General features: G+C 72.8%; 55 protein-coding genes and 1 pseudogene (1 of these 56 only partly in view). 26 read left to right on the forward strand and 30 right to left on the reverse strand.

The features are described 5' to 3' along the window. Both AB0B40_RS11150 and AB0B40_RS11155 read right to left on the reverse strand, forming a co-directional pair. Positions 1–543, reverse strand: a 543-nt coding sequence (locus tag AB0B40_RS11150; RefSeq protein ID WP_362263751.1) for a maltotransferase domain-containing protein, incomplete at its 3' end; no start/stop codon positions are given. Between the two features lie 108 nt (positions 544–651). After that, entirely contained in the window at positions 652–951 is a 300-nt protein-coding gene (locus AB0B40_RS11155; protein ID WP_362263752.1) for a DUF5133 domain-containing protein, read from the reverse strand. A gap of 303 nt (positions 952–1,254) precedes the next feature. Here AB0B40_RS11155 and AB0B40_RS11160 point away from each other — a divergent pair, with 303 nt between their 5' ends. After that, complete coding sequence (locus AB0B40_RS11160; protein ID WP_362263753.1) at positions 1,255–1,767, forward strand: pep a2; 513 nt, start codon at positions 1,255–1,257, stop codon at positions 1,765–1,767. Next, on the forward strand, positions 1,764–3,908 hold the full coding sequence (glgX, locus tag AB0B40_RS11165; RefSeq protein ID WP_362263754.1) for a glycogen debranching protein GlgX: 2,145 nt from the start codon (positions 1,764–1,766) through the stop codon (positions 3,906–3,908). Before AB0B40_RS11160 ends, glgX begins: the two co-directional genes overlap by 4 nt. A 24-nt stretch (positions 3,909–3,932) precedes the next feature. On the opposite strand, the gene AB0B40_RS11170 is transcribed toward glgX, so the two are convergent. Continuing rightward, complete coding sequence (locus AB0B40_RS11170) at positions 3,933–4,739, reverse strand: VOC family protein (RefSeq protein ID WP_345060080.1); 807 nt, start codon at positions 4,737–4,739, stop codon at positions 3,933–3,935. A 126-nt stretch (positions 4,740–4,865) separates the two neighbouring features. Between AB0B40_RS11170 and AB0B40_RS11175 the strand changes: the two genes are divergently transcribed. After that, a complete protein-coding gene (locus AB0B40_RS11175) occupies positions 4,866–5,180 on the forward strand; it encodes an ANTAR domain-containing protein (protein ID WP_345060077.1) in 315 nt (104 codons plus the stop codon). Positions 5,181–5,215: 35 nt separating this feature from the next. Here the strand turns inward: AB0B40_RS11175 and AB0B40_RS11180 are convergent, their stop codons facing one another. Continuing rightward, on the reverse strand, positions 5,216–6,013 hold the full coding sequence (locus AB0B40_RS11180) for an RNA polymerase sigma factor SigF (protein ID WP_345060075.1): 798 nt from the start codon (positions 6,011–6,013) through the stop codon (positions 5,216–5,218). A 278-nt stretch (positions 6,014–6,291) separates the two neighbouring features. On the opposite strand from AB0B40_RS11180, the gene AB0B40_RS11185 reads away from it, so the two are divergent. The 4 genes from AB0B40_RS11185 to AB0B40_RS11200 all read left to right on the forward strand — a co-directional run bounded on the left by AB0B40_RS11185 (position 6,292) and on the right by AB0B40_RS11200 (position 9,281). Further along, a complete protein-coding gene (locus AB0B40_RS11185; protein WP_345060072.1) occupies positions 6,292–6,747 on the forward strand; it encodes a MarR family transcriptional regulator in 456 nt (151 codons plus the stop codon). After that, positions 6,744–7,751: an ATP-binding cassette domain-containing protein gene (locus AB0B40_RS11190; protein WP_345060069.1), complete on the forward strand. Its 1,008-nt coding sequence runs from the start codon at positions 6,744–6,746 to the stop codon at positions 7,749–7,751. The genes AB0B40_RS11185 and AB0B40_RS11190 overlap by 4 nt, the downstream gene beginning before the upstream one ends. Continuing rightward, complete coding sequence (locus AB0B40_RS11195; RefSeq protein ID WP_345060066.1) at positions 7,711–8,556, forward strand: ABC transporter permease; 846 nt, start codon at positions 7,711–7,713, stop codon at positions 8,554–8,556. The genes AB0B40_RS11190 and AB0B40_RS11195 overlap by 41 nt, the downstream gene beginning before the upstream one ends. Before the next feature lie 200 nt (positions 8,557–8,756). Then, a complete protein-coding gene (locus AB0B40_RS11200) occupies positions 8,757–9,281 on the forward strand; it encodes a hypothetical protein (RefSeq protein WP_362263755.1) in 525 nt (174 codons plus the stop codon). A 61-nt stretch (positions 9,282–9,342) separates the two neighbouring features. Here AB0B40_RS11200 and hemC read toward each other — a convergent pair whose 3' ends face one another. Then, positions 9,343–10,278 carry a hydroxymethylbilane synthase gene (hemC, locus tag AB0B40_RS11205; protein ID WP_362263756.1) on the reverse strand — a complete coding sequence of 312 codons (936 nt, stop codon included), beginning with the start codon at positions 10,276–10,278 and terminating at the stop codon, positions 9,343–9,345. A gap of 296 nt (positions 10,279–10,574) precedes the next feature. Between hemC and AB0B40_RS11210 the strand changes: the two genes are divergently transcribed. Beyond that, positions 10,575–11,111: an isochorismatase family cysteine hydrolase gene (locus AB0B40_RS11210; protein ID WP_345060058.1), complete on the forward strand. Its 537-nt coding sequence runs from the start codon at positions 10,575–10,577 to the stop codon at positions 11,109–11,111. A gap of 28 nt (positions 11,112–11,139) precedes the next feature. Here the strand turns inward: AB0B40_RS11210 and AB0B40_RS11215 are convergent, their stop codons facing one another. From AB0B40_RS11215 to AB0B40_RS11225, 3 genes are all read right to left on the reverse strand, one after another. Then, positions 11,140–12,120 (reverse strand): ATP-dependent DNA ligase, encoded by a 981-nt coding sequence (locus AB0B40_RS11215; RefSeq protein ID WP_362263813.1) that lies wholly within the window; start codon positions 12,118–12,120, stop codon positions 11,140–11,142. Positions 12,121–12,298: 178 nt separating this feature from the next. Further along, on the reverse strand, positions 12,299–13,816 hold the full coding sequence (gene glpK / locus AB0B40_RS11220; RefSeq protein ID WP_345060052.1) for a glycerol kinase GlpK: 1,518 nt from the start codon (positions 13,814–13,816) through the stop codon (positions 12,299–12,301). A gap of 45 nt (positions 13,817–13,861) precedes the next feature. Then, complete coding sequence (locus AB0B40_RS11225) at positions 13,862–14,617, reverse strand: IclR family transcriptional regulator (RefSeq protein ID WP_362263757.1); 756 nt, start codon at positions 14,615–14,617, stop codon at positions 13,862–13,864. A gap of 188 nt (positions 14,618–14,805) precedes the next feature. Between AB0B40_RS11225 and AB0B40_RS11230 the strand changes: the two genes are divergently transcribed. The 4 genes from AB0B40_RS11230 (at position 14,806) to AB0B40_RS11245 (ending at position 18,728) form a co-directional block, all read left to right on the forward strand. Then, the gene (locus tag AB0B40_RS11230) at positions 14,806–15,231 is read left to right on the forward strand and encodes an ATP-binding protein (protein WP_345060046.1); all 426 of its coding nucleotides are present in this window, start codon (positions 14,806–14,808) and stop codon (positions 15,229–15,231) included. A 267-nt stretch (positions 15,232–15,498) separates the two neighbouring features. Continuing rightward, on the forward strand, positions 15,499–15,879 hold the full coding sequence (locus AB0B40_RS11235; protein WP_362263758.1) for a hypothetical protein: 381 nt from the start codon (positions 15,499–15,501) through the stop codon (positions 15,877–15,879). Next, positions 15,876–16,343 (forward strand): peroxiredoxin, encoded by a 468-nt coding sequence (locus AB0B40_RS11240; RefSeq protein WP_345060040.1) that lies wholly within the window; start codon positions 15,876–15,878, stop codon positions 16,341–16,343. Before AB0B40_RS11235 ends, AB0B40_RS11240 begins: the two co-directional genes overlap by 4 nt. 54 nt (positions 16,344–16,397) lie before the next feature. Then, positions 16,398–18,728, forward strand: a complete 2,331-nt coding sequence (locus tag AB0B40_RS11245; protein ID WP_362263759.1) for a SpoIIE family protein phosphatase — start codon at positions 16,398–16,400, stop codon at positions 18,726–18,728. A 47-nt stretch (positions 18,729–18,775) separates the two neighbouring features. Here AB0B40_RS11245 and AB0B40_RS11250 read toward each other — a convergent pair. The 3 genes and pseudogenes from AB0B40_RS11250 to AB0B40_RS11260 all read right to left on the reverse strand — a co-directional run bounded on the left by AB0B40_RS11250 (position 18,776) and on the right by AB0B40_RS11260 (position 21,357). Beyond that, positions 18,776–19,387, reverse strand: a pseudogene (locus AB0B40_RS11250) (DNA polymerase ligase N-terminal domain-containing protein). A gap of 59 nt (positions 19,388–19,446) precedes the next feature. Further along, positions 19,447–20,310, reverse strand: a complete 864-nt coding sequence (locus AB0B40_RS11255; RefSeq protein WP_345060031.1) for an oxidoreductase — start codon at positions 20,308–20,310, stop codon at positions 19,447–19,449. Positions 20,311–20,526: 216 nt separating this feature from the next. After that, a complete protein-coding gene (locus tag AB0B40_RS11260; protein WP_345060028.1) occupies positions 20,527–21,357 on the reverse strand; it encodes an aldo/keto reductase in 831 nt (276 codons plus the stop codon). A 94-nt stretch (positions 21,358–21,451) separates the two neighbouring features. Between AB0B40_RS11260 and AB0B40_RS11265 the strand changes: the two genes are divergently transcribed. Then, positions 21,452–22,426, forward strand: a complete 975-nt coding sequence (locus AB0B40_RS11265; protein WP_345060026.1) for a TauD/TfdA family dioxygenase — start codon at positions 21,452–21,454, stop codon at positions 22,424–22,426. Here AB0B40_RS11265 and AB0B40_RS11270 read toward each other — a convergent pair. The 7 genes from AB0B40_RS11270 to AB0B40_RS11300 form a co-directional block, all read right to left on the reverse strand. Further along, positions 22,398–23,468 (reverse strand): LLM class flavin-dependent oxidoreductase, encoded by a 1,071-nt coding sequence (locus tag AB0B40_RS11270; protein ID WP_362263760.1) that lies wholly within the window; start codon positions 23,466–23,468, stop codon positions 22,398–22,400. The two genes, AB0B40_RS11265 and AB0B40_RS11270, sit on opposite strands and share 29 nt — an antisense overlap. 67 nt (positions 23,469–23,535) lie before the next feature. Beyond that, positions 23,536–25,053 carry a metallophosphoesterase gene (locus AB0B40_RS11275; RefSeq protein ID WP_362263761.1) on the reverse strand — a complete coding sequence of 506 codons (1,518 nt, stop codon included), beginning with the start codon at positions 25,051–25,053 and terminating at the stop codon, positions 23,536–23,538. A 215-nt stretch (positions 25,054–25,268) separates the two neighbouring features. Beyond that, positions 25,269–26,084, reverse strand: a complete 816-nt coding sequence (locus AB0B40_RS11280; RefSeq protein WP_345060020.1) for an SAM-dependent methyltransferase — start codon at positions 26,082–26,084, stop codon at positions 25,269–25,271. A 170-nt stretch (positions 26,085–26,254) separates the two neighbouring features. Further along, positions 26,255–27,454, reverse strand: a complete 1,200-nt coding sequence (locus AB0B40_RS11285; protein WP_362263762.1) for a glycoside hydrolase family 64 protein — start codon at positions 27,452–27,454, stop codon at positions 26,255–26,257. A gap of 150 nt (positions 27,455–27,604) precedes the next feature. After that, positions 27,605–28,360, reverse strand: coding sequence for a dienelactone hydrolase family protein (locus AB0B40_RS11290; protein WP_362263763.1), 756 nt, complete (start codon positions 28,358–28,360; stop codon positions 27,605–27,607). 117 nt (positions 28,361–28,477) lie between these two features. Then, on the reverse strand, positions 28,478–29,098 hold the full coding sequence (locus AB0B40_RS11295; RefSeq protein WP_345060012.1) for an L-threonylcarbamoyladenylate synthase: 621 nt from the start codon (positions 29,096–29,098) through the stop codon (positions 28,478–28,480). A 507-nt stretch (positions 29,099–29,605) separates the two neighbouring features. Then, positions 29,606–30,844, reverse strand: a complete 1,239-nt coding sequence (locus AB0B40_RS11300) for a serine hydrolase domain-containing protein (RefSeq protein WP_345060009.1) — start codon at positions 30,842–30,844, stop codon at positions 29,606–29,608. 246 nt (positions 30,845–31,090) lie between these two features. Here AB0B40_RS11300 and AB0B40_RS11305 point away from each other — a divergent pair, with 246 nt between their 5' ends. Next, positions 31,091–31,303, forward strand: coding sequence for a hypothetical protein (locus tag AB0B40_RS11305; RefSeq protein WP_362263764.1), 213 nt, complete (start codon positions 31,091–31,093; stop codon positions 31,301–31,303). Positions 31,304–31,341: 38 nt separating this feature from the next. On the opposite strand, the gene AB0B40_RS11310 is transcribed toward AB0B40_RS11305, so the two are convergent. From AB0B40_RS11310 to AB0B40_RS11335, 6 genes are all read right to left on the reverse strand, one after another. After that, complete coding sequence (locus tag AB0B40_RS11310; RefSeq protein WP_345060003.1) at positions 31,342–31,809, reverse strand: hypothetical protein; 468 nt, start codon at positions 31,807–31,809, stop codon at positions 31,342–31,344. Between the two features lie 245 nt (positions 31,810–32,054). Beyond that, complete coding sequence (locus AB0B40_RS11315) at positions 32,055–33,074, reverse strand: PP2C family protein-serine/threonine phosphatase (protein ID WP_362263765.1); 1,020 nt, start codon at positions 33,072–33,074, stop codon at positions 32,055–32,057. Positions 33,075–33,513: 439 nt separating this feature from the next. After that, entirely contained in the window at positions 33,514–34,401 is an 888-nt protein-coding gene (locus AB0B40_RS11320; RefSeq protein WP_362263766.1) for a Gfo/Idh/MocA family oxidoreductase, read from the reverse strand. A gap of 35 nt (positions 34,402–34,436) precedes the next feature. Further along, positions 34,437–35,420 carry an ATP-grasp ribosomal peptide maturase gene (tgmB, locus tag AB0B40_RS11325; RefSeq protein ID WP_345059994.1) on the reverse strand — a complete coding sequence of 328 codons (984 nt, stop codon included), beginning with the start codon at positions 35,418–35,420 and terminating at the stop codon, positions 34,437–34,439. A gap of 17 nt (positions 35,421–35,437) precedes the next feature. Beyond that, positions 35,438–35,629, reverse strand: coding sequence for a putative ATP-grasp-modified RiPP (tgmA, locus tag AB0B40_RS11330; protein WP_014670659.1), 192 nt, complete (start codon positions 35,627–35,629; stop codon positions 35,438–35,440). A 102-nt stretch (positions 35,630–35,731) separates the two neighbouring features. Continuing rightward, positions 35,732–36,568 (reverse strand): fructosamine kinase family protein, encoded by an 837-nt coding sequence (locus tag AB0B40_RS11335; protein WP_345060096.1) that lies wholly within the window; start codon positions 36,566–36,568, stop codon positions 35,732–35,734. 218 nt (positions 36,569–36,786) lie between these two features. Here AB0B40_RS11335 and AB0B40_RS11340 point away from each other — a divergent pair, with 218 nt between their 5' ends. After that, complete coding sequence (locus AB0B40_RS11340; protein WP_345059958.1) at positions 36,787–37,497, forward strand: tRNA-dependent cyclodipeptide synthase; 711 nt, start codon at positions 36,787–36,789, stop codon at positions 37,495–37,497. Further along, positions 37,494–38,705 carry a cytochrome P450 gene (locus AB0B40_RS11345; protein ID WP_345059955.1) on the forward strand — a complete coding sequence of 404 codons (1,212 nt, stop codon included), beginning with the start codon at positions 37,494–37,496 and terminating at the stop codon, positions 38,703–38,705. The genes AB0B40_RS11340 and AB0B40_RS11345 overlap by 4 nt, the downstream gene beginning before the upstream one ends. 226 nt (positions 38,706–38,931) lie before the next feature. Here AB0B40_RS11345 and AB0B40_RS11350 read toward each other — a convergent pair whose 3' ends face one another. After that, positions 38,932–39,930: a hypothetical protein gene (locus AB0B40_RS11350; protein WP_345059952.1), complete on the reverse strand. Its 999-nt coding sequence runs from the start codon at positions 39,928–39,930 to the stop codon at positions 38,932–38,934. Positions 39,931–40,165: 235 nt separating this feature from the next. Between AB0B40_RS11350 and AB0B40_RS11355 the strand changes: the two genes are divergently transcribed. Beyond that, on the forward strand, positions 40,166–40,786 hold the full coding sequence (locus tag AB0B40_RS11355) for a hypothetical protein (RefSeq protein ID WP_345059949.1): 621 nt from the start codon (positions 40,166–40,168) through the stop codon (positions 40,784–40,786). A gap of 178 nt (positions 40,787–40,964) precedes the next feature. Continuing rightward, positions 40,965–41,612, forward strand: a complete 648-nt coding sequence (locus tag AB0B40_RS11360; RefSeq protein WP_345059946.1) for a class F sortase — start codon at positions 40,965–40,967, stop codon at positions 41,610–41,612. 40 nt (positions 41,613–41,652) lie between these two features. On the opposite strand, the gene AB0B40_RS11365 is transcribed toward AB0B40_RS11360, so the two are convergent. Together AB0B40_RS11365 and AB0B40_RS11370 are read right to left on the reverse strand one after the other, a co-directional pair. Next, positions 41,653–42,828: a GDSL-type esterase/lipase family protein gene (locus tag AB0B40_RS11365; protein WP_345059943.1), complete on the reverse strand. Its 1,176-nt coding sequence runs from the start codon at positions 42,826–42,828 to the stop codon at positions 41,653–41,655. A 24-nt stretch (positions 42,829–42,852) separates the two neighbouring features. Next, positions 42,853–43,425 (reverse strand): WHG domain-containing protein, encoded by a 573-nt coding sequence (locus tag AB0B40_RS11370; RefSeq protein ID WP_345059940.1) that lies wholly within the window; start codon positions 43,423–43,425, stop codon positions 42,853–42,855. Positions 43,426–43,713: 288 nt separating this feature from the next. On the opposite strand from AB0B40_RS11370, the gene AB0B40_RS11375 reads away from it, so the two are divergent. Together AB0B40_RS11375 and AB0B40_RS11380 are read left to right on the forward strand one after the other, a co-directional pair. Next, complete coding sequence (locus tag AB0B40_RS11375; protein ID WP_345059937.1) at positions 43,714–44,667, forward strand: LysR family transcriptional regulator; 954 nt, start codon at positions 43,714–43,716, stop codon at positions 44,665–44,667. 247 nt (positions 44,668–44,914) lie between these two features. Then, positions 44,915–46,861: a collagenase gene (locus tag AB0B40_RS11380; RefSeq protein WP_362263767.1), complete on the forward strand. Its 1,947-nt coding sequence runs from the start codon at positions 44,915–44,917 to the stop codon at positions 46,859–46,861. A gap of 79 nt (positions 46,862–46,940) precedes the next feature. Here the strand turns inward: AB0B40_RS11380 and AB0B40_RS11385 are convergent, their stop codons facing one another. Next, positions 46,941–48,386, reverse strand: a complete 1,446-nt coding sequence (locus AB0B40_RS11385; protein WP_345059932.1) for a glyceraldehyde-3-phosphate dehydrogenase — start codon at positions 48,384–48,386, stop codon at positions 46,941–46,943. Positions 48,387–48,558: 172 nt separating this feature from the next. Between AB0B40_RS11385 and AB0B40_RS11390 the strand changes: the two genes are divergently transcribed. After that, positions 48,559–49,767, forward strand: a complete 1,209-nt coding sequence (locus AB0B40_RS11390) for a hypothetical protein (protein WP_362263768.1) — start codon at positions 48,559–48,561, stop codon at positions 49,765–49,767. Positions 49,768–49,872: 105 nt separating this feature from the next. Continuing rightward, positions 49,873–50,565, forward strand: a complete 693-nt coding sequence (locus AB0B40_RS11395; protein ID WP_345059928.1) for an alpha/beta hydrolase — start codon at positions 49,873–49,875, stop codon at positions 50,563–50,565. A gap of 35 nt (positions 50,566–50,600) precedes the next feature. Here AB0B40_RS11395 and AB0B40_RS11400 read toward each other — a convergent pair whose 3' ends face one another. After that, on the reverse strand, positions 50,601–50,918 hold the full coding sequence (locus tag AB0B40_RS11400) for a hypothetical protein (protein ID WP_345059926.1): 318 nt from the start codon (positions 50,916–50,918) through the stop codon (positions 50,601–50,603). Between the two features lie 219 nt (positions 50,919–51,137). On the opposite strand from AB0B40_RS11400, the gene AB0B40_RS11405 reads away from it, so the two are divergent. The 3 genes from AB0B40_RS11405 to AB0B40_RS11415 all read left to right on the forward strand — a co-directional run bounded on the left by AB0B40_RS11405 (position 51,138) and on the right by AB0B40_RS11415 (position 53,493). Further along, a complete protein-coding gene (locus tag AB0B40_RS11405) occupies positions 51,138–51,458 on the forward strand; it encodes a hypothetical protein (RefSeq protein WP_345059923.1) in 321 nt (106 codons plus the stop codon). A gap of 107 nt (positions 51,459–51,565) precedes the next feature. Next, a complete protein-coding gene (locus AB0B40_RS11410) occupies positions 51,566–52,396 on the forward strand; it encodes a PP2C family protein-serine/threonine phosphatase (protein WP_345059920.1) in 831 nt (276 codons plus the stop codon). Between the two features lie 65 nt (positions 52,397–52,461). Then, a complete protein-coding gene (locus AB0B40_RS11415; protein WP_362263769.1) occupies positions 52,462–53,493 on the forward strand; it encodes an MASE1 domain-containing protein in 1,032 nt (343 codons plus the stop codon). Between the two features lie 24 nt (positions 53,494–53,517). Here the strand turns inward: AB0B40_RS11415 and AB0B40_RS11420 are convergent, their stop codons facing one another. Then, a complete protein-coding gene (locus AB0B40_RS11420) occupies positions 53,518–53,841 on the reverse strand; it encodes a hypothetical protein (RefSeq protein ID WP_362263770.1) in 324 nt (107 codons plus the stop codon). A gap of 131 nt (positions 53,842–53,972) precedes the next feature. Between AB0B40_RS11420 and selA the strand changes: the two genes are divergently transcribed. Continuing rightward, a protein-coding gene (gene selA, locus AB0B40_RS11425) for an L-seryl-tRNA(Sec) selenium transferase (RefSeq protein ID WP_362263771.1) crosses the window boundary here: on the forward strand, positions 53,973–55,350 show its 5' portion. The gene runs 107 nt beyond the window's last position; 1,378 of the gene's 1,485 nt are visible here — the first part of the coding sequence; it begins with the start codon at positions 53,973–53,975; its stop codon lies off the right edge, out of view.

The following is a 55,350-nucleotide window of genomic DNA, read 5'->3' on the forward strand; positions in this document are numbered from 1 at the left end:
CTCCCGCAGCGGATGACGGGCCAGCACCGCCCCCACCTCCGGCGACAGCGCCGCCTTCAGGCGGTGGTGCACCGACAGGGAGTCGTCGCCGAGGGCCTGCGCGGCGGCCGACACGAGGTCGCGCTCCGGGCCCTTGGGCACCCCGGCGGCGGCACGCTCGTACAACTCGGCGCCCTCCTCCAGGACCAGGCCGGTGTCGATCCCGGCCGGGACCTTCACGGACGCGATGTGCCGCCAGGTCGCCAGCGGATCGCTCCACGCCTCCACCCTGAAGGTCCAGGGGCCGGTCACGTCCGGGGTGATCTCCGCCCCCCAGCGGTCGCTTCCCGGGGACAGCTCCCGCATCGGTGTCCACGGGCCGCGGCGGCCCTTCGGATCGCGCAGGACCACGTTCGCGCCCACGGCGTCGTGCCCTTCGCGGAACACGGTGGCCGTGACCTCGAAGGTCTCCCCGGCCACCGCTTTGGCCGGGCGCCTGCCGCACTCCACGGCCGGCCGGACGTCGCGTACCGGTACACGGCCGATGGCCGGGGTCCTGCGCATGTATCTCACCTCCGCCGTGCGCGAAGCCGGGCACCCGGCCCGGCTTCGCGATCCGATGGTCGGACCGGCGTGCGCCGGTCCGAGGGGAACGCCTTGTACGGTGCCAGGTCAGGGGCTTGGCGCCGTGGAACGCCGCTCCGACGGCGGCGCTCTTCTGGCCGCCCGACGAGGCTGCGGCCGTCCGTCCTGATCACGCAGATAGGTGACCAGATTCGTGCGGAGATAGCGCTCGGCGGCGTCCGCGGCCTCGCGGGCGCAGCGTTTGCCCATCAGCACGCACAGCGTGTACCCCGAGTCTTCGAAGGTGGCCCGGACCGTGCGGTCGTGAGGCGAGGCGAGCATCACGCGCTCCCACGCCCGGTAACGCCGCAACTGCCGGGCCACTTCGGCCTTGGCGGGTAGCAGCATCGCCCTGTTCACCTTCCACGCTCTCGACTGGGCGCGTTCCCGACGGTCGGGTGGCGTCCGCGCACGGAGAGGCACGGCACCGTTACGGCGATCGAGGCTTTCACTTATGGTGCACGCGCGACGACGCAGCGTCTTGTTGGATCTTCAACCATTACGTGTGTCGGGTGCTCGTGTTGCACGAATGGCGTAGTGCCCTCACCGTGGAGATGACTCAGAAGCGATCAACGCTCACGCTGTGTGTCCGGGATCCCTCCCGGACGGGGCAGGGGGAGCGAGAGCTTCGCCGGTGAGGAGCAAGCGACGATGAAGACCGCAGTGCCCTGCTACTACCACCTCGACGTGGAAGTCAGCCCGGAACGGGTGGTACAGGTCAGCCGCATCCTGGCCGCCCATCTCCGCTACTGGGATCTGGACAACCTCGTGGATCCCGTCTGCCGCGGCGCCGAACTGCTGCTGCGGGCGATCGACGCGCACGCGACGGACAAGCACACCTCCATCGAGATGTGGTGGAACGGCCAGCACCTCATCACCGCCTTCGGTGACGACGACCCGGATCTGCGCCCGGACCAGGACCTGCGCTCCTGTCTGGCGGACATCGCCGCCATGAGCGACGGCTGGGGCTGCTGCGCCTCGGACACCGGCAGCAAGATCATCTGGTTCTCCCAGCGCGCCCGCGCCGGCGAGCGCGTGCCGCTGGTGCCCGTGGCGCCGGCGCCCGTGCTGAGCACGGGGCTCACGGTGCCCCGCGTCGAGCGGATCGCCGCGCTGGCCGCGCAGGCGCCCGCCGGTGACGACGCCCTGGAGGGCAGCCGGTGACCGCCCGCAAGAAGCGCGCAGGGGTGCCCGTCTGGAGCGGGCACCCCTACCCGTTGGGCGCCTCGTTCGACGGCCAGGGCACCAACTTCGCCCTCTTCAGCGAGGTCGCCGAGCGTGTCGAGCTGATCCTGCTCGACGACGCCGGCACCGGGACCCCCGTCCGGCTGCACGAGGTCGACGGCTTCGTGTGGCACGCCTACCTGCCCGGCGTCGGCCCCGGCCAGCGCTACGGCTACCGGGTGCACGGTCCCTGGCAGCCCTCGCTCGGCAACCGCTGCAACCCGGCGAAGCTGCTGCTCGACCCGTACGCCCGTGCCGTGGACGGCCAGATCGACAACCACGCCTCCCTGTACGAGCGGGCCCCGGACGGACCCGCCCCGGCCGACAGCGCCGGCCACACCATGCTCGGCGTGGTCACCGACCCGTACTTCGACTGGGGCGACGACCGCCCGCCCAGGACGCCGTACGCGGAGTCGGTGATCTACGAGGCCCACGTCCGCGGTCTCACCCGCACCCACCCCGACGTCCCCGAGGGGTTGCGCGGCACCTACGCCGGTCTCGCGCACCCCGCCGTGACCGGACACCTCACCTCGCTGGGCGTGACCGCGGTCGAGCTGATGCCGGTGCACCAGTTCGTGCAGGACGGCGTGCTCCAGGACCGCGGCCTGTCCAACTACTGGGGCTACAACACCATCGGCTTCTTCGCCCCGCACAACGCCTACGCCGCCTTCGGCACCCGGGGCCAGCAGGTCAACGAGTTCAAGGCCATGGTGAAGGCGCTACACGAGGCCGGCCTCGAGGTCATCCTCGACGTGGTCTACAACCACACCGCCGAGGGCAACGAGATGGGCCCGACCCTGTCATTCCGCGGTATCGACAACGCCTCCTACTACCGTCTGGTCGACGGCGACTGGGCGCACTACTACGACACCACCGGCACCGGCAACAGCCTGCTGATGCGGCACCCCTTCGTGCTCCAGCTGATCATGGACTCGCTGCGGTACTGGGTCACCGAGATGCACGTCGACGGCTTCCGTTTCGACCTCGCGGCCACCCTCGCCCGGCAGTTCCACGAGGTGGACCGGCTCTCGGCGTTCTTCGACCTGATCCAGCAGGACCCGGTGATCAGCCGCGTCAAGCTCATCGCCGAGCCGTGGGACGTCGGCGAGGGCGGCTACCAGGTGGGCAACTTCCCGCCGCTGTGGTCGGAGTGGAACGGCAAGTACCGTGACGCCGTACGGGACTTCTGGCGGGCCGAGCCCGGTTCGCTCGGCGAGTTCGCCTCCCGGCTGACCGGCTCCTCCGACATCTACCAGCACAGCAGGCGCCGGCCACGCGCGAGCGTCAACTTCGTCACCGCGCACGACGGTTTCACGCTGCGCGACCTCGTGTCGTACAACGACAAGCACAACGAGGCCAACGGCGAGGACAACCGGGACGGCGAGAGCCACAACCGGTCCTGGAACTGCGGGGCCGAGGGCGACAGCGACGACCCGGCCGTCCTCGAACTGCGCGCCCGCCAGCAGCGCAACCTGCTGGCCACCCTGCTGCTCTCGCAGGGCATCCCGATGCTCTGCCACGGCGACGAACTCGGCCGCACCCAGCGCGGCAACAACAACGCCTACTGCCAGGACAACGAGATCTCCTGGATCGACTGGGAACTGGCGCGGGAGCAGCAGCCGCTCGTGGAGTTCACCCGGCGACTGATCGCCCTGCGCGCCGCGCACCCCGTGCTGCGCCGCCGCCGCTTCTTCCGCGGCGAGACCGCGACCAACGCCGAGCAGCCGCTGCCCGACCTGATGTGGCTCAGGCCCGACGCCCGCGAGATGACCGCCCGGGACTGGCAGCGCGACGACGCGCACTCGGTCGGCGTGTTCCTCAACGGCGACGCCATCGCCGAACGGGACCCGCACGGCCGCCGTATGGTCGACGACTCCTTCCTGCTGCTCGTCAACGGCTACTGGGAGCCGGTCGTCTTCCGCCTGCCCGACGGCTCCTTCGGCGAGCGCTGGACCACGCTGACCGACACCGCCGAACCCGACGGGATCCCCGACGAACGCGAGCGCAAGGCCGGCACGAGACTCCGGGTGGAGGCCCGCAGCCTGGTCCTCCTCTCACGTCCGTCGCGCGGGACCCCTTAGGGCCGCGGGCCGGCCCTTCCCGGGTCAGCGGGCGCCGCGCGTCATCACCGTGAACTGCGCGCCGTCCGCGTCCCGCAGGATGGCCTCGTTCTCGCCCTCACGCAGCACACTGCCGCCGTGCTTCTCCGCCGCGCGGGCGCAGGCGGCGACGTCGGCCACCGCGAAGTGGACCTGCCAGTGCGGACGCACCGAGGGGTCCGGGGCGGCCTCCACCGCGCCCGAGTCGATGCGCGCCACCACATCCCCCCGGCTGCGCAGCAGCACCTCGCCACCGTCGTACTCCACCTCGCAGCAGCCCGGCTGCCCGCTCGCCCAGCCCAGGATCTCGCCGTAGAACATCGCGGCGTCGAAGGCGTCCCGGGTGTGCAGCCGCACGAAGGTCGGTGCCGCCTGCCGCCACGCCTCCCAGTTGCTGACCAGTTCCCCCTGCCAGATCCCGAACGTGGCACCGTCCCGGTCGGCGAGCAGCGCCGCCCGGCCGGGCGGGAACGACAGTGGCCCGACAGCCGCCGTACCGCCGCGCTCCCGCGCCCGGGCCACGGCCACGTCCGCGTCCGGCACGGCGAAGTACGGCGTCCAGGCCACCGCCATCTGCCACATGGTGGCGACGGCGGCGATCCCGGCCACCGGGACCCCGTTCGCCAGGGCGATCCTGAAGTGCTCCCCGAGCTTGGCGCCGCGCCAGCGCCAGCCCAGGACGGCCGAGTAGAAGTCCTCGGTGGCCTGGAGGTCGCGGCTGGTCAGGCTCACCCAGCACGGCGCGCCGAAGACGGCGTGGGTGGAGACGACGTCCTTCCTGCGCGGTCCGCCGGCGGGGGTGTCGTGGTTCATGACAGTCGTCCTGCTCTCGGGGCCGGGCGGCCACCGGTCTGACACCAGTGTCCAACCGGACGGGGGTGGAATGCCTGTCGAGTACCCCAGGTGGCAGGGGTGCAGCCCCCTGTCCAGGATGGAGAGATGGCGGAGAGCGAGGCGGACCGGGTGGCCGCGCTGCAGGCGGAGGTCGAGCAGCTGAAGGAGGCCATGGCCTCGCACGCGGTCGTGGACCAGGCGATCGGAATGATCGTGGCCCTCGCCCGGGTCACCCCGGACCTGGGCTGGGAGGTGCTCAAGGAGGTCTCCCAGCACACCAACATCAAGTTGCGTCACATCGCGGAGCTGATCCTCATCTGGGGCCGGCGCGGCGAGATACCGGCCGACATCCGCGCGGAGCTGGAGGACGCACTGGACCGCTACGGCCCCACGCAGGTGCCCGGGGCCGAGGAGGAGTAGCTCCAGCGGGCGCGGGTCCCGGCGGAGGAACCGGGTCAGGGGGTGCGGGTCTCGGCGAGCAGTTCCTCGCGCAGCCGGTCGAAGCAGCCACTGAGCAGCCGCGAGACGTGCATCTGCGAGATACCGAGCTGCTCGGCGATCCTGCTCTGGGTCATGCCGCGGAAGAACCGCAGGTAGAGGATGGTTCGCTCACGCTCGGGCAGCATCGCCAGACAGGGCTTGACCGCGGCCCGGTCCACGACGAGGTCGAACCCGGGGTCCGGTTCGCCCAGGGAGTCGCCGAGGGCGTAGCCGTCCGTGCCGGCCACCTCGGCGTCCAGGGACAGTGCGGAGAAGCACTCCAGCGCCTCCATGCCGGTGCGCACCTCGTCCTCGCTGAGCCGCGTGTGCGCGGCGATCTCGGCGATCGTGGGCGCCCGGCCCGACGTGGACTGCGACAGCTCCTTCGTGGCGGCGCGGACCCGGTTGCGCAGGTCCTGTACCCGGCGGGGTACGTGCAGGGTCCACATGTGGTCCCGGAAGTGGCGCTTGATCTCCCCGGTGATGGTGGGCACCGCGTACGCCTCGAAGGCACGGCCGCGGGTGGGATCATAGTGGTCGACGGCCTTGACCAGGCCCAGCGCGGCCACCTGGTACAGATCCTCCAGGGCCTCGCCACGGCCGCGGAACCGTACGGCGATCCGCTCGGCCATGGGCAGCCACAGCCGGACCAGTTCGTCCCTGAGGGCCTGGCGCTCGGGACCGTCGGGCAGCCGTGCGAGCCGCTCGAAGGACTCGCCGGTGTCCGGGGCGTCGTCGTGGGGGTGGGGCTTCGTGCTGCCGGTGACAGGCATGTGCGCGCACCTCTCTCAGCAGGTGCTGGTGGACAGACACCGTGGGAGGCGCGCTCGGACGATGAGGAGACGTCGGGGCGTCCGGCGGAGCCGGCTCCCACGGACGTGCCTCCTGTCCGAAGCACATCGGTTCGCATTCCCGCTGTTGGACATCTCAAAACAAAGTAGTGCATATCACCCGTTCGGGCCACGCGGGAGCCTAGCGGAGGCCCTCTGCCGCGGCGCTCTTGACCGGTCCTTGGGGGGAAATACCTCTGTAGCAGAGGTAATCTCCGGACGTGGACGCGGACACCTTTACGGAGGACCTGACGGACGCCCTCGTGGGCGTCCAGCGGCTGATCCGGCGCCGGCTGCGCGCCGGGGTCACCCGACCCCGGCTGCGCGGTGCCGAGGTCGAGCTGCTGCGACTGGTCGAGTCCCGGCCCGGCATAGGGATCTCGGACGCGGCCCGGCAGCTGCACCTGGCGAGCAACTCCGTGTCGACCCTGGTCAACCAGCTCGTCCGGGACGGCTACCTGGTCCGCGCGACCGACCCGGCCGACCGGCGTGCCGCGCGTCTGATGCTGACCGGTGCCGCCGAGCGGCGGCTCGCGGACTGGCAGCGCCGCCGGACCGAACTCGTCGGCCGGCACCTCTCCCGGCTCGGCGAGGCCGACCGGGAGGCGCTGCGCGCGGCCCTGCCGGCCCTGCGCAGGCTGGCCGCTACCTTGCACGAGGAAGCCGAGGAGACATGACGAGCGACACCCCGGCCGCACCCGGTACCCCCGACAACACCGGCTCGGCCGCATCCGACACCGGACCCGGCTCCGTCCGTGACACCGGCTCCGCCCCTGACTCCGGCGGCACCGCCCCTGGGGGCGACACCGGCTCCGCCCCTGGCCCCGGCGCCCGGCCCGTCCACGACCTCGGCGGTGCCGGGGCGGAGGCCGTTGTCTGTGCGGGGCTCGCTTACGCCTTCGGGGACACCCGTGCCGTCGACGGGCTGGACCTGGACGTGCACGAGGGTGAGGTGTTCGGGCTGCTCGGGCCCAACGGCGCCGGGAAGACCACCGCCATCCGCTGCATCACCACACTGCTGCCGGTCCCGGCCGGCACGGTGCGTGTCTTCGGCCGGGACGCGGCGAAGGAGCGCATGGCCGTGCGGCGCCTGCTCGGCTACGTCCCGCAGCAGCTGTCCGCCGACAGCGGGCTCACCGGCCGGGAGAACGTCGCCCTGTTCGCCCGGGTCTTCGACGTGCCGCGTCGCGAGCGCGGCCCACGCGTCGCCCAGGCCCTCGCCGCAGTCGGCCTCGCCGATGCCGCCGACCGGCTCGCCAAGACCTACTCCGGCGGCATGATCCGCCGTCTCGAACTCGCCCAGGCCCTGGTCAGCGCGCCCCGGCTGCTGATCCTGGACGAGCCCACCATCGGCCTGGACCCGATCGCCCGCACCGGCGTGTGGGAGCACATCAACGCCGTACGCGCCGCCACCGGCATGACCGTCCTGGTCACCACCCACTACATGGACGAGGCCGACCAGTACTGCGACCGCGTCGGCCTGATGCACCACGGCCGCATCCGCGCCCTCGGCACCCCGGCCGCGCTGCGCCGGGGCCTCGCCGAGCGGCGGGGCACGGCCGGACTGCCCACGCTGGAGGACGTCTTCCGCGACGTCGCCGGCAGCGGCCTCGACGACCACTCCGGAGGAGGTTTCCGCGATGTCCGAAGCACCCGCCGTACCGCGCACCGCGTCGGCTGAGGACACCACGCTGCTGCTGACGCCGCCCGTGCCGCGCCCGGGCTGGCGGCTCCTGCCCGCCCGGGTCGGCGCCATGTGCGCGGTCGAACTGCAGAAGCTGCGCCACGACCGGACCGAGCTGTACACCCGCGCCGTCCAGCCCGCCCTGTGGCTGCTGATCTTCGGCCAGACCTTCACCAGGATCCGGGCGATACCCACCGGCGGAGTGCCGTACATCGACTACCTGGCGCCCGGCATCATCGCCCAGTCGGCGATGTTCATCGCGATCTTCTACGGCATCCAGATCATCTGGGAGCGGGACGCCGGCATCCTGAACAAGCTGCTCGTCACGCCGACCCCCCGCTCGGCCCTGATCACCGGCAAGGCCTTCGCGGCCGGGGTGAAGTCACTGGTCCAGGCGGTCGTCGTGATCGTCATCGCCGCGCTGCTCGGTGTCGCCCTGACCTGGAACCCGCTCAGGCTGCTCGGCGTCGCCCTCGCGGTGGTGCTCGCCTCCGTGTTCTTCTCCTGTCTGTCGATGACCATCGCGGGAATCGTCCTCAACCGCGACCGGCTGATGGGCTTCGGGCAGGCGATCACCATGCCGCTCTTCTTCGGCTCCAACGCGCTGTACCCCGTCTCGGTGATGCCGGGCTGGCTGCAGGCCGTCGGGAAGGTCAACCCGCTCAGCTATCAAGTCGACGCCCTGCGCGGCCTTCTGCTCGGTACGCCCGCGCATCTCGCCGCCGACTACGCCGTCCTGGCGGTGGCCGGCGCGCTCGGCATCACCGCGGCCTCCGCGCTGCTCGGCCGTCTGGCCCGCTGATCTCTCCTCGTCTCTCCTCGGACGTGATGTGCGGCACGCGCGCGCACCCACCCGGAACAGACCGCGAACGGATTCTTCCTGGGCAGCGCTTGATCACTGATCAAAGCGGGTGAACACCCTGGCCACAGCGCATTCGGCTCATTTGACAGTGCGCTGAGCACACAGATAGACAGCAGCTCTCGAAGGTCGAGAGGGGCACTGTGTACGAGCCGAACGTGGTCGGGGACTGGCAGGAGTACGAGGCGCATGCCGGTCTGCGGGTCCGCGTCCACCGTCTGGAGCCGGCCGAGCCGCCGCGCGGACGGGACGACGCCGCCGCCGGGCTGACGTATTTCAGTGTCCGGGTGACCGTCGAGAACCGCGGCGCGCGGCACCTCGGCATCCATCTGGAGGACGGCCAGATCGACGTCCGTGTCGGCCCGGACGGCGAGGGCGCCTTCATCGACTGGCGTAACTCCCAGTTCATCGAGGGCTTCGACGTCTACCCGCTGCGCAGGGCCACGGCCGTGCTCTACGCCGCCGCGCCCGAGGGCGTCCTCAGCCACGTGGACGTACAGGTGCAGCTGAGGGTGGACGACGAGTGGACCGACCGCCGGCTGTGGGCGGGCGGCATCGGCGTCCTGGAGGCCACCACGGCCCCCACTCCCGCGAGCCCCGGGCAGGGCAGCCTGGCCCACCAGGTCTCCGCCTTCCTGAGGGACCAGACGGAGCCCGGCACCGCCTGAGGACGGGCCGGGGCCGCCCGCCGTACGGGCTCGTGCGGGGCAGCCGCACGGCGTCCGCGGGTCAGTGCGGGATACCGTCGATGATCTCCCGCGCGCCCTGACGCAGCAGCGCCACCGCCACCGAGGTGCCGAGCGTGGCCGGATCGAGCCGGCCCGCCCACTCGTGGGCGTTCAGCCGGGTCTTGCCGTCCGGGGTGAACACACAGGCGCGCAGGGAGAGTTCCCCGCCGCGGTCCACGCGCGCGTACCCGGCGATGGGGCTGTTGCAATGTCCCTGGAGGACATGCAGGAACATCCGCTCGGCCGTCGCCTCACGATGCGTGTCCGGGTCACCGAGCCCGCTGACGGCGTCGATCAGCGCGGTGTCGCCCTCCCGGCACTGCAGGGCGAGGATGCCCGCGCCGATCGGCGGCATCATCTCGTCCGGCGACAGCACCTCGCTGATCACGTCGGTCCGGCCGATCCGCTCCAGGCCGGACACCGCCAGCAGCAGCGCGTCCGCCTCGCCCGCCGCCAGCTTCTCCAGCCGGCGGTTGGCGTTGCCACGGAACGGTACGCACTCCAGATGCGGATGCGTGGCGGCGAGCTGGGCGACCCGGCGCACCGAGGAGGTGCCGATCCGGGTGCCGGCCGGCAGCTCGTCCAGGGACAGGCCGCCCGGGTGCACCAGCGCGTCCCGGATGTCGTCCCGCTTCAGGAACGCGGCGAAGACCGTCCCGGCGGGCAGCGGCCGGTCGGCGGGCACGTCCTTGACGCAGTGCACCGCGAGATCCGCCTCCCCGGCCAGCAGGGCCGCGTCCACCTCCTTGGTGAACGCCCCCTTGCCCTCGACCTTGGACAGATCGCCCATCCACTTGTCACCGGTCGTCTTCACCGGGACGACCTCGGTCCGCACCCCCGGGTGCAGTACGGCCAACTCGGCGCGGACCCGCTCGACCTGGGCCAGGGCCATCGGTGAGTCACGGGAGACGATACGGATCAGTTCCGGCACAGACATGGGGGACACGATAGTCCCTGGGGACGCACGGTCCCGGCCCGCGGTGTAGAAGGCGAGGGGCGCCAACCACTCGACCACGTCGGCGAGATCGGCGTCCTCGTGTACCAACCGTTGCGTTGCCGCCGAGTTCCAGGTGCACCCGCTCGAGGTCGGCGGCCGCCGGCCGCCGCACACCACGTTGAGCACGCCGGGCGGCGGCTGCTCGGGTCACGCCGGATCATGCCGGGCCTCCTGGGCCGAGCGGCGGATCCCCTGACAGAAGTTGCCTCGGCCGCCATCGGTGGAACCCTGGTGAGATGAGCAAGACCGCCCTGATCGTCATCGACATGATCAACACGTATGAGCACAAGGACGCCGAGCTGCTCATCCCCTCGGCGGAATCGGTCGTACCGGTCATCGCCGACCTGCTGAGCCGCGCGCGACGGCGCGCGGCTCCCGTCATCTACGTCAACGACAACTTCGGCGAGTGGCGCTCGCATCACGGCGAGGTACTGGAGCACGCCCTGGCGAGCCCCCATGCCCACCTCGTCGAACCGCTGAAACCCGACGCCGAGTCCCTCTTCGTCCTGAAGGCGCGGCATTCGGTGTTCTTCGAGACGCCGCTCCAGTACCTGCTGCACCAGCAGGGCATCGACCAGCTCGTGCTCACCGGACAGGTCACCGAGCAGTGCGTGCTCTACTCGGCTCTCGACGCCCACATCCGCCACTTCCAGGTGACCGTCCCCAAGGACGCCGTCGCGCACATGCACGAGGACCTCGCGCGTGCGGCACTGCAGATGATGGAACGGAACATGGGCGCCCGGGTGTGCCGGAGCGAGGACCTCTGGGAGTAGGACACCCCGTCCTCGTCGCCGCGCCGCCCTAGGCGAGGTCCTCCGGCAGGTCCGCCGCCGACTCCTCGGGGGTGAGGTCCGGGCGCAGCCGGAGCCAGGAGGGCTGGCGCAGCATGCCGTGCCGGGTCCGGGTGCTGTAGCTGACCTCGCCCACCAGCCGGGGCAGCACCCAGCGCGCCCCCGCGATCCGCGGTGCCGGGTCGAAGGGGCACCGGTCGCTCGCCGCGTCCCGGAGCAGCTCCGCCAGCCGGCCGCGTTCCGCCTCGCTCCAGCCGGTGCCGACCCCGCCGACGTACCGCAGCCGGCCGTCCGCGTCGCGCTGGCCGACGAGCACCGCTCCGGGCAGCCCGGTCAGCCGCCCCTGGCCGGGCAGCCAGCCGCCGACGATCACGTCCTCGGCGCGCATGTTCCGGATCTTGATCCAGGCACGCGAGCGGACCCCGGGCTCGTACACCGAGTCCAGCCGCTTGCACACCAGACCTTCCAGGCCGTGCTCCTTCGTGGCGCGCAGCGCCTCGGCGCCATGCCCGGTCACGGCGGCCGGTGTCGACCAGTACGGCCCGGCCAGGCCCAGCTCCGTCAGCCGGGCCCGCCGGCGCGCGTACGGCAGCCGCACCAGCGGTTCCGCCAGGAACGGCACGTCGAACAGCACCAGGTGCACCGGCACCTGGGCGGCCCGGCGCGCCGCCCGCGCCGGGGCGTGCGCGAGGCCCATCCGGCTCTGCAGCAGCTGGAAGTCGGCCCGCCCGTGCTCGTCCAGCGCCAGTACCTCACCGTCCAGCACGGCGGGTGTACCGCCCAGGGCGGCGCCCAGCGGGCGGAGTTCGGGATAGGCCGCGGTGATCTCCTCACCGGAGCGGGCGCGCAGCAGGACACTGCCGTCGCCGGGCAGGTAGACCATCACCCGCTGGCCGTCCTGCTTGGTCTCGTACGCCCACCGCGTGTCCTGGGCGGCGGGCGGCAGGCCGCCGGGGGTGGCGAGCATCGGCGCGATGAGCGGCAGGGTCACGGCGGTCACGGCAGAAGATCTCGACCGGCCCGGCCGCCGTCACGCGCCTTTCACCCCCGGTTCCCCTGAACGGTCCCGCCGGACGGGCCGGGCCCGACGAGCCCTCGGGCGACGTTCTCGGCCGACGGCTCGGGGTCGAGCCAGTCAAGCCACTCAGGCCGGTCAAGCTGGTCGCCGGTCAGGAGGGCCGTGGTGGCGGTCCGGCCCACCCCAGGGACCGTTCCACCGCCCGCTGCCAGTTGCCGTACTCCCCCTCCCGCCGGCCGGGATCCATGTCGGGCAGCCACTGGGCGGCGCGGTGCCAGTTGCGGCGCAGCACCTCCAGGTCGGGCCAGTAGCCGGCGGCGAGCCCCGCCGCGTACGCGGCGCCCAGGGAGACGGTCTCGGCGACCATGGGCCGCACCACCGGCACGTCGAGCACGTCGGCCACGAACTGCATGAGCAGGTTGTTCGCGGTCATGCCGCCGTCCACCTTGAGCTGCTGGAGAGGGACCGAGGAGTCGGCGTTCATGGCGTCCACGACCTCCCGTGTCTGCCATCCCGTGGCCTCCAGTACGGCACGTGCCAGATGCCCCTTGGTGATGTACGAGGTGAGGCCGACGATGACCCCGCGGGCGTCGCTGCGCCAGCGGGGGGCGAACAGGCCCGAGAAGGCGGGGACGATGTAGCAGCCGCCGTTGTCCTGGACCGTCCTCGCGAGGGTCTCGATCTCCGGCGCGCTGCTGATCAGGCCGATCCGGTCACGGAACCACTGCACGAGGGCGCCGGTGATGGCTATCGACCCCTCCAGGGCGTAGGACGGCGGCTGGTCGCCGATCTTGTAGGCGACGGTCGTGAGAAGCCCGTGCCGGGACCGCACGACGTCGGTGCCGGTGTTGAGCAGCAGGAAGCTGCCCGTTCCGTAGGTGCACTTGGCCTCGCCCGGGGAGAAGCAGGTCTGGCCGAAGAGGGCGGCCTGCTGGTCGCCGAGGGCGGCCGTGATGGAGACGCCCGGCAGCAGCGAGCGCGCCTCGCCGTACAGCTCGGCGGACGACCGGATCTCCGGCAGCATCGCGCGGGGCACCCCGAAGAAGTCCAGCAGCTCGTCGTCCCAGGTCAGCGTGTGGATGTTCATCAGCATCGTGCGGCTGGCGTTGGTGGCGTCGGTGATGTGCAGCCCGCTGTCGGTGCCCCCGGTGAGATTCCAGATCAGCCAGCTCTCGATCGTTCCGAACAGCACCTCGCCGTCCTTGGCGCGCTGCTCGACACCCTTGACGTGGTCGAACAGCCACCGGATCCGCAGCGCCGAGAAGTAGGTCGAGGGCGGCAGCGCGCACCGCCGCAGGAAGAACTCCTCCCCGGGACGCCGCATGAGGTCCTCCACCAGCGGCGCCGTACGGGTGTCCTGCCAGACGATCGCCCGGCCCACCGGGGTGCCGGTCCGCCGGTCCCAGAGCACCGTCGTCTCGCGCTGGTTGGCCAGGCCGATGGCGGCGACCTGCCCCGTGCCGACCCCGGCGTCGGACAGGGCCTCGGGGACGACGCGCCGCAGGTTCTGCCAGATCTCGACGGCGTCGTGTTCGACCCATCCGGGCCGGGGGAAATGCTGCCGGTGCTCCCTCTGGGCGACCGAGACCAGCCGCCCGCGATGGTCGAACAGGATGCACCGGGTCGAGTTGGTGCCCTGGTCGACGGACATCACATACCGTTCAGCCATGGTCGGGGTCTGCCTTCCGACGGATCGAGGGGCGGCTGTCCTGGCCTACCAGCGGGCGGCTCCCAGGTCTCTGGAGATCGCCCGGGCGGCTTCACGGATCAGGCTGACCAGACCGGCACGGGGATGGTTCTGGCTGTCGGAGATCCGCTCGACCGGCCCGGACAGCCCGATGGCGCCGACGACGAGGCCGCCGTGCCCCCGGATCGGCGCGGCGATCCCCGCCTCGCCCATGCTCATCTCCTGGATCTCGGCGGCCCATCCCACCTCCCGGACCGCGGTGAGCGCCCGGGCGAGCTGCGCGGGCTCGACCAGCGTGTGCCGGGTGTACGCCTCCAGCTCCGGCTCGACGGCCGCGGTCCCGTAGGCGAGCAGCACCTTGCCGAGCGAGGAGGCGTGCAGGGGCAGCAGCGCGCCCACGTCCAGGGTCTGGAAGGTGTCGTCGGGCCGGAACACGTGATGGACGATGAGGACCTGGCCCTCCAGCGGTGTGCCCAGGCGGACCGACTCCCCGCTGCGGGCGGCCAGCGCGTCGGCCCAGTTGAGGGAGCGCGAGCGCAGTTCGTTGACGTCCAGGTAACTGGTGCCGAGATGCAGCAGGGCGGCCCCGAGCTGGTACTTCCCGGTCGCCGCGTCCTGCTCCACGAAGTCCACGTGCTGGAGGGTGCGCAGAATGCCGTGGGCGGTGCCTTTCGCGAGCCCGAGCGAGGCCGCCACCTCGCCGAGCCCCAGTCGGCGGGGCCCGCCGGCGAGCAGGCGCAGGATCGCCGCCGCCCGTTCGATCGACTGGACTGGGCCGGCCATGAAGCGAGCGTATTACCGCCGAGCGGTCTTCGCCCCACGGGGCCGGGGGACGCCTCCCGCACAGCGCCGTTCGGTAATGCCGACCTCTGTTCATTGACCCGCCCGATTTGTCTCCATAGCTTGCTCTGAGGCATGGAACGGGCCGGGTCACGGCGCCGGACCGGCAGCACACACCATCGGGAGAGAACATGGTGGCACAGCTCAACACGCTGCTTCGGGCGGCATACGAACATGTGTGTCCGGTGCCGCCCGTCGCCGGCGCCGTCTCGGCCATACGCCGGCGGGTGGCGGCGCTTCTCAGTGACTGGAGCGTGTGCCCGGAGATCGTCGAGGACTCGCTGCTCGTGGTGTCGGAGCTGGTCACCAACGCGATCGTCCACGCACGGCCCCCGGCCGAGCTACGGATGTCATGGGTGCGCGGCGCAGGCCGCCGTACCCTGCGGATCGAGGTCACCGACGCGGGAACGGCGCTGTCGGCGGGGCAGTCACTCGTCGGGATCGACCCGGACGAGCACGGCCGCGGCGAGGCGATCGTCCACGCCCTGGCGACGCGCCACGGCATCCGGGTCCACGCCGGCGGGGTGACCCGCTGGGCCGAACTCGCCGTCTCCTGACGCCACCCGTCAATCCCCTCCCCTCCGGGCGCACGGCGCTGCACGGGGGGTTCACTTCGATCCCGGCACCCCGACCCGGCGACGCGCAACCCGGTCGTCGTCCGGAACGGCCCGGCAGCCCCGGCCCGGCGACGGGTGGCGGGTGGCGTCCGCAGTGGCTCGGCATGGCGCGGCCGGACGCCGGGGGGATTCGCTGATCACGGCTACGCCGGTGCGTACCGTCCAGTAATATCCGGCGGCAGGCCACCAGCCACCTATGGAGGAACCGTGCTCCGGTCCGAACGATCACCCCTGCGGCTGGCCGGCCTGCTGGCCGCCGGCGGGGTCGCCCATTTCACCGCCCCGCGGCAGTTCGACGCGACCATCCCCCGGCTGCTCCCGGGGTCACCGCGGGCCTGGACGTACGGCAGCGGTGTCGTCGAGCTGGTTCTGGCGGGCGCCATCGCGGCGCCCCGGACCCGCGTGCCGGCGGCGAAGGCTGCGGCCGCCTTCTTCGCCGGTGTGGTCCCGGCGAACGTCCAGATGGCCGTGGACTGGCGCCACCGGCCCGCGCCGCTCAGGACGGCGGCGCTCGTCCGGCTGCCCCTGCAGGTGCCCCTCGTGCTGTGGGCGCGCGCAGTGGCCCGCAACGGAGAGGGGCGGTCGTGACCGAGCGCATCGCCGTCGGGGACAAGGCCGAGGACTTCGCCCTGGCGGACGAGACCGGGACCACCCGTCGGCTCACCGAACTGCTGGCCGACGGCCCCGTCGTCCTCTTCTTCTATCCCGCCGCCCTCAGCCCCGGCTGCACCGCCGAGGCCTGCCACTTCCGCGACCTCGCCGCGGAGTTCGCGGCCGTCGGCGCCCGGCCGGTCGGGATCAGCGGGGACACCGTCGACAAGCAGCAGCAGTTCGCCGGCCGGCACGGCCTCGGCATGCCGCTGCTCTCGGACACCGACGGCACGGTCCGCGAGCGCTTCGGCGTCCGGCGCGGCTTCTCCCTGGCCCCGACCAAGCGGGCCACCTTCGTGATCGCCCAGGACCGTACCGTCCTGGAGGTCGTCCGCAGCGAACTGCGCATGAACTCCCACGCGGACCGGGCTCTCGCCGCCCTCCGCGCCCATCGGGGGTGAGCCGGGGGAGTCCCGCGCTTGATGCGCCGGGCCAATCGGAACATCCTGGGGTATATGGAGCCTGTCGCCGCCGTGGCGGTCCTCGATGCGCTGGGCAGGGTGACCGGGTGGAGCGAGGGCGCGCGGCTGCTCACCGGCCACCCGGCCGGCGACGTCGTGGGCCGGCCGGCGGCGGATCTGCTGGCCGCTGACGTCGCCGACGGCACGCTCACCGAGCGCTCCGGGACCATCGCCCTGCGCCACCGCGACGGGCACCGGATCGAGGTGGCCGTCACCACCTGCACGCTCACCGACGCCGACGGAACCCCCACCGGCTACGTCGTCACGGCCGACTCGCCCGACTACACCCTGGCCGCCCAGGCGTTCGAGCAGGCGTCCATGTCCATGTCGGTGTTCGACCTCGAGCAGCGCTACCTGCGCGTCAACGAAGCCGCCTGCAGGTTGCTGGGCGTGTCCGAGGCCGCGCTGAACGGCCGTTTCTTCCCGGACACCGTGGGGGAGGCCGACTACCACCAGGGCTTTCTACGCCATCTCCGCGAGGTCGCCGAGACCGGCCGGCCCGTGCGCTACGAGAGCTTCGCCGGAGCGCCCGCCCTGAACCGGGAGCACCTGTGGAGCGTCGAGATGTGGCCGCTGCGCGACGGCTGCGGTGAGCTGACAGCGGTCGGCATCGCCGCCTTCGACAACACCGAGCAGTACTGGGCCCGCCGCCGCCTCGCCCTGCTCAACGAGGCCTCCGCCGGCATCGGCACCACCCTGGACGTCGTGCGCACCGCCGAGGAAATGATCGAACTCCTCGTCCCCAGGTACGCCGACTTCGCCAGCGTCGACCTGCTCGACTGGGTGCTCGGCGCCGAGGAGCCGCCGGCCCTCCCGGACGGCGCTGTCGAATTGCGCCGCGTCGCCCACGGCTCCACCCGTCCCGGCAACCCCGGGGCGGCCCTGCGTATCGGCGAAACCCACGTCTACCCGCCGAACCTGCCGCCGGCCCGCGCCCTGCGCGAGGGGCGGGCGGTGGTCAGCCAGGCCGACGATCCCGAGTTCGTCGCGTGGCTCGCGGAACGCAACGCGCGCTCACCCGGGGGGAGCCCCTACCGGCTCGGCGTCCACTCCATGGTCGCGGTGCCGCTCCTGGCGCGCGGCACCACCCTGGGCGTCGCGGTCTGCGTCCGCATGGCCCACCCGGACGACTACGGCCCCGACGACGCCGTGTTCGCCGAGGAACTCGCCAGCCGCGCCGCCGTCTGCGTCGACAACGCCCGCCGGTTCGCCCGGGAACGCTCCACCGCCCTCGCCCTCCAGCACAGCCTGCTCCCGCGCGGCCTGCCCAAGCAGGCCGCGGTCGAGGTGGCCCACCGCTATCTGCCGTGCGGATCGGTGGCCGGCATCGGCGGCGACTGGTTCGACGTGATCCCGCTCTCCGGCGGCCGGGTCGGCCTGGTGGTGGGCGACGTCGTGGGCCACGGCATCCAGTCCTCGGCCACCATGGGCCGGCTGCGCACCGCCGTGCGCACCCTCGCCGACGTCGACCTGCCCCCCGACGAACTCCTCACCCACCTCGACGACCTGGTCACCCACCTCGCCGCCGACGGCAGCGGAGAGGAGATCGCCGAACTCGGCGCGACCTGCCTGTACGCCGTCTACGACCCCGTCTCCCGCCGCCTCTGCCTGGCCGCCGCCGGCCACCCGCCCCCCGCCGTCATCCTGCCCGACGGCACCGCGGAGCTCGTGCCCATGACCGCGGGGCCACCGCTCGGCGTCGGCGGTCTGCCGTTCGAGGCCACGGAACGGGAACTGCCCGAGGGCTCGGTCGTCGCCCTCTTCACCGACGGCCTGATCGACTACCGCGACCAGGATCTGGACGGCGCCTCCGGCGAACTGCTCCGGGCCTTGCGCGCACCGGCCGACTCCCTCGACGCCCTCTGTGACAACGTCCTCAAAGCCGTCCTGCCGGACCAGCCGTGTGACGACGTGGCCCTGGTCCTCGCGCGCACCCGCGCCCTCGGCGCCGACCGGGTCGCCACCTGGGACGTCCCGCCCGACCCCGCCCAGGTCGCGGTCGTGCGGCAGGCGGCCACCGAGCAACTGGCCGCCTGGGGGCTGGCGGAGGCGTCGTTCGTCACCGAACTCGTCGTCAGCGAGCTCGTCACCAACGCCATCCGCTACGGCGAACCGCCCATCCAGCTGCGCCTGATCCGTGACCGGGCCCTCATCTGCGAGGTGTCCGACGCCAGTTCCACCTCACCGCACCTGCGCCGGGCGCACGCCTACGACGAGGGCGGCCGGGGCCTGCTGCTCGTCGCCCAGCTCACCCAGCGCTGGGGCAGCCGGCAGACCGCCGGGGGCAAGACCATCTGGGCCGACCAGCCGCTGCCCGACACCTGATCACCGACGCGTGCCGGGATCCCGGCGGTGCCCGCCGAGGACCGGCGTCACTCCTGGCCGGCATCGGCGGCGACCTGCGCCAGCGTGCGCCCGGTGCGTACCGAACGGGCCCGGCGGGGATCCGGGGTGCCGTGCCCCTCCGCCCGCGCCGGCCCCTTACGCACCAGCAGCCAGGCTTCCTCCTGGTCCGTGCCGTCGCGGAAGCGGGTGAGGGCGTACTCGCCGTGCAGCTTCGTGCCGTGCAGCCGGAAGGTGGCATGCCCCCGCTCCAGGGACTCCGCGAAGTCCACCGGGCGCCCCCTGCGGTCGTGGCTGAGCGGTTCGTACGTCCCGCTGTCCCACACGATCACGGTGCCCCCGCCGTACTCGCCCTTCGGGATGACGCCCTCGAAGTGCTCGTACTACAGCGGATGGTCCTCCGTCGGCACGGCCAGCCGCTTGTCCGCCGGATCGCCGGACGGGCCCTTGGGGACCGACCAGGACTTCAGGACGCCGTCGACCTGGAGCCGGAAGTCGAAGTGCATCCGCCGCGCGTCGTGGATCTGCACCACGAACCGGGGCTCGTCGCCGCCGTCCGAGGGTGCCCGCCCCGACGGCTCGCGGGTCCGTTCGAAGTCGCGCTTGCCGCGGTACGTCCGCAGCCGGTCCTCCGCTGCCACGTGCGGCTCCTTCCCCGCGTGCCCGTTCACGGGCCCCCGGGTACCCCGGACCCGTTCCTTCAGCCCGCGATGCCGTCCAGCTCGGCCATCGCGTCGTCCGGCAGCGCGAGGCCCGCCGCGGCGATGTTCTCCCGCAGGTGGGCGGGGGAGGAGGTGCCGGGAATGAGCACGACGTTCGGGGAACGGCGCAGCAGCCAGGCCAGCGCCACCTGCTGCGGTGAGGCGCCCAGACGTGCGGCGACTTTCGCCAGCGTCTCGGACTGGAAGGGGGTGAACCCGCCCAGCGGGAAGTACGGCACGAAGGCGATGTTCTCCGCCGCCGTGCGCTCCAGCAGCGCGTCGTCCTGCCGGTTCGCCAGGTTGTACAGGTTCTGCACGCTCACCACGGGCGCGATCGCCCGGGCCTCGTCCAGCTGGGCGGCGGACGCGGCGCTCAGCCCGAGATGCCTGATCAGCCCCCGCTCCCGCAGCTCCGCCAGGGCACCGAACTGGTCGGCGACGGAGTCCTCGTTCGGGGTGTCCATGTCCCCGAGCCGCAGATTGACCACGTCCAGGGCGTCCACACCCAGGTTGCGCAGGTTGTCGTACACCTGCGCCTTCAGGTCCTCAGGGTGCCGGGACACGACCCAGCTGCCGTCGGCTCCCCGCCGGGCCCCGACCTTGGTGACGAGGCGCAGACCGTCCGGGTAGGGGTGCAGGGCCTCCTTGATGATCTCGTTGACGACGACGGGGCCGTAGAAGTCGGCCGTGTCGATGTGGGTGATGCCCGCCTCCACCACCGCGCGCAGCACCGCGACCGCCCGGTCCCGGTCCCGCGGCGGCCCGAAGACGTGCGGACCCGCCAGCTGCATGGCGCCGTATCCGACGCGGGTCAGGGCCAGTCCCGCGGCCGGGGTGACGGTGCCGCCGAGCTGTGCAGTCATGTCGTACCTCTCAGGATGTCCAGGCCACCGGTCCCTCCCGGCGGCCTCCGTCTCCACCCTGCGTCCGCCCGGCCCGGCACGGCAGTGCCCCCGCGATCCTGGGAGTGACAGGGCCAGTCACCGCGGGCCGGGCGGCGGAGCGCCGTCCCGCGGGTACCGGGAAGGTGCGCTCAGCGGGAGCCGTGAAGGTACGGCGTGCGGCCTTGCCCGGGTCGTTCAGAACTCCTCGTGCGTCTCCGGGTCCCCGCCGAGCCGCTGCGGGGTGCGGCGTGCGATCGCCGCCATCTGGTCCGGGTCCAGCTCGAAGCCGAAGACGTCCAGGTTGGCGCGCTGCCGTGCGGGGTCCGCCGACTTGGGGACGGGCACGGCGCCCAGCTGCACCTGCCAGCGCAGCACCACCTGCCCGGGCGTGACCCCGTGCGCCCGTGCGGCCTCGGTGACCGCCGGGTCCTCCAGCACGTCGCTGCCACGGCCCAGCGGGCTCCAGCTCTCGGTCATGATGCCCTTGTCCGCGTGGAAGGCGCGCAGCTCCTGCTGCGGGAACAGCGGGTGCAGTTCGATCTGGTTGACCGACGGGAGCACCCCGGTGTCCTTCTCCAGCCGCGTGATGTGCTCCGGGGTGAAGTTCGAGACGCCGATCGAGCGGACCAGGCCGTCCTCCCGCAGCCTGATCATCGCCTTCCACGAGTCGACGTACTTGCCCACCCGGGGGTTCGGCCAGTGGATCAGGTACAGGTCCACGTACTCGAGGCCCAGCCGCCGCCTGGACTCCTCGAAGGACGCGAGGGTCTCCTCGTACCCGTGGTGCCGGCCCGGGAGCTTGGTCGTCACCACCACCTCCTCGCGGGGCACCCCGCCGCCGGCGACGGCCCGGCCGACGCCGGTCTCGTTGCGGTAGTTCGCCGCGGTGTCCACCAGCCGGTAGCCCACCTCCAGCGCGCCGCGCACGGCCCGCTCGGCCTCCGCGTCGTCCAGGGGCCAGGTGCCGAGACCGATGGCGGGGATCGTCGTACCGTCGTTGAGCGTGTGCTGCGGAACACCGTTCACGGTGGGCCCTTCCGTCGGCTGTCTCCCTCTGTGTCTCCCCCCAGCCTCACGGATAGGGTGAGTGGTGATCAACCGGACGAGCACCGGAGGGCGCATGACGACGGACGGGGCGGTCACGGGCGGAGCGGAGCCCGTCGCGGGCGTGGAGGTGAGGCCGGCCGCCGGGTACGTCGGCGCAGAGATCACCGGCGTCGATCTCGCCGGCCCGCTGGACGACGCGGTGGTCGCGCTGATCAGGGGCGCGGTGCTGCGCTGGAAGGTGGTCTTCTTCCGCGGGCAGCGGCTCGGCCACGCCGGTCACATCGCCTTCGCGCGCCGCTTCGGTGAGCCGGTCGTCCTCGCCCGCAGGGGCGGTGCCTCACCCGCTGACTTCCCGGAGGTGGAGACCACGGCGGACCGGCTGGAACTGGGCGGCCGGTTCGGCATGGAGCACGAGGAGTGGCTACGGCGCCGCCGGCACACCCTGCTGCGCGGCTGGCACTGCGACCACGGCGCCCGGATCGACCCGCCGGCCGCGACCATCCTGCGCGCCGAGACCGTTCCGCCCTACGGCGGCGACACCACCTGGGCCAACCTGGCGGCCGCGTACGCCGGACTGTCCGCCCCGGTGCGCGCCTTCGTGGACGGCCTGCGCGCCGAGCACCGGCTCGGCGTCGGCTACCAGCCCCGGCCCGGCGACGACGGGTACGTCCGCCACCTCCTGGACCACCAGGTCGCCTCCGTGCATCCGCTGGTCCGTGTCCACCCGGAGACCGGGGAGCGGGTGCTGTTCGTCAACGGCTACTACCTGGAGCAGATCGAGGACGTCTCCCGGCCGGAGAGCGCGGCGCTGCTGGAGATGCTGCTGGAGCAGGCCGTGCGCCCGGAGTACACGGTCCGCTTCCGCTGGGAGCCGGGAAGCGTCGCCTTCTGGGACAACCGCGCCACCATCCACCTCGCCCCCGGCGACCACACTCAGGCGGGCGCTCCCCGGATCATGCACCGGGTGATGCTGCAGGGCGATGTGCCGGCCGGTGTGGACGGGCGGCCGTCCGAACCGGTCACCGGGACGGCGGTGGGGAAGTGGTGACCTGGGGCCGCCACCCCAGCGCCGGGCCCAGCCGCTCCGCCATGTCCGTCAGTATCTGCACGTAGTCCTCGTGCTCGAAGGTGAACGGCAGCGCGAACGCCACCTCGTCCACCTCGCGGAAAGCGGCGTGCGCGTACAGCCGTTCGGTCAGTTCCGCCGAGGTGCCGACCAGGTCCGGCGCGAACAGCAGCCGCGCCGGGCCCTGCGGGGTGGCCGTGCGGGGCAGCCGGCCCTCCGCGTACCGCGCGTACCTGGCGCGCTGCTCGGGGCTCGCGGAGTCGGTGGGGATCACCACCAGCCCCTGGGAGACCCGGGCCGCCTCGCCGTCGGGGTGGTGCGCCCGGAACTCCCGGATGTGGGACAGCTGGATCCCGGCGAAGTCCGGCGGCCCGTCCCCGCCCCCGGCGTCCTGGGCGCTCTCCGCCTTGACGACGCTGCTGGTCAGGAAGTTCATCCCGTGCTCGCCGGCCCAGCGTGCCGACCGGAGGCTGCCTCCGCCGTACCACAGCCGCCGCCCGAGTCCGGGGGACTGCGGCTGGACGACGTCCGAGAAGACCTCGAATCCCTCCACTCCGCTGAAGTCAGTGGCGGGCTTGCCGCGCACCAGGTCCAGCAGCCGCCGCACGCGCTCGTGGCCGAAGTCCTCCGCGTCGGCGGTGTCCGGATACAGGGCGCCCTTGACCTGCTCGTAGTGCATCGGCGGGCCCACGCTGACGCCCGGGTTCAGCCGGCCGCCGGACAGCACGTCGACCGTCGCCAGGTCCTCGGCGAGCCGCAGCGGGTTCTCCCAGCCGAGCGGTGTGACCGCGGTGCCCAGCCCGATCCGGCGCGTCCGTTGCGAAGCGGCGGCCAGGACGGCGACCGGGGACGAGATGCCGTACTGCAGATGCCGGTGGCGGACCCAGGCGGTGTCGAAGCCGAGCCGCTCGCCCAGCTCGATGATCTCCAGCGTGGACTCGTGGCCCCGGCCCGGGTCCGCCGCGTCGAACAGGCCGATGGTCAGGAAACCCAGCTTGCGCAGGGGGCGAGAGGGGGACGGCACCGGGTCCTCCAGCGGTCGTGTGTCGGCTCTGCCTCGATTCTGGCAGGCGAGTGTGACAACCGTGTGTTCAGTTCACCCCGGCCGGCGGCAGCGGGATCACGACCTCGTCCTCGACCGGCGGATCGAGTTCCTGGGCGCGGTTGCCCGTGGCGGCGAAACAGCGCAGCCGGACGGCGTCCGCAGAGACGTCCAGCCGCAGGAAGCACTTGAAGAACGGCGGACTGTAGGTGGCGGAGGACGGCGAGAACAGCTGGGTGTAGATCTTCCGCACGGGCAGCCGGAACCGGGCCGGACGGCCGGGGCGGCGACCGGCGCCCAGCAGGCTCGCGACCAGGCGCGCACGGCGGGTGACCCGGGCTTCGGGACCGGGAGCGCGCCCCGGCTCGATGCCGAGCCGTGCGGCGATGACGGCGGTCGCCTCCGCCTCGGAAAGCCGGAAGAAGCGGCGCAGCCGCAGCCGGCGGCCGTAGAGGCGGCTGTAGAAGGCGAGCGAGTCGCCGCGCAGCGGATAGCAGCGGAACTCGCGCTCGGTGACGCCGCCGACCGACACCCGCGGGATGGTGTGCGTGGCGTGCATGAACGCGCCGCCGCCGCCCGCCACGACGTACTGGATGGTGCGGCCGTCCACCGTGACCGGATAGCGCTGGTAGTTGTGGATGTCGCCGCCGATCGCGGCCACGTAATGGTGCTCCGGGTCCCGGACGACGTCGTCCACCGTGCCGCCGCCCTCGACGGGGCACGGGTGGTGCTCGCCGTCGACGTACAGCGGTGACCCGGAGACGAGAATCTTCGGCCGGGGGCCCTTGGACATCTCCCGCAGCCAGGCGCCCTGTTCGGCGTCGACCGTGCCCAGCAGACCGGTGTCGATGCCGATGATGCGCACCGGTCCGGCGTCGACCGCCCAGTACGGGCCCGGCTGCACGGCCTGTTGGCCCGGAGCCGACCGCAACGACCTCGCGGCGGCGAGCCGTTGTTCGTCGGCGGGCCGTGCCCGGTGCCACAGCAGGGAACGCCACCAGGCGCGGGTGAGCGGGTGCGGCCGGGGCTCCGGTTCGAGCGGCGGGGCGTCGCCGCAGAAGACGCGCATGAACGCGCCGAGGTCCTCGTACCAGTCGTGGTTGCCCGGTATCGCGTAGATCGGCGCGGGGTAGTCCTGGTACGGCCGGAAGAACTTGCTGCCGTAGTCGTCGGCGCTGCCGACGGGGTAGATGACATCGCTGGCGATCACCGCGAACTCCGTGCCCCGGCCTGCTTCCAGGAAGCCGGGCACGACGGCGTACTGGGAGTCGTCGCCCTCGCCGGTGTCCCCGAGGACCATGAAGGAGAACCGTTCCGGTACCTCCCGTCGGATCAGCTTGTCGGCGGGCGCGCCCGCCGCGGCCCGCTGGGCCACCCAGCGGCTGCGGGTGCGGCCGGTCGGGTCACCGAACCAGGACGCCAGCACGCCGTTGCGGGCGGCCCACAGGATCCGGGGGTTCAGCCACGACAGCTTCTCGACGTGGCCCGGCATCAGCCGCTTGTACGTGCCGGGTTCAGCCGCGCCCCAGCCGGCGCCCCGTGCGGTATCACGTGAGGATTCAGACACGCCGTGCACGGTAACAACGCCCCGGCCGGGCACGGGATGGCGGGGCCCTGGGTGCCCACGCGCCCCTTGGCGGCCCGCCCTTGTCCTCGAGGAGCTGCTGGAGCGCGGCCGGCTCACCCCTGACGCCGGCGGCCGGCTGTGGATCACCGAGGCCGGGGACGGGGCCGTGCCGCTCTCGCACGTGCCGTGGACGCCGGCGCCCCCGGAGCGGGCGGTCACGGCTTGCGGGCGAGTCCTCCGTGCTCGGCGACGACCTCCGGAGCGGGCGAACCCGGCTCCGGGCGCCACTGGGTGACGGAGACGACGCCGGGCTCGACGAGTTCCAGACCGTCGAAGAACGCGGTGATCGCCTCGACCGAGCGCAGGTTGTACGGGACCGCCCCGGTGGTGTTGTAGGAGTCCTGGGCCTGCTCGAAGACCGGGTCGATGCCGCGCGAGCCGTCGTTGACGGACAGGTAGCTGCCCGGCGGCAGGGCGTCCATGAGCCGGCCGACGATCGCCCGGGCCCGGTCGTGGTCGGCGACGTGCCCCAGGATGTTGCTGAGGACGAGTGCGGTGGGCCGGGTGAGGTCCAGCGTCTCGGCGGCGGCCGCGATGATGCGGTCCGGGTCCGTGACGTCGGCGTCGATGTAGGCGGTCGCGCCCTCGGCGGAGGAGTAGAGCAGCGCGCGGGCGTGGGCCAGGACCATCGGGTCGTTGTCGACGTAGACGATCCGTGCCCCGGGGGCGAGTCGCTGGGCCACCTCATGGGTGTTCTCGGCGGTCGGCAGACCCGTGCCGATGTCCAGGAACTGCCGGATGCCCGCTTCCGAGACGAGGTAGGCGATGTTGCGGCGCAGGAAGGCACGGCTGCTGCGGGCAATGGTGACGATGCCCGGGAAGACGGCGGTGTACGCGTCACCGGCCGCCTCGTCGACCGGGTAGTTGTCCTTGCCGCCGAGCCAGTAGTTCCAGATGCGTGCCGAGTGCGGCACCGATGTGTCGATCTTCTGGTGCGTCGCCGGCTCGGGCGTCGTCGCCGGATCGGGCATGGGTCGTGTCCTTCTCTCCGCCGGGGCAGGGGTCGGCCTGACCCAACCTACGTCCGAACACCCCTGTGCACGCACCCGGTTCGCCTTTCCGGCGTGGCGCGAAGCGGCTCCGGGCGCGGCACGGACACGGCGGTCCCGCACCCGTGCTCCGGGTGCGGGACCGCCGTGAGTCAGCTCAGCGGATCCAGCGTCAGATACGCCTGCTGCGGGCCGCCGTCGTGCACCAGCGACTCCTGGTTGCCGACGTCGTCGAAGGCGAACGCGTACGCCTTTCCGTCGGCCGTCTGCGCGTGGATCTTGCGCGCGTACTGGTTGGTCACCGGGTCCTGGTAGAAGTTCACCGTCGTGGTGTCCGGCTGGTTGGGGTTGACCAGCAGGGTCGAGCGGTTGAAACCGGCGCACAGAGTACGCGAGATGGGGCCGCGGACCTGGTCGTTGGGGGCGTCCAGGAGCTTGTGGCAGCCGAAGATGCTGGCGGCGTCCGGCTTCTGGAAACTCGTGACGACCGCGCCGGAGGAGTTGGTGAAGTTCATGACGTTGCCCGAGACCCGGCCGAAGTACTTGGTGTTCGGCTGGTCGGCGAACGGCGTGACCGTCAGCGTCGACGACGTGTACTTCTGCCAGACCCGGTTGACGTAGTCGTCCATCACGTTCGCCGGCAGCGCCCCCGTCTCCACGCCGTACAGCGGGGACAGCGCGCGCAGCACCGTGCCGTCGGGACGCGTCTGGACCAGGGCCGCCCAGCCGCCCGGCTGTCCGCGCAGCGCGTTGAAGAACCCGGTCCAGCCGCCGCTCTTCAGATGCCCCGTGGTGCTCACACCGCCGTCGGCCCGCTGCACCCCGACCGCGTACGGCGCGGAGAACATGTCCACCTGGGTGCTGTTGAGCCACAGCCCGGAGTCGTTGAGCGTGTACTCCGACCAGTTGAAGAGGATGTTGCGGTTGGGGTCGGAGGGGTTCTGCACGGCCGGCTGCACCAGTCCGCCGGTGGTGAGCCGGAAGTCGAGCTTCTGGCCGTAGGAGAAGTAGATCCGGCCGGAGAACTTCGGGATGCGGATGGTCGTGGACTGCCCGGCGGCCGGGCCGGGTATCGCCGCGTCCGGCGCGGGAGTCGGCGGATTACCGCCCGCCGGCCAGGCGTGGAAGGTGCCGTTCGCGTCGGCCCAGCCCTGCCGTCCCGAGGACAGCTGGGTGCCGAGGTCGTAGACGTAGACCGGTTCGGAGCGGCCCGAGTTGTTGGTGATCTTCAGGGGGATGGTGTCCGGCACGGCGGCACCGGCGCTCTCCGGTGCGCCGAGCACGAGCAGTCCGCCGAGCAGGGCCGCGGCGGCGGCCGGGGGCAGCACGCGGCGTGTGAGCTGGGGAGGCACTCTCCACCTCCGTGTGGGGTCGGGGTCGTACGGACTTGGTCCGTACCTGTCTGAGAGCGCTCTCAGCGTCGTGCCAGGACGAGTGCATGTCAATGACGTGGACGGGATTCGATCCCGGCGCCCACCGTCGGGCGGGCGCCGGGGTCCGGGTCAGAAGGTGCGCTCGAGCAGGTCCAGCAGCGCCGCCCAGTGCCGCTCGGCGGCCTTCTGGTCGTAGGCGGGCGTGTCCGCCTGCGTGTAGCCGTGGTGCGCGCCGGCGTAGACCTCGCTGGTGTGCCGCACCCCGGCGGCGGTCAGGGCCTCCTCCAGGCGTGCCATCTGCTCCACGGGCAGCGACGGGTCCTCGTCGGCGTGCCCGAAGTACAGCTCCGCCGTGATGCGCGGCGCCTCCAGGTGCGGGCTGTCCGGGTCGTCGGTGGCGAGGCGTCCGCCGTGGAAGCCGGCCGCCGCCGCGACCCGGTCCGGGTGGGCGCCCGCGGTCCACAGCGCCAGCCGGGCGCCCATGCAGTAGCCGGTCAGCGCGACGGGGCCGTCGGCCGCGAGAGGGCTGTCGGCGAGCCACCGCAGATAGGCGCCCGCGTCCCGCCTGACCAGGTCCGGCGTCAGCCCGGCCAGCAGCGGGCCGAGCCGCTCCCAGATGGTCGGGTCGGCGCCCGGGTCGATGAACTCGGGCAGGTCCACGACCGGCGCCCGGCCGACCCGGTAGAACACGTTCGGCACCAGCACCGTGTAACCGGCCCCCGCCAGCCGGTCGGCCATCGATCGAAGGTGAGGACGCAGGCCGTAGGCGTCCTGGTAGAACAGCACGCCCGGACGGGGGCGCCCGTCGGCCGGATGGACGAGGTAGGCGTCGGCCACGCCGTCCTCGGTCCGGATGTCGACAACGTTTCCCTGGACATCGGTCATGGTGGGTAGGCCCTCCCTCGGGGAATGGGCGCCGGGGGGCGACGGCCCCCGGCGCCACGGCTACGGCCCATGCTGTCACGCAGGGTCCGCGGCCCCGCACCCGAGTGCGCCGCGCACTCACTCGAAGCGGCTGGTGTCCCCGGCGCCCCGCCGGACGATCTCCGCCTCCCCGCTGGAGAAGTCGACCACCGTCGTCGGCTCGGTGCCGCAGTCGCCCGAGTCGACCACGGCGTCCACCACATGGTCGAGCCGGTCCTTGATCTCCCAGCCCTGGGTCAGCGGCTCCTCCTCGTCCGGCAGCAGCAGCGTGCTGGACAGCAGCGGCTCCCCCAGCTCCGCCAGCAGCGCCTGGGTGACCACATGGTCGGGGATGCGCACGCCCACGGTCTTCTTCTTCGGGTGCCACAGCTTGCGCGGCACCTCGCGGGTGGCGGGCAGGATGAAGGTGTAGCTGCCGGGCGTCGACGCCTTCACGGCCCGGAACACGTCGTTGTCCACCCGTACGTACTGGCCGAGCTGCGCGAAGTCACGGCACACCAGCGTGAAGTGGTGCCGGTCGTCCAGCCGGCGGATGGAGCGGATCCGGTCCATGCCGTCCCGGCTGCCCAGCCGGCAGCCGAGTGCGTAACAGGAGTCGGTCGGATATGCGATGAGCGCTTCCGAGCGGACCGCGTCGGCGATCTGCGCGATGCTGCGCGGCTGCGGGTTCTCGGGGTGCACGTCGAAGTACTTCGCCATCCGCCGAGCCTATGCCGTCCCCCGGCGCCGGGCGCGCAGCCGGGTCGGCGTCACCGGCGACACCTGTGCCGTCATACGTGTCCGACGCGGGCATGAAGTCATCGTGGCCGCCGTTCGTCGCACTCGGGCCCGGCGTCGCCATGGTGCTCTCCGTCGCTGTGGCCGCCGACGTGCTCTGCCTGCTGGTCGCTGCCATCGCCACGGCCGGACTGCGGGGTGCGGCGGCATCCGGCACCGAGTGCGGGGGAGCGGCCGGTGTCCGCACCGGTCCCCGGACCGGACGCGTCCCGCCTGTGTACCCGTCGGATTCCGGGGCATCCGACTCTCAGCCGCCCGGGGCCGCCCCCCCCGCCCCGGGCGTGGCGTCTCCGCCGGCGGCCCATTCCCCCCCCAGGCCGCCGGCGGAGCCATGTCCGGCACGCCCTGACCGGCCGGGCGCACGCCGACGCGGGGTCGAGCGGCCGGGGAGCGCGGGGTCGAGCGGCCCGGGAGCGCCGGACCGACTCGTCACCTGGCCGCGGGTGCGGCGGGCAGGTTGAACACGTGCCGCGGAGAGATGATCTTCGTGACGGCTTCGCCGACCAGTGTGCTGGGTTCGTCCCGGCCGTGGTCGATGTCGGTGTTGAGCAGCGCCACGACGGTCGTCCGGGTCGCCGGGAGGTAGATCGTCAGGGACTCGTAGCCGGGCAGGGAGCCGTTGTGGCCGATCCACCCCCGCACATTGAAGATCCCCAGCCCGTAACCGATGTCCGGGATCGGCGTCGCCGGGGTGACCAGGCGCTGCTGCTGCGTGGCGGGGCTGATCATCCGCCTGCCGTCGGGCAGTCGGCCGGTGGCGACCGTGGGCGCCCAGATGCGCAGGTCGTCCAGGGTCGAGATCATCGCTCCCGCGGCCCAGCCCCAGGACGGGTTCCAGCCCGCGGTCTCGGCGACCTTGCCGTCGGCCGTCTGGTCGGTGTAACCCTGCGCGTGCGGCCGGGGGTACTCACTGCCGCTGGGGAAGAGCGTGTCCTTCATACCCGCCGGACCGAGGATGTGCTGCCCGATGTAGTCCCCGAGGTGCTGACCGCTCTCCTTCTCCACCACCAGTCCGAGCAGGATCAGATTGGTGTTGGAGTAGGAGAACTCCCGGCCCGGCGGGAACAGCACCGGATGCCGGAAGGCGAAGCCGAGCAGCTGCCGCGGGGTGAAGGAGCGCCGGGGATCGGACGTCAGCGCCTTGAAGAAGCCGTTGTCCTCGGAGTAGTTGAACAGTCCGCTGCGCATGCCGGCCAGCTGCCGGAGCGTGATCCTGTCGCCGTTCGGTACGCCGTCGACGTACCTGCCGATCGGGTCGTCCAGGCCGACCTTGCCCTGGTCGACCAGTTGCAGCAGCGCGGTGACGGTGAAGGTCTTCGTCTCGCTGCCGATGCGCATGTACAGGTCGGGTGTCATCCGCCGGCCGGTCGCCTTGTCGGCGACGCCGAACGAACGGACGTAGCTCTTCTGTTCCGGCGTCCAGACACCGACGGTCACCCCCGGCACGTTCGCCGTGCGCATCACCTGCTGTACGGCCGCGTCGAGCCGACGCGCGACGTCGGGGGTGAGGGGGCGGACGTCCGTGCCCGTGGCCGACGGGCTCGGCGTGCCGGAGAGGTGCGCGGCCGGTACGGCGGGCGCCGCCCCGGCGGTCAGCGGTACGGACAGCGACCCCGCGAGCAGGGCGGCCACGGCCACCCGGCGCAGGCGTACGGCGGTGGGCGGCATGGGCTGACTCCAAGCACGTGAGAGGCGGCCGTGCGCGAACCGGACATCGGAGCCGCGACCTTCCCAGCATAGGAGCGCCCGTCCGGCACCGCGCGCCGGAGGAGGGCAGGGCGGCGGGGAGCGCGGCGGCCCGGGCGGGATGCTTGTCCGACGGGCGGAGGACCCCGTTCGGGGGACGGCCTCACCCGACCCGGTGAGCGGCCGGGGCGGGGCGTACCGGCGGCGGGCCGCGGGCGTTGCCCCGGCATGGACCGCTTGGACTGGATGGACCGGCTGGAGCGCGTGGACCGGCTGCGCCGGCTGCGCCGGGTGGACCGCACCCGCGAGCCGATCTACGCCCTGCTCGTCGCCGAGTGGCGCGCGCAGGGGCGGACCCTCCCCGCGGAGCCCGACTCCCTCTGGGCCGCCCTCTCGGGTCCCGGCCCGAGCGTACGGCCCGGTCCCGGCCCCGGCGTGTAGCCCGGTCCCGGCCGCTGACCGGCCTCGCCCGGCCGCCGCTACCGCCCGCACATCGGCGCGAGTACCGCCAGCGCGCCGTTGGCCTGCTGCAACGCCTCCTCCAGTGTGCCGGGCGCATGGAGTGCGCCGGAACCGTCGGGCGGTACGAGCCACTCCAGTGCGCGGGCAGGCCGGTAGGGCGGCGGTACGGCGACCCAGGACCCCTTCGTCGCGTACCGCAGCCCCGCGCCCACCCAGCCCCCCGACGGGTCGGGCGGCAGGAAGAACCCGACCCGCCCCGCCGTCGTGTCCACCAGCGTCGGCCCCGGCACCGGCAGGGCCGGCCGCCACAACAGGTCCAGGGTGAGCAGCCCCAGCCGGTCGGGGACGCTCAGCACGTCCCAGTACCGCCCCGCCTCCAGCAGTGCGACGCCGTCGCCGTGATCCCATCCCCACTTGCAGGCGCGAGGGTCGGCCGACGCCGCGGCCAGCCACTCCACGCCCCGCATCCACACCGTGTTCGTCATGCACCGCTCCGGGTGTCCTCGCCCGCCTGCCCGAGTGCAGGGAACGTCCGTGACCGGGCACTTGGTGCGTCCGCACGCCAACCCGGCATATGCATGGTTGTAGATATTTCTACTCTGCGGAAGGGGTGGCGCGGCCTGGCGTTTGAGTCGGGACGTTCGAACTCCGTCTATCGGTTCGTCAGTTGGGGCAGGGGACCGTCACCCGTTCGTGATCGCCGGTGCGGAGCGCGCCGCGCGGGGCCGACTCAGGTGTCCGGCGGCTCGGGGGTCAGCACCAGCATGGTGGCGTCGTCGCGCACCTGGTAACGCCGCCGTCCCAGGTCCGCCCACACCGCGGCGGGCAGCTCGGCGGACGGGGTGGCGGCCAGGGCGGCCAGCCGCTCCGGCAGGGGGTAGAAGGCGTCGTCCGGGCCCCGGGCCTCCCACACGCCGTCCGAGGCCAGGAACAGCCGGTCACCCGGTTCGAGCGCCACCGTGACCTCCTTCGGCGGTTCGACACCGACGAGGCCGATGCCCAGCGGCGGCCCGGGCGCGACGGTCACCTCCCTGGCCTGTCGCGCGCGCAGCAGGACGGGCGCGGGATGACCGCAGGCCAGCACCCGCACCGCCGCCGCGTCGGCGGCGAACTCCACCAGCAGGGCCGTCGCGAAGAGCTCCGCGTGCCGTGCGTCCGCGCAGTCCACGGCCAGCCGGCGGTCCAGCCGGGCCGCCACCGACTCCAGGTCCGGCTGGTCGAGCGCGGTCTCCCGGAACGCCCCCAGCAGCGACACCACCGTGGCGACCGCCCGCAGACCGTGCCCCTGTACGTCACCGATCACCGCGCGCACGCCGTACGGTCCCGCCCGCACGTCGAAGAAGTCCCCGCCCACCAGCGTCCCGTCCTGAGCGGCCCGGTAGTAGGTCGCGCACCGGACCCCTCCGACCCGGTCCGGCAGCGGCGGCAGCACGGCCCGCTGCACCGCCTCGCCGATCGCCCGCTCGGTGTTCAGCTGGGCGTCCCGGTGGCTGCGCACATAGGAGACGAAGATACTCAGCGCGACCACGAACACGATGGTGAGCAGATCGGTGTTGCCGGGGCGGTCCAGGTGCGCGGCCGGGACGTTCAGCACCACGATCACGCCCACGCCGAGCAGTCCGGTCGTCAGCGGGCCGTACGACAGGACAGCCAGCGGCGGGATCGCGCCCAGCAGGAAACCGAGGTCGCGCGCATGGGGCGTGATCAGCGTGGCCGAGCCGACGGCGGCGAGCAGGAGCACGGGGAGCACACGTACCCACCACGGCGGCGGCGCTCCCCGCAGCCAGCCGCGATTGTTCCGGTCCCCGCGCGACGACCAGCGGCACACCGATCCCACATCCCCAAGCTACGCCGACGCCGACGCCCCGCATCCCACGGGACGGCGGTGGCCGTCCGCCCGGCCGCTCCCGGTCCATGATCCCCACCCGGGGCGATCACCGGCGTTGCCCGGCCGGTCCGGCCACCGCACGCTCGACGAGAGCGGTGCTCACTGCCCCGTACCGTGCCGGGGCCGCCCGGTGGGCGGCGCGGTGCGTACCGGGCGGCCCGCGCTTCCCGGGCCGGTGAGAGGGCCGGCCTCGTCACCGCCGTCACCGGCCGGGGCGATCACCCGATGGCCGCGCGCCTCACCGGCCGGCCGGCCGTCGTACGGAGCGCCGAACCCCCGACCTGCCATGGGCCGAGGCCGGCTAGTCGGTGCCGCCCGCCAGCCGGGCCTCCGCCGTGGCCAGGATCTCGGTGACCCGGAGGCCGAACCCGGCGTCGCAGGGGTGCGGGCGGCCCGTGGCGGCGGCCCGCACCAGCGCGTCGGCGGCCCGGGAGAGCGCCGGGACCGCTCCCTCCGAACTCCCCGGCAGCACCGACACGCCCGCCTCGCCGCGCAGCTCCACATCGGCCCCGGCGGCCGCGGGCGGCGCCGTCAGGCTCAGCGTGAGCGTGCTCGACGCGCCGGTGGCATGGTCGAGCACCAGATGGACGGTGTCGGCCGGACCGTGCGCCGCCGCCACGACCTGCCGTACGTCGCCCAGGACCGGCAGCAGTACCGACAGGGCGTGCGGGCCGACGTCCCACAGGGCGCCCTTCTCGCGCCGCCACGGTGAGGCCGCGAACGGGCTGTCGCCGGTGAACACCGCGCCCAGCCACTGCGCCCGCGCCGTGAACCAGCCGGCCACCGCGGCCTGCTCCTCGATCCATGCCTCCGGCTCCTTCTGGAAGCGCGCGGTGAAGAACACCACCGACGCCACCCCGGCCCGCTCCACCGCCTCCGTCACGGCCCGCCCCTCGGCGACCGACAACGCCAGCGGCTTGTCCAGCAGCAGGTGACAGCCCGCGCCGGCCGCCCGCACCGCCAGCTCGGCCTGTACGGACGGCGGCAGGGCCACCGCCACCGCGTCCACGTCGGCCAGCAGCGCGTCCACGTCGTCGTAGGCGGCGACGGCGTACTCCTCCGCCAGTGCCGTGGCCGCCTCCGGCCTGCGCCCCCACACCCCCGCGAACTCCAGGCCGGTGTGCCCGGCCAGGGCGGGAGCATAGGCCGCCCTGGCCCACGGGCCCGTTCCCAGCAGTCCGATGCGCATGTCACGTTCCTTTCTCCGAGCCGATCCCCGCACCCTCAAGACGCTGCGCTCCGGCCGTCCTGCGTACACCCGCGGCCCGGATCACCCTGCCCGGCGAGCCAGTCGGCGATGGTGGCGGCGATCGGCTGGCCGGTGTCCATCTCGACGAACCCGAACTGTCCGGACTGGTTGCACTCCAGGAACCACCAGATCCCGTCGGCGTCCTCCGCGAAGTCGAACGCCCCGTAGGCCAGTTCGGCGTCCGTCATGTAGCGCAGCACGCTCTCGGCGACGCGTGGGGGCACGTCCGCGGGCAGCCAGGGGGAGACCGACGGGGCGAAGCGGACGTCCACGTCGTCCGGGTGGGCGTCCGGGTCGGCGGGCTTGCGCGCGGCCAGCAGCGTGCCGCCGACGACGGTGAGCCGGATGTCGGCCCGCTTGGCGACCCGCCGTTGCAGCAGGGTGGGCCCGTAGGCCACCGCGGTGAAGTCGGCGTCCGGCGCGACCCTGCTGGTCGGCACCGCCCGGGGCGGCTCCTGGGGATGCGCCCCGGAGACCGGCTTGACCACCAGGTCCGGGAAGCGTTCCGCGAACTCACGTGCGGCCTGCGGGAACGTCGTGATCAGGGTGGCCGGCACCGCCAGGCCGCTGTGCTGGGCCAGGTGCAGCTGCCAGGGCTTGTGCCGGGCGCGGCGGGAGGCGTCCGGATGGTTCATCCAGCGGGCGTCGGTGCAGCGCAGCATGCCGTACAGCGCCTGCGAGGCCTCCTCCGTCAGCCACGCGGAGGGCTGGGCGGCGCGGGCCGCCGGTTCGCCCGGTCTGCGCACCCAGACGGAACGCAGGCCGTTCATGCTCAGCAGGCGCCCGCCGACGGACAGGTGTCCCCGGCGGGCGCCCTGCACGTACTCGCCCGACAGCGCCACCCCGTTGGTGAGATCGGCGGGGTCGAACCGGACGACGGGCACGCCGGCCTCGCCGAGCCGGAGGACCACCATGTCCGCCGTCACGTCTTCCTGACTGGTCAGGATGAGCACGGTCATCTGTCACAGCCCGCGGTTCAGTCGTCGAAGTGCGTCTTGGAACCGGCGGTCGAGGTCGTGGTTCCGAGTGCTCTGAGGGTCGCGTGGTCGGTGGCGGCGATCCGCCCGTCCGGGAGGACGTTCAACTGCAGTCCGGAGTCGTACGCGTACGGAGCGGTGACGTCCAACTGCACTGCGGGCCGCGCGTAGTTGAGCGTGAACGGTTGCATGGTCTCTCCCTGATTAGGCTTTCACGTCCTTATACGAGTCGAACGGGTGATTGGTTTCCTTACTTTCCGTGACCGCGCCCCGGGGAGGGCGCCCGGGGGCTCTCACCCCGCGAGCGTCCTCCGGGCCGCGGCCAGGGCCTGTTCGGCGTACCCGCGCCCGAACAGCACCACGTGCACCAGCAGGGGAAACAGCTGGTGCAGCGCCACCCGGTCCCGCCAGCCGTCGGCCAGGGGCGCCGTCTGCCGGTAACCGGCTAGTACCCGGTCCAGGTGGGAACAGCCGAACAACCGGAGCATCGCCAGGTCGGTCTCGCGATGTCCCCCGTGCGCGGCCGGGTCGATGAGCCGGACCTCGCCGTCGGCGCCCCACAGCACATTGCCGTTCCACAGGTCGCCGTGCAGCCGGGCGGGCGGCTCGGCCGGCCCCGCCAGCTCCGGCAGCCGCGCGCAGACACGCTCGAACACGTCCGCCTCGGCCGGGCTGAGCGTGCCGCGGTCGACCGCGGCACGCACGTAGGGGAGTACGCGGTGCTCGGCGTACCAGTGCGGCCAGTCGGCTCCCGGCTCGTTGCGCATGGGGGCGAGGCCGATGTAGGCGTCCCGCGGCCCACCGGGCGGCGGTGACCCGAAATGGGGCGCGCCGGACGCGTGGAGGGCGGCCAGTGCATGGCCGAAACGCAGCGCCGCACCGGAGCCCGAGGGCCCGGTCCGCACCCGCTCGGTCACCATCCAGTGTTCATCGTGCCCGAGCACCTCCGGCACCCGGACCGCCTGCGCGGCGGCCAGCCAGCGCAGTCCCGCCACCTCCGCGCGTACCGCCCCGGGCGCGTCGCCACGCTTGACCATCACCGGTGTCCCGCCGTCGAGCAGCACTTCCGCGGGGGAGCCCGCCGACCGCCGGGGGGCGGTGGCGGGGCGCCCGGTGAGCCGGTACGCCACCTGCCCCGGATCCTCTTCTCGGTAGACCACGGCACCAGGGTAGAGCCCGCAAGGAGAGCCTTTCGCGGGGTAGTTCAACCGTTGGTACGACTGTTTCAAGCCAAACCCAGGCAGTTACTACCCGTGGTGATCCGGTACGGCTAGCGTGAGGGCGCCGCATCGCCACACCGGGGGCACAGGGCCCCGCCGGGACTAGCGCGCGGCGGAGGATTTCCCCCGTGACCACAGCATCCGTGCTGATGGCCGACGTCTTCGAAGTCCAGCCGTACACCTCGCACTGCGAGGTGATCCTCGACGAGGGTGCCCACGCCGTGATCGGTGTGTCCCCGGGCAACAGCTACTTCTCGGCCCGGCGCCTGCACGACCTCGCCCGCTGGGGGCTGGACCATTTCGACCGGGTCGACTTCGTCTACACCGACCTGTACGTCGCCGAGATGTACGAGGCCTCCGGCTATCCACCCGAGGAGGCCCGCCGCAAGGCGGTCAAGAACCTGCGCGGGGTGCGCGCCAAGGTCCGTGACGCGGTGTCGGCGGCCGACCCGGACGGCACCCGGCTCGACTGGCATCCGATGTCGGAGTTCCGCACCAATCCCGCCTACCAGGAGATCCACCGGCACCTGAAGGCCCGGCTGGTCTCCGACGGTGCCTTCCGCGGCGTGTGCGAAAGCCTGGTGAATCGTTTCCTCACCGCGCGTGGCGAGACCCCGAGCGAGCGGCAGCGTGCCGTGTGCCTGGAGTACGTCTGCGCCGAGGCCCCGCTGTTCCTGGACACCCCGGCGATCCTCGGCGTGCCCTCCTCGCTCAACTGCTACCACCAACTCCTGCCGATGGCCGAGCTGTTGTACTCGCGCGGCGCCGGCCTGCGCGCCTCCCGCAACCAGGGCCACGCCATCGTCACCCCCGCCGCCCTCGAAGGAGCCGTGCTGTGACCACCGCACCCGCCCCCCGCACCGACCGCCCCCCTCTGCCCGACTTCCCGTTCTCCTGGGACGGCACCCGGGTGCCGTCCCAGGTCGGCGAACTGCGCGCCACCGCCCCCGTGCGGCGGGTGCGGACCATCGCCGGCGACGAGGCGTGGCTGGTGTCGTCGTACGAGCTGTGCGCCCAGGTCCTGAAGGACGACAGGTTCTCCCTCAAGGACACCTCCGCACCCGGCGTTCCCCGGCAGTACGCGCTCACGATCCCGCCCGAGGTCGTGAACAACATGGGCAACATCACCGGGGCGGGCCTGCGCCGTGCGGTGATGAAGGCGCTCAACCCCAAGGCGCCGGGCCTCATGGAATCGTTGCGTGCCGAGGCGCACCGTCTGGTCGACCTGATCGTCGCCGACGGGGCGACGGCCGATCTGCGCGGTGCCTTCTGCGAGCCGTACTCGGCCGGGATGCACTGCCGCATCCTCGGCATCCCGCAGGCCGAGGCCCCCGCCTTCCTGCGGAGCCTGGACATCGCCTTCATGAACTCCCCGTGCCCGGTCACCGGCGCGCGCCTCAACTGGGACCGGGACATCGCCCGGATGACGGCGCTGCTGGACGACCCCGCCACGCACGGCCTGATGGGCGAGCTGGCCGCGCTGCGCGACGATCCCGAGTACGCGCACCTCAGCGACGAGATGCTGGCCACCGTCGGCGTCACCCTGTTCGGCGCCGGTGTCATCTCCACCTCGGGTTTCCTCACCATGGCCCTGGTGTACCTGCTCACCCACCCCATCGCCCGTGACCTGCTGCGGGACCGGCCCGAGCTGATCGGCCCGGGGGTGGAGGAGCTGCTGCGCGTGAACCTCTCCATCGGCGACGCCCTGCCCCGCCTCGCCCTCGAAGACGTCCGGCTCGGCGACGTCGACATCCGCGCGGGCGAACTGGTCCTCGTCCTGGTGGAGGGCGCCAACCTCGACCCGGAGAAGTTCCCCGACCCGCACCGCTTCGACGTCCACCGCGACAACACCGCCGACCACCTCTCCTTCGGCGGCGGCGCGCACTACTGCCCCGCGACCGCGCTCGGCCGCGTGCACGCCCGCATCGCCCTGGAGGTCCTGCTCGACCGCCTGCCGGAGCTGGCTCTCGCCGTCCCGTCGGGCCAACTGGTCTGGCGCACGGGATTCATGAAGCGGATCCCCGAGCGGCTGCCGGTGACCTGGTAACCCCCGGCACCCCGTCACCCGTACGGCGTCCCCGGCCCGGCACCCCGGGCCGGGCCGCAGGCGCCCGACGAGCCCTCGCCGGGCCCGGGCCGCCCCGCGACTGACGGGCGCTCGGCAGTCACGGCGAAGGTGCGGACGTCGCGGGCGTGCGGACGTCACGGGCGTGCGGACGTCACGGGCGTGCGGACGTCACGAGCGTGCGGCAGTCGTACCCGGCGGGGCGGCGTCACCCGGCGCCGACCCGGACGCGGCCGACGGCGTTGCCGAGCAGTTCGGTGAACCACATCGCACGGCCGGGCCCGGCCGTCAGACCGAGGGGAACCTTCTCGGCCCCGTCCGGCACCGCAAAGGTGGTGACCGTGCCGGTCGCGGTGATCCGCCCGATGCGGCCGGCCTGGTCGGCGTACCAGACATGGCCGTCCGGCCCGCGCGCGATGCTCCCCGGCAGACTGTCCGCGCCGGGCAGCGGGAACCGGGTGAGGTGCCCGGTGTAGGCGACCCGGTAGACCGCGTGCTCGCCGGACGCGGTGAGCCACATGCCGCCCGGCCCGGCGACGATGCCGCCAGGGAAGCCGGCCCCGCCGGGCAGCGGGAACTCGGTGATCCGCCCGGCGGAGGTGATCCGCCCGACCTTGCCCCCGCCCAGCTCGGTGAACCACAGAGCGCCGTCCCCGCCCGCCGCGATGGAGTGGGGGGAGGCGTCCACGGTGGGCACCGGATACTCGGTGATCAGGCCCGCGGCCGTGATCCGGCCGATCCGGTCACCGGTCGCCTCGGTGAACCACAGGGCCTGGTCCGGTCCGAGGGCGATCCCGGCCGGGCCGCTGCCGGCCGTCGGCAGCGGGAACTCGGTGAGCCGGCCGGAGGACGTGACGCGGCCGATCCGCCCGGCGGCGGTCTCGGTGAACCACAGGGCCCGGTCCGGCCCCTGGACGATCTCGGCGGGCCCGGTGTCCGGGCCGGAGGTCGGGAAGTCGGTGAACGCGCCGTCGGCCGTCATCCGCCCGATGCGTCCGGCGCCGTGCTCCGCGAACCACAGCGCGCCGTCCGGGCCGCCGGTGATGCCCGCGGGAGCGGCCCCGGCCGTCGTGGTGACCGGATACTCCGACACCGTCTCCGCCCCCGCGCGGGCCGGGACGGCGACCGCGGCGACGGCGAGCAGAGCGCCGGCCCCCGCGGCGACCAGCCGCCGGGCCGCCGGTCCGCAGGGGGCGTTCACGGGCATGGGGCGCTCCTCAGATACGGCTCGGTCAGTCGGGCAGGCCTGCGGCGGCGCCGGCGATTGACCCGGACGAGGGGCCGCGAAGCGGGCGCGCTGTGGCAGACGGGTGGAGTGGTGACACGGCTGGGCGGCCCGGATGGTGGGAGCCGGGGGCGTCACTGACGGTGGTTCATGTCGAGGCCGGGTCCATCCAGCTGATGAGGTATCCGCTGCCCGGTCACGGCGGAAGGACATCACTATGCGCTCTGCCCGCACGCTCCTGGCGACGGCGGCAGCCACGGCGGCCCTCGCCTTCGCGACGCCCGGCGCCGCGTTCGCAGTTCCGGCCGAGCATGACGGCGGCCGTGACGACTCCGCGTACAGCAAGGAGCACGACAGCGACTCCGACCGCGACAAGGGCTCCGACAGCGGCTCCGACCGCGGCAAAGGCTCCGACAGCGACTCCGACAAGGACTACGGCAACAAGCGTGACGGCGGGGGTGAACACGACGGACCGCGCGGCGGAATGCACACGGGTGGCGGAGCGCTCGCCGCGGTGAACAGCGGCGACTGGGGTTCGGGCGGCGGCGACAGCCGGTTCGACCCCGAGAGCTACCGGGACAAGGGTGATGACGGTGGCGGTGGCGGTGGCGGCGAGGACCGCAGTGAGAAGGGCGGCGGCAAGGGGGACAAGGGCGGCAAGAGTGAGTGGGGCGGCGATGACGAGGAGGGCCGCGAGAAGCCGCGCGGCGGGATGCACACCGGTGGCGGTGCGCTCGCCACGCCCGGTGTCACCGCGGGCGGTCTCGCCGTGCTGGCCGTAGGCGCCACCGGCGCGTACGCGATGCGCCGCAAGAAGGCCGGAGTGCCGGCGTCCTGACGGGCCACCGCGTGCAGGGGCTGCGGACGCCGCCGGCGCGCCGGCCGCGCCGGCGGCCCGCGCCCCCTGCGCCCGCCGGGACGCCGGTCCCGCTCGCTCTTCCCCTGCCCCGCTCCTCCCTGCCCCGCTCCTCCCTGCTCCGATCCCTGTGCTGCCGTGACCGAGTGAGGTGGTTCCAATGGCAGCAGATTCCCCCTCGACCCCCGCGGGCTCCGGCCACGGCGGGCGGCTGACGCTGTGGGGTGTGGCGGCTGTCTTCCTGGCCGTCAGCATGTTCGGCGGACATCAGCAGCCGGACGACGCGCCGGGGACGCCCCGGGCTTCGGGCGCCGGCGCCGCCGCGTCGGCCGACCCGCGGCAGACCGGCGAGGCGCTGTCCCGGTCCGCACCGACCCGCCTGCGCATCCCCAAGATCGCCGTGGACGCCCCCTTCACCACCCTGTCGCTCGGTGCCTCGGGCCAGTTGCAGCCGCCGCCCGCCGCCGACACCAACCTCGTCGGCTGGTACTCCGACGGCGTCTCGCCCGGTGAGCCGGGCACCGCGATCATCGCCGGGCACGTCGACACGGTGACCTCGCCGGCCGTCTTCGCCAATCTCGACGAGCTGGAGCCCGGCGACCGGTTCTCCGTGGAGCGGTCCGACGGGCACACCGCGGAGTTCGTCGTGGACGACGCCGAGACCTTCGCCAAGGACGACTTCCCCAGCGAACGGGTCTACGCGGACGCCTCGCGCCCCGAGGTCCGCCTCATCACCTGCGCCGGGGACTACGACCACGACGTGCGCGACTACACCGACAACCTGGTCGTCTTCGCCCACCTGGAGTGAGCCGGCGGCCCGTCGGACCGTCGGTCAGGCGGTCCGCCGGTCAGGCGGCGCGGTCCGCGCGGTCGGCGAAGGGGCCTCCCGAGGCGAACGCCAGGGCCGCGAACCGTTCGCCGATCCGGCGGTGGCCGGCGGTGTCAGGGTGCAGACCGTCGTGCAGCGGCAGCTCGGCGAAGTCGGCCTCGCCGTACAGCTCCCGGCCGTCGAGGTAGTGCAGAGCCGGGTCCTCGGCCGACCGCTCCCGCACGATCCGGGCCAGCTCCTCCCGGATCACCGCCAGGGTGAGCTTGCCGGCCGCCCGCTCGGCCGGATCCCCGGTGGCCCGGTAGCTCACGCGCCCTTCGCCCAGGGCGCTCACGTCCATGGCGGTGGGGCCGGGCGTGTCCTCGTGCATCGGGCACAGCACCGACGAGACGACGAGCAGCGGGGTGTCGGGGTGGCCCTCGCGGATGGTGTCGAGGAAGCCGTGCACGGCCGGGCCGAAGGCGCGCAGCCGCATCAGGTCGGTGTTGACCAGGTTGATACCGAGTTTGACGCTGATCAGGTCGGCGGGCGTGTCGCGCAGCGCCCGGGCGGTGAACGGGTCGAGCAGCGCGCTGCCGCCCAGCCCGAGGTTGATCAGCTCCACTCCGCCCAGGGAGGCGGCGAGCGCCGGCCAGACGGTGGTCGGGGTCGCCGCGTCGGAGCCGTGGCTGACCGAACTGCCGTGGTGCAGCCACACCCTGCGGCCCCGGTCGGGCACGGGCTCGACGGGCGCGTCGGCGCGCAGCGCGACGAGTTCGGTGGTCTCGTTGTGCGGCAGCCAGATCTCCACGTCCTTGACGGCGTCCGGCAGGCCGGTGAAGCGCACGGTGCCGACCGGGCCCGGCCGGTGCTCGGCGGAACCGGTGCTCAGGTCGATGGTGAGGGTGCTGCCGCCGGTGAGGGAGGCACTGCCGGCCGGGCGTCCGTCCACGAGCAGCTCGTACACGCCGTCCGGGCGGGGCGGCAGGCCGGCGTAGACCCGCTTGGTCGGCAGGGCGTCCAGTTCGACGGTGGTGGCGCGGGTGCGGAAGACCAGCCGTACGCCGGAGGGCTGGGACTCCACCAGGGCCAGCTGCGGGTCGGCGCACTGGGCGCGGGCCCGGGCGGGCAGCCGGTGGGGGAGCAGGCCGTGCGCCGTGCGCTCCAGCTCGAGGGCGCCGCGTACCAGGCCGGTGGTGAGGGGGATGGTGTGCATCGTGTCTGCCTGCGTTTCCAGGTCTCAGGGGTGGTCGGGCCAGTTGCGCAGCAGGGAGTCGAGGGCGTCCAGGATGCGCGTCCACGACTCCTGGGAGTCGGGCGCGCTGTGGCTGAAGCCGCCGGCCGTCTCCAGGCTCACATAGCCGTGGAAGACGCTGCCGAGGAGGCGGACCGCGTGGGTCTGGTCCGGCTCGGACAGGTCGTAGCCGCGCAGGATCGCCCGGGTCAGCTGGGCGATCCGGACTCCCGCGCTGGCGGCGGCCGTCTCGGGGGCCAGCGGGTGGCGGGCCGCCGCGTAGCGCCCGGGGTGCGCGCGGGCGTAGTCCCGGTACACGTTCGCGAAAGCGCCGAGGGCGTCCTTGCCGGACCGGCCGGCCAGCGCCTCGGCGGCCCGGTCGGCCAGCTCCTCCAGGGCGAGCAGCGCGATCCGCGTCTTCAGGTCCTCGGAGTTGCGCAGGTGCGAGTACAGGCTCGCGACCTTGACGTCGAACCGCCGGGCCAGCGCTGAGGCCGTGACCTGGTCGAAGCCGACCTCGTCGGCCAGTTCCGCACCGGCGCGCACCAGGCGGTCGGTGGTCAGTCCCGCACGCACCATAATCGCTCTCCCCTCTGCCATAAACCATTATGGAACTTCCTAAAGGCTTTAGGCAAGGATTTGCCTCGCGTGGACGCCCCGCGCACCTCGGCACGGGGTCTCGTCCCGCAGCCGGGGTCACCACGCACACCCTGGCGGACCTGCGACTTGTGCCGTGGAGGACGCCATGGAACGCTTCGGTCCGCCGGTCGTGGCCATGACCGGCGCGGGGTGGTGCGGGCCCGGCGGGGCGACGGGCGCGGGACCGACGCGCCGGGCCTGCCGCGGGGACGAACGGGGAGGGGAGCGATGGAGCTGGAGCTGCGGCATCTGCGGGTGCTGTGCGCGATCGCCGACGAGGGCGGTGTCGGCCGGGCCGCCGCGCAGCTGGGCTACTCGCAGCCGGCCGTGAGCACTCAGCTGCGGCGCATCGAACGCCACCTGGGCGAGCCGCTCTTCGAGCGCGGACCGAGCGGGGTGCGGCCGACCCGGTACGGAGCCGAGGTCGTGGAACAGGCCCGGGACGTCCTCGCGCGGGCCGCCGCGATCGGGCACCGCCCGGCCTCCGGCCGTCCCCGCCGCACCCTGCGGGTGGCCGCGACCAACTCGCCCATGCTCTCCGGCACCGTCTCCCGCGTCCGTGCCCGGCTGCCCGAGCTGACGATCGCGGTCACCAGCGTCTACGCGTCCTCGCGCATCGTGGAGCTGTTGGAGGAGGGCACGGTGGACGCCGCCATCGCCGCCGACTACCCGGGCATGGAGCTACGGCACTCGACAGCCGTACGGCACCGGGGGATCGTCACCGAGCCCACGTTCGTCGCCCTCCCCTCCCGGCACCGGCTGCGGCCGAGCCCCCAGGTGCAGCTCGCCGACCTCGCCGAGGACGCCTGGTTCGTGACTCCGGACGACGGTGCCGGCTGGCCGGGGGTGTTCTACGACGCCTGCGCGGCGGCCGGGTTCACGCCGGTCACCGTGCACGAATGGCTCGGCGACCAGACCCAGTTGCAGAGCATGATCGCCGACGGTCTCGGGGTGTCCCTGGTGCAGCCGACGCTGCGGCCGATCCCGCACGTCGTGGTCAAGCCGTTGGTCGGCACCCCGCTGTGGTGCCGCTACGTGCTGGCCTGGCGGCCGGACGCCGTCGCCGACGACGTCGTGGAGACGGTGATGCGGTCCGCGGCGGACGCCTACCGCGATCTCGTCGCCCAGGCCCCCCACCTGCGCACCTGGGCCTCGCGCACGTGGAGCGGCACCGGGGCCTAGTGACCTGAGTCAGAGAGGGATCTTCGGTCCACGACGATTCATACCAATGGGACGAACATCCCACCCCCCAGGGGGATTTCGCTGCCCGTGATCGCCGCGCGGGCTGAACGGCCCCCGCGGCGGATGTTATGAGCGGGCAGTGCCATGTGGTATGTCACACGTCATTGTTGGGCGGGCGGTGCGCTGAGACAGTGCCTCACACGCCTCAACACCCCACAGAGGCGCACCACTTCGTGGAGGAATCCCGATGCGCTATCGCTTCGCGCTGCCCGGACGCGTGCCGAGAGGCACGGCCGGCCGCATCGCCGGCGCCGCCGCCGTCTGCGTCACGCTGGCCGGCCTGCTGTCCACGCCCGCGCTGGCGGCGCCGCAGCCGCACGCCGGCACGGCCACCGCGCCCCGTTCCCAGCTCCCCGCCCCGTCGCCGGCCGCCGCGCCGGCCGCCGCCACCGAGCTGCCGGCGACCCAGGGGGAGCGGCTCAGCCCGGCCCAGCTCCCGCCGCGGGAGCCGATGTTCGCACGTACGGCCCGGCCCGCGGTGAAGGCGGCCTCCTGTACCCCGGCCGACTTCGGCAGCCGTACCGGATCCGCCCTCGTCTCCTACGTCAAGGCCGCGACCCCGGACTGCGTCAACACCCTCTTCGCGGTCACCGGCACGGACGCGGGCCGCGTCTTCCGTCAGGCCCAGATGCTGACCGTGGCCAACGCGTTCACCGGCGCCGCCGGGCGGTACCGCGGAGACAACTCCGGCAGCCTGCTGCAGCTCGTCCTGTTCCTGCGTGCCGGCTACTACGTGCACTTCAACCACCCCGGCGACGTGGGCCCGTACACCGCCCGCCTCGCCACCGCCGTCACGAGCGGCATGGACACCTTCTTCGCCCGCTCCCACTCCCGTGACGTCACGGCGGCCAACGGCGACATTCTCGGCGAGACCGTGATCCTCACCGACAGCGCCGACCAGCAGGGCCGCTACCTGTACGTGTACCGGCGGCTGCTGAACGACTACGACAGCTCGTACGACTCCGTGGACAGCATGATCAGGGCCGTCAACGACGTCTACACGCCGCTGTGGCGAGGCAACTGGAACCCGGCGTACGTGCAGGCGGTGGCGGACGACCCGCGCGTCATCGACACCCTCCACGACTTCGCGCTGGCCAACACCGACCAGCTCGGCACGGATCTGGCCTTCCTGGACTCCAACGCCGGGATGAACCTCGCCCGTTACCTCGAACACCCCGAACTGCGGGACACCGTACAACCGCTGACGAAGGAACTGCTGGACGGGACCCGGATCACCGGCCCGACGGCCGGGCTGTGGGTGGCGGTGGCCACGCAGGCCGCCTACTACGACAGCGCCGACTGCGCGTACTACGACGTCTGCGACCTGCCGGGGAAGCTCGACAGGGCCGTGCTGCCCGTCACGCACCGCTGCGACGCGAACGTCACCGTCCGCGCCCAGGCGCTGACCGCCGCCGACCTCGACGCCGCCTGCGCCAGTGTGCTCCGCCAGGACGCCTACTTCCGCTCGGTCGTGCGGGCCGGCGGGGTGATACCCGGCCAGTACGCCGCCACCCTCCGGCTGGTGGTCTTCGGGAGCCGCGCCGACTACCAGACGTACGCCGGCGCGATGTACGGCATCAGCACCGACAACGGCGGCATGACACTGGGCGGCGACCCGGCGGACCCGGCCAACCAGCCGATGTCGGTCATGTACCAGAAGGACCGCGACGACGGCTTCCCGGCCCGGATCTGGAACCTCAACCACGAGTACACGCACTTCCTGGACGCCCGTGACGACATGAAGGGCGACTTCGGGCAGCAGATCTCCGTGCCGGACGTGTGGTGGATCGAGGGTCTCGCCGAGTACGTCTCCTACAGCTACCGCGGTCTCGCCGACGACCAGGCGGTCCAGGAGGCGGGGAAGCACACCTACCGGCTGAGCATCCTGTTCGAGAGCACCTACGACAACAGCGACACGACCCGCGTCTACCCGTGGGGCTACCTCGCCGTGCGCTACATGACCGAGCGGCATCCCGACGACGTCCAGCGCATGCTCGCCCGCTTCCGCACCGGTGACTACACCGGCGGATACGCCGTCTACCACGACGGCATCGGCACCCGCTACGACGCCGACTTCGACCAGTGGCTCACGGCGTGCGCCGCGGGCGCCTGCGCCAGGCCGTCCGCGGCCTGACCGCACGCCCGCCCCGGCGGGACGGCCGCCGACCGGAAGACCCCGGTCGGCGGCCGTACGCGTACTCGACCGTGCGGGATCAGACCGCGGTCGCGGGGTACGTCGGGTACTCCACGCCCGACACGTGCTGGACGACCCGGACGACCTGGCAGGAGTAGCCGAACTCGTTGTCGTACCAGAGGTAGAGGATCGCGTTGTCGCCGTCGACCTTCAGCGCGCCGGCGTCCACGATCGAGGCGTGGCGTGAGCCGATGAAGTCGCTGGAGACCGCGTCGGGGGCGGTGGTGAAGTCGATCTGGCGCTTCAGCGGCGACGTCAGCGAGACCTCGCGCAGGTAGTCGTGGACCTCCTCGCGGGTGGTCTCGCGGGCCAGCTGCAGGTTGAGGATGGCGATCGAGACGTCCGGCACCGGGACGCGGATCGAGCTGCCGCTGATCTTCGCCTTCAGGTCGGGCAGCGCCTTCGCCACGGCGGAGGCGGCACCGGTCTCGGTGATGACCATGTTGAGCGGCGCGGAACGTCCCCGGCGCTCGGACTTGTGGTAGTTGTCCAGCAGGTTCTGGTCGTTGGTGAACGAGTGGACGGTCTCCACGTGGCCGCGCAGCACGCCGTACTCGTCGTCCATGGCCTTCAGCGGCGGGACGATCGCGTTGGTGGTGCAGGAGGCGCAGGACAGGATCTGCTCGTCCGGCTTGATGGTGTCGTGGTTGACGCCGTGCACGATGTTCGGGACGTCGCCCTTGCCCGGGGCGGTCAGCACGACCTTCTCGATGCCGGGGCGCAGGTGCGTGGACAGGCCCTCGCGATCGCGCCACTTGCCGGTGTTGTCGATCAGGATGGCGTCGCGGATGCCGTACTCGGTGTAGTCCACGTGCGACGGGTCGTCGGCGTAGATCACCTTGATCTCGTTGCCGTTGGCGACGATCGTGCTGCTGTCCTCGTCCACGGTGATCGTGCCCTGGAACTGGCCGTGGATGGAGTCGCGGCGCAGCAGCGAGGCGCGCTTGACGATGTCCTGTGCGCCCCCGCCGCGGACGACGATGGCGCGCAGCCTGAGGCCGTTGCCGGAGCCGGCCTTCTCGATCAGCAGGCGGGCGACGAGGCGGCCGATACGGCCGAAGCCGTAGAGCACGACGTCGCGCGGCTCCCGGCGCTCGATCTTGTCGGCGCCGGTGGCACCGGCGACGGCCTCGGCCGTGAACTGCTCCACGCTCAGGCCGCGCTCGTCGGCCTTGTGCATCGTGGCCAGCATGCCGAGGTCGATCTGGGACGGCCCGAGGTCGAGGGCGGTCAGGGCCTTCAGGAACGGCATGGTCTCGGTGACCGACAGCTCTGCGCCGGCGATCTGCCGGGCGAAGCGGTGCGTCTTCAGGATGCTGACCACCGACTTGTTCACCAGGGAGCGGCTGTGCAGCAGGACGGTCACGTCCCGCTCGCGGTGCAGCTTCCCGATGAGCGGGATCATCGACTCCGCGATCTCCTCGCGGGTCTTCCAGTTGGTGAACGAGTCGTCGTTGACAGTCACAGATCCATCTTTCGAGCTAGGCAGCGCTCATATGATAACCACACCGTTTTGCCGGGCTCGCAGGCCCCCTCCGGCCGGTCGCTGCGTCCCGGATTCCTGAATCAGGGTGAAGTACGCGCGACACCCGGGCGGTGAATTGCACGTCCCCACGGACGTGCACAAGGTCAGGACCGTGTGTACCTCCACCGGCCCCCGGCCCGAGTCCACCGTCTTCTCCGCAGGCCCGAACCGGACCCGGCCGCCACGGCCGGCCCGGGCCGGTGCACCGCACGACGCCCTGCCGGCCCTGGCGCTCTTCGCGGCCGTCCGGCTCGCCGGCATCCTCGCGGTGATCCTCACCAATCAACTCGAAGGGCATGGGCTGGTCCGGAACCTGGCCCACTCCTGGGACTCGCGCTGGTACCTGCACATCGCCACGCACGGCTACGGCGACCTCATCTGGGTCACCCCGCACGGTGCCGTCCAGACCGACTGGGCGTTCTTCCCCCTCTATCCGGCGCTCATCAGGGCACTGACCACCGTCCTGCCGCTGACCCCGGGCAAGGCCGCCCTGCTCATCGCCTGGGCCGCCGCGGGCGTGGCCGCCTACGGCATCTACCTGATCGGCCACCGGCTGTACGGACGGGGCGTCGCCACCGCGCTGGTCGCCCTGTGGGCCGCCCTGCCGCAGGCGGTCGAACTGACCATCGCCTACACCGAGTCGCTGTTCGCCGCGCTCGCCGCCTGGTCGCTGTACTGCGTGCTCAGGGGGCGCTGGCTGTGGGCCGGCATCCTGGCCGCGCTGGCGGGGCTGTCCCGGCCCAGCGGATTCGCCGTGGCGGTCGCCGTCGTGGTCGCCGCCGGATACGAGGGGCTACGGCAGCCCGGCCTGCCCCCGGCCCGGCTGTGGACCGGCGCGCTCCTGGCCCCGCTGGGCTGGCTCGGCTATGTGCTGTGGGTGGGCAGCCGGACGGGAGACGTCCTCGGCGGCTACTTCACGGTGCAGAGCGCGTGGGGCTCCCGCTTCGACTTCGGCGCCGGTTCGGTGCGCTTCCTCAAGGCCCTGCTCGTGCACGGCGGGGGCGTGGTCTACCCGGTGGCGCTCATGATCGTCGCCGCGGGCGTCCTGCTGTTCGCGCTGCTGTGCCTGGACCGCGCCCCGCTGCCCCTGGTGGTCTTCGCCGGCGTACTGATCCTGCTCGTCGTCGGCGGCTCCGGCTCCTTCTCCTCCAAACCGCGGTTCCTGCTGCCCGCCTTCCCGCTGCTCGTCCCGATGGCGCGCGCACTCGCCCGGACCTGGTGGCTGCGCCGGGCCCGGGCGGTCGTCGTCTACGGAGTCCTCACCCTGGTCTCCCTGCTGTACGGCGCCTATGTGGCGGTGGTGGCCCGCTCCCCGCTGTGAGCCACGCCGGATCACGCGCGGCCGGACCCGCCGACCCCCTCAAGTGGAACCGGATCCTTCCGCGATGACATGATCGGACGGATTCCGACGGGGGAGAGGCTGCCGATGAGACTGCACACCCACGAGTGGGGAACCGGCGACCGGATCGCCGTCCTCGTGCACGGGATCATGTCCGACCACCGCACCTGGCACCGCGTCGCTCCCGTCCTGGCGGACAAGGGGTACCGGGTCATCGGCGTGGACCTGCGCGGGCACGGCGCGAGCGGCCGGGGCGAGTACACCCCCGAGACCTGGGCGGGCGACCTGGTCGAAACCCTCCCGGCACGCCCGGAGCTGGCGATCGGTCACTCACTCGGAGCACTGGCACTGGCCGGTGCCGTCGAACGGCTGGCACCCGCCCGGGCGGTCTACTGCGACCCGGCTTGGGACATGCGCGAGAAACTGGTCGAGGCCTCCGCGTACTTCACCGTCTTCAAGACCGCGCACCGCGCGATGATCAGCAGCCTGAATCCGCGCTGGGACGAGGACGACCTGGACATCGAGCTGGCCACGCTCGCTGACTGGGATCCCGCCACGGCCCGGGTCCTGCCCGGCATCTACGCGGTCAGCCGGACACCCGCGCGCCCGGTGGTGCCCTCGCTGGTGGTGCTGGCCGGCGCCGGTGAACTCGTACGGCCCGGCCTGGGCGAGGAGTTGGTGCGGCGCGGCTTCGAGGTCCGCACGGTCGAAGGGGCCGGGCACAGCCTCTACCGGGACGACTTCGCCGGTTTCATGGGCGCGCTCGACGGCTGGATCTGAGGGGGGCTCACGCCCCCCGGAAGCATGGCGGACGGTCAGCGCGGGTTGAAGATGACACTGGCGAAACGGGCACTCTCGGGCGCCGACCGGCCGGGGGCGAGGCGCGACGCCGTCCCCTTGCACTTCTTCCGCGTGTAGACGACGAGCGGCTTCTTCGTCCCGTTGCGGGCGCCGCGCGCCTCCTGGGCCATGTCGAAGCACTTGTCGTCCGGCGGACTGTCGATGGCGTACGCCTTGCCCTTCGGCCCGATCCACGTGAACGTGCCGTCGGCGGCGAGCGCGGAACCCGTGGCGGTGGTCAGGGTGAGGGCGAGACCGCCGAGAACGGCGGCGAGTGGACGGCACAGGCGCATGGGCGTCTCCTTCGTGAGCGGACACAGGGACAGGGGCGGACGGAATCCGCGTCCGTAATGTCCCATCTCCGCCCTGCCCCGACAGGGAGCCGACACGGGGCACGTCCACCGTCCGGGTGACCGGCGGCGCGGGCGGGGGTGACGCGCCCGCGCCGCCGTCCGCCGTGCGAAGCCCGGGAATCGGGGTAGACGAGGGAACGCCCGAGGAAAGGACCTCTCATGACGACCTATGTGATCAGCGTCCCCGGCACGTTCACCGCCGGGGTCGAGGCCGACACCCGGAGCCGGCTGGCCCGGGCGCTGCGCCCCGCCGATCCGCACGGCACCCGGATGGGCAACGCCGAGGACCTGGACGTGCTCAGCGTCAACGAGGACAACACCTTCACCCTCCGCCTGTCCGTCGAAGCGGACACCGGTCCGCACGCGGAGGAGGAGGCGCGCCGGCTCGCGGACTCCGCGCTGCGGGACGCGGGACTGGACGAGCGGAGCGCACCGCTCGGACCCGCGGTGATCACCGGCATCGACTCGGAGATCCGCTGATCCGCTGACCGTGGGGCACGGTCACCTCATATAGGTAAAATCTAGGCATTTGCCGAACACCCAGACGGTCGGCCCTCCGAAAGCCACCGCCCTGCCGGAAGTGACCGATGCCCCGCAAGCGCTCCACGGACGAAGGCGACGAGCTGCTGACCCGCCTGGGTTCGCTCACCGCCCAGGCGCGCCGGCGGGCCGAGCTGCAGCGCACCCAGGTAGAGCTGGCCATCGCCCTGCAGCGGGGCATGCTCCCGCGGGACCTGCCCACCGCACCCGGCCTCCATCTGGCGGTGCGGTACACACCCGCCAACCTCGGCCTCAACGTGGGCGGCGACTGGTACGACGCCTTCGCCCTCCCGGACGGCCGGATCGGGCTGGCCATCGGTGACGTGCAGGGGCACAACATCGAGGCCGCCGCCTTCATGGGCCAGGTCCGGGCCGGACTGCGGGCCCTCGCCTCGGTCACCGGCGAGCCGGGCGAGCTCCTGGCCCGCACCAACGACCTGCTGCTCTCACTCGGCAGCGAGCTGTTCGCCACCTGCACCTTCATGCGTCTCGACCCGGCCACCGGAGTGCTGGAGAGCGCCCGGGCCGGTCACATCCCGTGCGTGTGGGCCACGGCGGACGGAAAGTCGGGCGTCGTCGACGACGAGGGAGGACCACCGCTCGGCATCGAGCGGGGCATCGAGTTCCCGGTGACCCGGCACCGGCTCACCACCGGTGGGGTCTTCGTCCTGCTCACCGACGGCGTGGTGGAGGGACCCTCGCTGCACATCGAGGACGGCCTCGACCAGGTGGTGCGGCTCGCGGGCATCGCCGCCGTCGCCGGGCTGGCGATCCACTCGCTCGCGGCGGCCGTGATCAAGGGCGCGGAGAGCGTCGGACACGACGACGACGCCGCCGTCCTCGTCGTGGGCCTCGACGCACCGTGCACCCCGCCCTGAACGCCGGCGGTTCAGCCCGGACGGGAGCGCCGCTCGCCTCGCCGACCCGCGGCCACCGGTGTGAGATGGCTTCTGTGCTGGGTATCGAGGAGCTGCGCCGGCCGGGTGGTTACGCCATCCGGGTGCTGGCCGTCGCCGCCTGCTACTACGCGGCGGCCCGGCTCGGTCTCATCCGGGAGCTGACCGTCGAAGGAGCGGTGGTCACCCCGCTCTGGCCGGCGAGCGGCGTCGCCCTGGCCGCCCTGCTGACCTGCGGACTGCGCTGCTGGCCCGGCATCGTGCTGGGCGCCTTCTTCTCCATCCTGTCCCTCACCACGCCCGACGTCTGGGTGCTCTGCATCCTCTTCGGCAACACCGCCGCGCCCCTGTGCGCGGCGCTCCTGCTGCGCCGGGCCGGTTTCCGCACCGACCTCGCCCGGCTGCGCGACGGCCTCGCCCTGACCTTCCTGGCCGCGCTGGCCGCCACACCGATCAGCGCGACCGTCGGCGTCGGCAGCCTCGTCCTCTCGGGCAGCCTGGCCGCCGAGGGCTTCTGGCCCGTCTGGCTCGCCTGGTGGGTGGGCGACGCGATGGGCGTCCTGATCGTCACCCCGCTGCTGCTCATGCTGCACCGGGCGCGCCGCCCGCTGCCCCTGGGCCGGTGGAAGGAGGCGACCGCGCTGGCCGTCGTCGCCTGCCTTCTCGTACCGCTGGCCGTCTACAGCCCGCACAGCCTGCTGTTCCTCGTCTACCCGCTCATCGTCTGGGCGGCCCTGCGCTTCCAGCTCCTCGGCAGTGTCCTGTGCGCGCTGTTCACCTCCGTGGTGGCCACCGTCGCCGCCACGGACGGTGTCGGTGCGTTCGCGCACCTGACCCGCGTCGCGGTCATGGCGAAGCTGCAGGCGTTCAACGGCTCCATGGCCCTGACCGCGCTGCTGCTGTCCGCGTTGATCACCGAACAGCGCAACACCCGGCGCTCGGTGGAGAAGGCGTGTCAGGAACTGGTGGAGGTGCTGGAACACCTCACCGCCGGCGAGGCCCCACCGCCCCGGCCGCACACGGCAGCCGACGACGAGGACGAGGCCGAGGACCGCTCGTGGCCGACCGGTGCCCCCTGAACCGACGGGTACCGGCCGGCGGGGTCAGCGCTGCGGTCGTGGCACGGGCCCCTCGCCGTCCTTGTCCGGTTCGTCGGGTGGTGTTCCGGTCCGTGCGGTGCGGGGGTCTCGTGCCGGTGAGGGGCCGGTGCCCGGCCGGACGCCACGGGTCGTGCCGTAGAGCCCGGGGATCCCCGGCGGGGTGTCCGCGACGGCCGCCGCCTCACCGGGGTGGCGGCGGGTGCGGGCCGCCGCCCGGAGCTCCGGGTACGGATGGTCCAACGGCTCGTCGGCGGCACGCTCGCTTCCCGCCGCCCGCCCGGCCGCGGGCGCGGTCTCGTCCTGTCGGTTGCGGTCCTGATCGCTCATGCGGCGCCGGGTACCCGGGCGGTGGCCGCGGCCAACGTGCGTCCCGGCGTGTCGGACGGCGCGCCAGGGGCACTGGGAGACGATGGGCGGACCCGCACGGGGTGCAGGTCGGACGGGAGGGACAGGGCGTCATGGAGCAACGGCCGGTACCAGGGCGGACGGCCGGGGAGGCGGCGGGGCGCCCGGCCGTGCCCGGGAACCCGCCCCCGCGGCAGGACGCGGCCGACGCCCGCCGCCGCATCCCGCGCACCGACGCGCTGATGCGCGACCCCAGACTGTCCGCCGCCGTGGACCGGCTCGGCGCGCACCGGGTCAAGGCCGCCGTACGGCAGGCGCAGGAGGAGGCCCGCGCGGGCGGCATCGCCCCGGAACAGGTCCCGCAGACGGCCCTGGACCTGCTGCCCGGCACCGCGAGCGCACTGCGCCCGGTGATCAACGCCACCGGGGTGCTGCTGCACACCAACCTCGGCCGGGCCCCGCTGTCCGCCGCCGCCCGGCAGGCGGTCCGGGAGGCGGCCGGGCCCACGGACGTCGAACTGGATCTGACGACCGGCGTACGGGCGCACAGGGGACGCTCCACGCTCGCCGCGCTGCACGAGCGGGTGCCGGCCGCCGGCGCCGCGCACGTCGTGAACAACGGCGCCGCCGCCCTCGTCCTGGCCGCCACCGCGCTCGCGGCCGGCAAGGAGATCGTCGTCAGCCGGGGCGAGATGGTGGAGATCGGCGACGGCTTCCGCCTCCCCGACCTGCTCGTCTCGACCGGCGCCCGGCTCCGCGAGGTGGGTACGACCAACCGCACGACCGCCGCCGACTACGCGGCCGTGATCGGGCCGGACACCGGATTCGTGCTCAAGGTCCACCCCTCCAACTTCCGGATCACCGGTTTCACCCGGTCCGCCGAGACCGCGGACCTCACCGGCCTCGGCGTCCCGGTCGTCGTCGACATCGGCTCCGGGCTGCTCGCCCCGCATCCGGCCCTGCCCGAGGAACCCGACGCCGACAGCCAGCTGCGCGCCGGTGCCGCGCTCGTCACCGCCAGCGGCGACAAACTGCTCGGCGGGCCCCAGTGCGGGCTCCTGCTCGGCCAGGAGGCGCTGGTGCGCGCCCTGGCCAGGCACCCGCTGGCCCGCGCCCTGCGCGTCGACAAGCTGACCCTCGCCGCGCTGGAGGCCACCCTCACCGGGCCGCCCACCCCGACCGCCGTCGCCCTCACCGAGGACCCGGACCGGCTCCGGTCCCGCGCCGACCGGCTCGCCGTCGCGCTGGCCGCCGCCGGGATCGACGTACGGGCCGTCGGAAGTGCCGCCACGGTCGGCGGCGGGGGAGCGCCCGGGGTCACCCTGCCCAGCGCGGCCCTGTCCCTGCCGGAGCCGTACGCCGCCGCCCTGCGCACCGGCCGCACCCCGGTCGTCGGCCGTCTGGAGGCCGGACGCTGCCTGCTGGACCTGAGAGCCGTACCGCCGGAGGACGACGACCGGCTGGCGGAGGCGGTCCGCGCGGTGTCGGCGG

This window comes from Streptomyces sp. NPDC042638 (genome assembly GCF_040647235.1).
Taxonomy (GTDB): Bacteria; Actinomycetota; Actinomycetes; order Streptomycetales; family Streptomycetaceae; genus Streptomyces; species Streptomyces rameus.

Excerpts from the sequence above, each read along its gene's own strand:
- AB0B40_RS11155 (WP_362263752.1), bottom strand. The coding sequence starts at position 951 with ATGCTGCTACCCGCCAAGGCCGAAGTGGCCCGGCAGTTGCGGCGTTAC.
- AB0B40_RS11160 (WP_362263753.1), top strand. The coding sequence starts at position 1,255 with ATGAAGACCGCAGTGCCCTGCTACTACCACCTCGACGTGGAAGTCAGC.
- AB0B40_RS11170 (WP_345060080.1), bottom strand. The coding sequence starts at position 4,739 with ATGAACCACGACACCCCCGCCGGCGGACCGCGCAGGAAGGACGTCGTC.
- AB0B40_RS11175 (WP_345060077.1), top strand. The coding sequence starts at position 4,866 with ATGGCGGAGAGCGAGGCGGACCGGGTGGCCGCGCTGCAGGCGGAGGTC.
- AB0B40_RS11180 (WP_345060075.1), bottom strand. The coding sequence starts at position 6,013 with ATGCCTGTCACCGGCAGCACGAAGCCCCACCCCCACGACGACGCCCCG.
- AB0B40_RS11190 (WP_345060069.1), top strand. The coding sequence starts at position 6,744 with ATGACGAGCGACACCCCGGCCGCACCCGGTACCCCCGACAACACCGGC.
- AB0B40_RS11195 (WP_345060066.1), top strand. The coding sequence starts at position 7,711 with ATGTCCGAAGCACCCGCCGTACCGCGCACCGCGTCGGCTGAGGACACC.
- hemC (WP_362263756.1), bottom strand. The coding sequence starts at position 10,278 with ATGTCTGTGCCGGAACTGATCCGTATCGTCTCCCGTGACTCACCGATG.
- AB0B40_RS11210 (WP_345060058.1), top strand. The coding sequence starts at position 10,575 with ATGAGCAAGACCGCCCTGATCGTCATCGACATGATCAACACGTATGAG.
- glpK (WP_345060052.1), bottom strand. The coding sequence starts at position 13,816 with ATGGCTGAACGGTATGTGATGTCCGTCGACCAGGGCACCAACTCGACC.
- AB0B40_RS11225 (WP_362263757.1), bottom strand. The coding sequence starts at position 14,617 with ATGGCCGGCCCAGTCCAGTCGATCGAACGGGCGGCGGCGATCCTGCGC.
- AB0B40_RS11230 (WP_345060046.1), top strand. The coding sequence starts at position 14,806 with ATGGTGGCACAGCTCAACACGCTGCTTCGGGCGGCATACGAACATGTG.
- AB0B40_RS11245 (WP_362263759.1), top strand. The coding sequence starts at position 16,398 with ATGGAGCCTGTCGCCGCCGTGGCGGTCCTCGATGCGCTGGGCAGGGTG.
- AB0B40_RS11255 (WP_345060031.1), bottom strand. The coding sequence starts at position 20,310 with ATGACTGCACAGCTCGGCGGCACCGTCACCCCGGCCGCGGGACTGGCC.
- AB0B40_RS11265 (WP_345060026.1), top strand. The coding sequence starts at position 21,452 with ATGACGACGGACGGGGCGGTCACGGGCGGAGCGGAGCCCGTCGCGGGC.
- AB0B40_RS11280 (WP_345060020.1), bottom strand. The coding sequence starts at position 26,084 with ATGCCCGATCCGGCGACGACGCCCGAGCCGGCGACGCACCAGAAGATC.
- AB0B40_RS11290 (WP_362263763.1), bottom strand. The coding sequence starts at position 28,360 with ATGACCGATGTCCAGGGAAACGTTGTCGACATCCGGACCGAGGACGGC.
- AB0B40_RS11295 (WP_345060012.1), bottom strand. The coding sequence starts at position 29,098 with ATGGCGAAGTACTTCGACGTGCACCCCGAGAACCCGCAGCCGCGCAGC.
- AB0B40_RS11300 (WP_345060009.1), bottom strand. The coding sequence starts at position 30,844 with ATGCCGCCCACCGCCGTACGCCTGCGCCGGGTGGCCGTGGCCGCCCTG.
- AB0B40_RS11305 (WP_362263764.1), top strand. The coding sequence starts at position 31,091 with ATGGACCGCTTGGACTGGATGGACCGGCTGGAGCGCGTGGACCGGCTG.
- AB0B40_RS11310 (WP_345060003.1), bottom strand. The coding sequence starts at position 31,809 with ATGACGAACACGGTGTGGATGCGGGGCGTGGAGTGGCTGGCCGCGGCG.
- AB0B40_RS11320 (WP_362263766.1), bottom strand. The coding sequence starts at position 34,401 with ATGCGCATCGGACTGCTGGGAACGGGCCCGTGGGCCAGGGCGGCCTAT.
- tgmB (WP_345059994.1), bottom strand. The coding sequence starts at position 35,420 with ATGACCGTGCTCATCCTGACCAGTCAGGAAGACGTGACGGCGGACATG.
- tgmA (WP_014670659.1), bottom strand. The coding sequence starts at position 35,629 with ATGCAACCGTTCACGCTCAACTACGCGCGGCCCGCAGTGCAGTTGGAC.
- AB0B40_RS11350 (WP_345059952.1), bottom strand. The coding sequence starts at position 39,930 with ATGCCCGTGAACGCCCCCTGCGGACCGGCGGCCCGGCGGCTGGTCGCC.
- AB0B40_RS11355 (WP_345059949.1), top strand. The coding sequence starts at position 40,166 with ATGCGCTCTGCCCGCACGCTCCTGGCGACGGCGGCAGCCACGGCGGCC.
- AB0B40_RS11360 (WP_345059946.1), top strand. The coding sequence starts at position 40,965 with ATGGCAGCAGATTCCCCCTCGACCCCCGCGGGCTCCGGCCACGGCGGG.
- AB0B40_RS11365 (WP_345059943.1), bottom strand. The coding sequence starts at position 42,828 with ATGCACACCATCCCCCTCACCACCGGCCTGGTACGCGGCGCCCTCGAG.
- AB0B40_RS11370 (WP_345059940.1), bottom strand. The coding sequence starts at position 43,425 with ATGGTGCGTGCGGGACTGACCACCGACCGCCTGGTGCGCGCCGGTGCG.
- AB0B40_RS11375 (WP_345059937.1), top strand. The coding sequence starts at position 43,714 with ATGGAGCTGGAGCTGCGGCATCTGCGGGTGCTGTGCGCGATCGCCGAC.
- AB0B40_RS11380 (WP_362263767.1), top strand. The coding sequence starts at position 44,915 with ATGCGCTATCGCTTCGCGCTGCCCGGACGCGTGCCGAGAGGCACGGCC.
- AB0B40_RS11395 (WP_345059928.1), top strand. The coding sequence starts at position 49,873 with ATGAGACTGCACACCCACGAGTGGGGAACCGGCGACCGGATCGCCGTC.
- AB0B40_RS11400 (WP_345059926.1), bottom strand. The coding sequence starts at position 50,918 with ATGCGCCTGTGCCGTCCACTCGCCGCCGTTCTCGGCGGTCTCGCCCTC.
- AB0B40_RS11405 (WP_345059923.1), top strand. The coding sequence starts at position 51,138 with ATGACGACCTATGTGATCAGCGTCCCCGGCACGTTCACCGCCGGGGTC.
- AB0B40_RS11410 (WP_345059920.1), top strand. The coding sequence starts at position 51,566 with ATGCCCCGCAAGCGCTCCACGGACGAAGGCGACGAGCTGCTGACCCGC.
- AB0B40_RS11415 (WP_362263769.1), top strand. The coding sequence starts at position 52,462 with ATGGCTTCTGTGCTGGGTATCGAGGAGCTGCGCCGGCCGGGTGGTTAC.
- AB0B40_RS11420 (WP_362263770.1), bottom strand. The coding sequence starts at position 53,841 with ATGAGCGATCAGGACCGCAACCGACAGGACGAGACCGCGCCCGCGGCC.